We start from the raw sequence: 56869 nt of genomic DNA, 5'->3' as shown, positions 1-56869 counted from the left end.
GAGCATGTGGCAGGACTTCTGGACGAGCATCAGTATATTATAGAAAACATTGATGCCACGATCATTGCACAGCGTCCGAAGATGCGGCCTTATATCGATCAGATGCGGGAGAACATGGCAGAAGCGCTGAAGATTTCTGTGGACCAGATCAATGTAAAGGCGACGACAGAAGAGGGCTTAGGCTTTACAGGAAGCGGGGAAGGGATTTCCTCACAGGCGGTTTGTGCCCTGGAGAAGATCACCAATTACAGCAGCTATGATGTGACACCGAATCCGGGTGGATGCAGCAGCTGTCCGGGGTGCCAGAAGAAGTAACAGATGCGGGAAAGGATAAAGACATGCAGCTTCGTAAACTTGAGTTGAATGAGCACAGCCTGACAAGGGAGCTGTGGGAGAAGGTATTTCCAGAGGACAGCAGGGCATTTCTGGATTACTATTATTTTATCAAAACGAGGGATAATCAGATCTATGTGATCGAGGAGGATGAAAAGATCCGTTCGATGCTGCAGCTGAACCCCTATCTGCTCCGGGTGGAAGATGAGGAGTTTTCATGCAATTATATCATTGCGGTGGCAACAGAGGAGAGTTACAGGAAGCGCGGATATATGGGGGAGCTGTTAAGACGGTCCATGAAGGACATGTATGACAGGAAAGAGCCGTTCACCTTTTTGATGCCTGCGGCAGAGGCGATCTATACGCCTTATGATTTTCGGTTTATCTACGCGCAGGAGCAGTGTGAAAGCATGGGAACAGAGGGGGAGGCCGATATGGAATGTGTGGATGCCTCCATGCGGGATGCTTCTGATATGGCTGGATTTTTCAACAGCCATTTTGCGTCACAGTATCAGGTATATGCCGTGCGCGATGAGAAGTATTACCAGACCATGATCTTCGAGCAGCAGAGTGAAAACGGCGGAGTTAAGCTACTTAAAAAAGAGGGAACGCTGGCGGGAATGTTTGCATATGCCTGTGAAGATGAGACGGCTGAGATCCGGGAGCCTCTTTACCTGCCGGAATGCGAAGAGGCATTTCAAAAGGCTGTCCATGAATTAAAGCCCGGCGCAGATGCCCCGGTCAAAATCTATGCGGGACGAAAGAGTGCTTCTTCGAAAAAAGTTCCGGTCATCATGGCACGGATCCTGCATCTCGAATCGCTTTTATCTGCGATGAAGGTGAAAGAAGGAGAAGAGCTTCGCTGCTCCTTTGCGGTTTTGGATTCTATCGTCACAAGGAACAGCCGGGTGTGGAAGCTGACAGGGGGATCTGACAGCTGTGATATTCAGGTTCGGGAGACAGAAGATTCCGAAGGGGTGATTCCGATTGGTGCTCTGACGAGTCTATTGTTTGGGTATAAGACAGTGGAAGAGATCCGTAAGGAAGACGATGTGATCATACCGGAACGGTTAGGGAAAGAACTTAAGAAGATCCGGACATTGAAGAATGTATTCTTAAATGAAATAGTCTGAATTGACTGATAATGGAGAGCAAAAGGGTCAGACCCCGGTTCAAAGGGGTCTGACCCTTTTGCTCTCCATTATCGAAATTTATTGACAAATTGGGAAAATTTGAATAATATATATTTATATCTATACGAAACCAAAGGCGTTGAACGGAAAGAGTAGCTGATTTGGAACTTTCAGAGAGAGACTGTCACCGGCTGTAAGCAGTCTCAAGGGAAGGATCTGTGAAGTGCGTCCGGGAGCTGATCCTGTGAAAGGGGAATCCCTAAGTAGCGGGGTACGTGTGGCATACGTTACATGCGATGAGTGAAAGAAGAGATTCTTTTAATAGAGTGGAACCGCGGATATGACTTCGTCTCTAATGCAGAGACGGGGTCTTTTTCTTTTCTTTGGAATGGAGGAATATGTTATGGGAATGCTATCTTATATCAAGAGTGAGATCCAGGTGATCCGGGAACGGGACCCTGCGATCAAATCGAACCTGGAAGTATTGCTTTACCCGAGTTTTAAAGTTATACTAAGATACAGAGTAGCCCACAGGCTTTATTTGAAAAAGCATTACTTTCTGGCCAGGTGGATTTCCCAGAGGGCAGCAAGGAAGACAGGGATCGAGATCCATCCGGGGGCAACCATCGGCAAGGGGCTGTTTATCGACCACGGGAGCGGCGTGATCATTGGTGAGACGACCATCATCGGGGATAATGTGACTTTGTATCAGGGCGTAACGCTTGGCGGTACAGGAAAGGAACAGGGGAAGAGACACCCCACCCTTAAGGATAACGTTATGGTCAGTGCGGGAGCCAAGATTCTGGGATCTTTTACGATCGGTGAGAATTCAAAGATCGGAGCTGGTTCCGTAGTTTTAGAGGAAGTACCGCCTAACTGTACAGTGGTCGGCGTTCCGGGGCGTGTCGTGAAGATGGGTGACCAGAAGGTGCCGCGTATAGATATGGATCAGGTACATCTGCCTGACCCAGTATTGAATGATATCCGGGAATTACAGAGTGATAACCTCCGCCTGTATCGACAGCTCAAAGAGATGGAAAAGCATATGAGATGTATGATAGGGCCGGAGTGTGAGATAAAAAACGAGAAGAAAGAGGAGAAGAAGGATGAAGATATATAACACAATGTCTAAGAAAAAAGAAGAATTTGTACCTTTGGAGGAAGGAAAGGTAAAGATGTATGTATGCGGACCTACCGTTTACAACTTTATCCATATCGGTAATGCCAGACCGATGATCGTATTTGATACGGTGAGAAGATATTTTGAGTATAAGGGCTATGATGTAAACTATGTGTCCAACTTTACGGATGTAGATGACAAGATCATCAAGAAGGCCATCGAGGAAGGCGTGACTGCAGAGGAGATCTCCAAGCGCTACATTGCAGAGTGCAAGAAGGATATGGAAGGCATGAATGTGAAGCCTGCAACGAAAAACCCGCTTGCAACAGAGGAGATCTGCGGAATGGTGGATATGATCCAGACGTTGATCGATAAAGGTTATGCGTATGAGAAAAACGGTACGGTATATTTCCGCACCAGGAGATTTGAGCAGTATGGAAAGCTTTCCCACAAGAATCTGGACGATCTGCAGTCCGGCGGACGTGCACTTCTGGTAACCGGAGAAGACGAGAAGGAGGATTCTCTTGATTTCGTTCTCTGGAAACCGAAAAAGGAAGGCGAGCCGGCATGGGAGTCTCCGTGGAGTGAGGGCCGTCCGGGCTGGCATATCGAGTGCTCCGAGATGTCCAAGAAGTATTTAGGAGAGCAGATCGATATCCATGCAGGCGGGGAGGATCTTGTGTTCCCTCACCATGAGAACGAGATCGCACAGAGCGAGGCTGCCAATGGCAAAGATTTTGCAAAATACTGGATGCACAACGCATTTTTAAATATCGACAACAAGAAGATGTCCAAATCCCTCGGAAATTTCTTTACCGTCCGGGAGATCAGCGAAAAATACGACCTGCAGGTGCTGCGTTTCTTCATGCTGGGGGCGCACTACCGCACACCGCTTAATTTCAGCGCGGATCTGATGGCAGCAGCGAAGACGGGACTGGACCGGATCATTACTGCAGCAGACAATCTGAAGTTTCTTCTTGGGGCAGTAAAGGTTCAGGAGATGACAGAGGCAGAAAAGGAAGCGTTTGCGAAGACACAGGAGTTTGTGGATGCTTTTGAGAGAGCCATGGACGATGACTTTAACACGGCAGATGCCATTGCTTCCATCTTCGATCTTGTAAAATACTGCAATACGACGGCAGACGCTGAAAGCTCCGCAGAATATTTACAGGGACTGCTGGATCTGATCCTAAAGCTTACGGATGTCTTAGGGATCATCGTGGAGAAGGAAGAAGAGATGCTTGCCGAAGATATTGAGGCGCTGATCGAGGAGCGCCAGGCAGCAAGGAAGGCAAAGAATTTTGCAAGAGCAGATGAGATCCGTGATGAACTGCTTGCAAAAGGAATTATTCTGGAAGATACACGAGAAGGAGTAAAATGGAAAAAAGCGTAAATTTTGAGTTTCATGATTATATACAGGAAGTTTTAAATCTGAAAGAGGTGGATGCCGCAGGCTATTCACCTCTTGTTCTGGCGTATATCGGAGACTGTATCTATGACCTGATCATTAAGACCATGATCATCAGCCGGGGGAATAAGCAGGTACATAAGCTGCATGAAGAGACGAGCAGATTCGTACAGGCATCCACCCAGTCGCTGATGATGAGAGAGATGCAGGGACACCTGACCGAGGAGGAGCACGCCGTATACAGACGGGGGCGAAATGCCAAATCCGTATCACCGGCTAAGAACCAGTCTATCACAGATTACAGGAGGGCGACCGGGTTCGAGGCGCTGCTTGGATATCTGTACCTGAAAAAGGAGTATCAACGAGTCATGGAGCTGGTAAAGATCGGACTGGACAGCCTGGATGAGGAATACTTTGAGGCAAAATAGGGAATAGAAAGTGTTAAGAGCCGGTAAATTTGAAGAAAGAAAATGGAGAAAATCATGCAGGAAAATCAGAGAAACGAAGTAGAAAATAAAGAACATACGCTGGTGATCGAAGGCAGAAATGCAGTACTGGAAGCCTTTCGTTCCGGGAAACCTATCGACAAGGTCTTTGTACTTGACGGCTGTCAGGACGGCCCCATCAGGACGATCATCAGAGAAGCCAAAAAGCACGACACGATCCTGAATTTTGTAGGAAAGGACAGGCTTTCCCAGCTGTCAGAGACAGGAAAGCACCAGGGCGTGATCGCTTATGCGGCGGCCTATGAGTATGCAGAGATTGAAGACATGTTCAAAAAGGCAGAAGAAAAGGGTGAGGATCCTTTCCTGATCCTTCTGGATAATATTGAGGATCCTCATAACCTGGGCGCGATCATCCGTACAGCCAATCTGGCAGGGGCACACGGCGTGATCATCCCCAAGAGGAGAGCAGTGGGGCTGACGGCTACGGTTGCCAAGACATCCGCAGGGGCGCTCAACTACACACCTGTAGCGAAGGTGACCAACCTTGCAAAGACGATGGAGGAGTTAAAAGAGAGGGGCTTATGGTTTGTATGCGCGGATATGGGCGGAGAATCCATGTACCGTCTGAATCTGACAGGACCGATCGGACTGGTGATCGGAAATGAAGGGGAAGGTGTCGGCAGACTCGTCAAGGAAAAATGCGATTTCGTGGCAGGTATTCCGATGAAGGGAGAGATCGATTCCCTGAATGCCTCAGTGGCAGCAGGGGTGCTGGCATATGAGATCGTCCGCCAGCGGATGAAATAAAAGTCGGCAGAGGGGGACGCGGATGAATCAATATGATATGATACCAGACGAACAGTTGATCCGGGATTTTAAAAATGGCGAGTCGAAGATCATGGATTATCTTATGGTAAAGTACAAATCCATGGTTCGCAAAAAGGCAAGGGCAATGTACCTGATCGGCGGAGAGAATGAAGATCTGATCCAGGAGGGGATGATCGGCCTGATCAAGGCAGTGCGCGATTTTGATCCCTCCCAGAAAGCTTCCTTTGCCACCTTTGCGGAGATGTGCGTATCGAGACAGATGTATACGGCCATCGAAGCCTCCAAAAGAAAGAAGCACATCCCCCTCAACTCTTATATTTCCCTGTATGAGGAAGGGGAGAGCACGGATGAGGAAAAAAAACTGCCTCTGATCGACACGATCGAACCGGATCGGGAAAATAACCCGGAAACACTGTATTTCGGAAAAGAATTCACAGAGGCTTTTGTGGAGGAGCTCAAGCAGAGCTTAAGCCCTCTTGAGAATCACGTCCTCTACCTTCATCTGATGGGGACAGACTACAGGACCATCGCAGAGCTTCTGGGAAAAAGTCCGAAAGCTATCGATAACGCACTCCAGAGAATTCGCGCCAAGGCCGGAAAGCTTCTGGAGTAGCGGATGAGGAATGGTATACAGGGAAGATAAAATAAGTCTTTCCTCCACCACTCCCACCACAGATAAGGGCGTGAGGGAGTGCGTCATATTCATCTCCAGTCTCTCCGTATACCGCTAATAATACACTCTAAGATTGTTGGGCTAATTCTTCTAAAGCCTTTCGATTATCGCTTTCTATTGGCACATAGTCCTCTATATATTGACATGGATAATCATTACATTCCGCACAATGAGAACTCTTTTTCTCCATGCCGCATTTTCGCATTGGATAATCCACACACATCTTTTCATTTACTCCATTTATAGAATGACAACCCATACAAGTCATATCATTTTTTTCAAATTTACAGGTATCTGTTCCTGTTATTTCGGCTGTCCCTGCTGATTATTATTCTGTGGGTTTCTTATAAAAATCAAATAAACAGTATATAACAGTTGACAACAGTTATATACTGTTATATACTGTTTATGAACAAAGGAGGATTGCCATGAAGTTAATTATTAATAATTCTTCCATGCAGCCCATTTATGAGCAGATCCAGACCCAGATACGGGATGAGATCATGCAGGGAGAACTGGCAGAGGATGTGATGCTGCCATCTGTCAGAACCTTGGCAAAGGAACTCCGGGTCAGTGCACTGACTGTAAAAAAGGCATATGATACGTTGGAACAGGAAGGATTTATCGTTACTGTCCATGGAAAAGGAAGCTTTGTATCATGTGCAAACCAGGAGTTTATGCTGGAAGAGAAGAAAAAGGATGTGGAAGCCGACCTTGAGATGGCCATCAGGAAGGGCAGAAGCTGTGGCATGAGTAATCAGGAACTAACAGAATTGTTTCAAATCATTTTGGAGGATTAGTAATGATACTAAAATTAGAGAATGTTGAGAAGCGTTATGGACAATTTGATCTAAAGTGTTCTCTTGAAGTGCAAAAGGGATGTGTGACCGGACTGATCGGACAGAACGGGGCCGGGAAAAGTACCACATTTAAAGCTATCTTAGGCCTGATCAAGACAGACGGCGGCAGGGTAGAGATGTTTGGAAAGGATGTCAATACACTTTCCATGAGGGAGAAAGGAGAGGTTGGAGTTGTCTTGTCAGATTCGGGATTCAGCGGTTATCTGACGGTCAGGGATATCATACCGATCATGTCCAGTATGTATTCTTCGTTTAACAAAGCAGATTTTCTGCAAAAGTGCAGGAAGTTCAGTATTCCGATGGATAAGAAGATCAAGGAGTTTTCTACAGGTATGAAGGCGAAGTTAAAAGTGCTTGTAGCGATGTCACATCAGGCAAAGCTGCTTATCCTTGATGAACCGACTGCGGGACTGGATGTGATTGCCAGAGATGAGCTTTTGGATTTGATGAGGGAATATATGGAGAGCGGAGAGCGTTCCATCCTGATCAGTTCTCACATATCCAGTGACCTGGAAGGTCTCTGTGACGATATCTATATGATCCACGGTGGAAGAATCATCATGCATGAAGAGACAGACAGACTTCTTGGTGATTATGGTGTACTTAAAGTGACAGAGGCACAATACGATAAGCTGGATAAGCGGTATATCCTGAAACGGAAAAAGGAAAACTTCGGATACAGCTGCCTGACAGATGAGAAGCAGTATTATCTGGACAATTACCGTGGAATTACCGTGGAAAAGGGAAATATTGACGAAGTGATCACAATGATGATACGAGGTGAAGGAAAATGAAAGGATTATTGATCAAAGACTTTAAATTATTGAAAAATCAGATGAATTTTTACCTTGTTATTTGTGCCATCGGGGTAGTGCTGATGCTGACACAGGGAAACACCTTTATTCTGATCAGTTACGGAGTGATTATGTTTTCCATGTTTACACTCAGTACGATCAGTTACGATGAATTCGATAACGGTACTGCTTTTCTGTTCACGCTCCCGGTCAGCCGTAAGCTGTATGTTGCCGAAAAGTATGTATTTGGGTTTGCAGCTGCAGTTATTCCGTGGCTGGTGACAACGGTTTTTGCAGGTGTATATACGATCATAAAAGAGCCGGGGACGGATTTGACAGAATGGCTGCTCACAGCATGTGTGATGCTGTGTGCCGCATTTTTGCTCTTAGCAGTGACTCTTCCTGCACAGTTGAAATTCGGTGCTGATAAGGGCAGGATCGCGTTGTTTGGAGTAGTTGGGGCAGTGGTAGTGTTAGGTGTTGCAATCTCATATATACTGAAAGCGCTGGGGATCCCTCTGGCTGATATTCTTAACAATCTTTCCACAGTAGGCCTTGCAGGAGCAGTGGCAGGGGTGACAGTATTCTGTATCCTGCTCTGGCTGATCTCCTTCTCCATTTCCTTAAAGATCATGGAGAAAAAGCAGTTTTAAATAATTTTATGATTCCTTAAGATCCGCGGAAAATCAGGCCTTGTGCAGGTCTGGTCCGCGGATCTTTCATTTTAGAAATTGCGTCTTAGTCAAACTTGTAGTATAATACTAAAACAGACGACTTTATCAGAAAGGAATCTCTAATTTATGAAACGATTTTCGAAACAAAGTATGAACGCGGGAATTGCTCTTATCTGTCTGATAGCATTGATAAGCCCGCCGGTTTTAGGACAGGCAGAGGAGGCCTCATCTACACAGGAGAAGGTAACCAGTCTGCAGTCAGAGTTGGATGGGATCAATAAGGAGATTGTATCCATCAGTGAAGAGATCGCTTCCATTGAGATGCGGACAGAGATGATGTCCGCTGAGATCCTCCGTACAGAAGATCTGCTTCAAGAGGCAAAGGAGGATGAGGACAAGCAGTATGAGGATATGAAGGCGCGGATCAAGTATATGTATGAGACCGGGGATGCCACTCTGTTAGAATTACTTTTTTCGGCAGAGAGCATGACAGATTTCCTCAACAAAGCGGAATTTGTACAGAATATCAGTGATTATGACCGAGAGATGCTGGACAAGCTGACCGAGATCAGTAAGGATATCGAAGCAAAGGAAAAGACCTTAAAGGCACAGAAGAAGGCCGAGAGCGAGTTGAAGGTTGAGCTGGCCAGCCGCCAGAAGGAGCTTGAGAAGAAGGCCGAGGAGACCTCAACAGATTTAGAGGCACTCAAAGCCCAGATGCAGAGGGAAGCCGCTGCTGCAGCCGGAGCTGTAGTGATGAATACGGACGGAAGAGTCGTGCGTGCCGGTGCTGTGCAGGTGTCTGCAAATGAGAAACGGCTGCTTGCTTCTATCATCGAATGCGAGGCATATCAGGATTATAATTCTCTCTTAGCCGTAGCCACAGTGATCATGAACCGGGTCAATGATTCCCGATTCCCGAATACGATCGCCGAGGTTGTGTATGCTTCCGGTCAATTCGAACCTGTTACACGAGGAAGTCTGGATGCTGTCCTCTCCAGAGGCCCTAGTGATCTGTCTCAGCAGGTGGCAGAAGATGCGTTAAACGGGGCAAGGCTTGCAGCTGTTGCTGACTGTTATTTCTTCCTCTATGCGGGCGCTACCAATAAAGGCGGTGTCAATGTGGGGAATAATGTCTTCTTCCAGAGCTGGTAGCAGAGAGCTGTCCGAAGATTGATCATGTATAAGGCCTGCCGGAGATTACTTTATTGTGGTGATAAGGTAATCTCTGGCAGGCTCTTTTATTTTCCCGGAAGCTTCAGCTTTAAGGTTCATATAAGAGGGGGCAGGAGGAAAGCGATGCAAGACGGATTTTGAAAAATATTTGAAAAATCTTATTGACAAGTAGAGTGTTTTTAGTGTATATTAATACCGTTGCGTAAGAAATACACGCAGGCTGTCGTGGCTCAGCCGGTAGAGCGTCGCCTTGGTAAGGCGGAGGTCGGCGGTTCGATTCCGCTCGACAGCTTAATAAAAAGACTTTCAAGAGAGTGCATCTTTTGAAAGTCTTTTTTATGATATAGGAAATTCCTCTGGAATTTCCTATATCATAAAAACCCTCGGGGGATGCACACGCCGCGATAAGGTATCTAGCCGCTTTCGCGGCATCGCAAAAGTGTGCAAGCCCCTTATGAGTGGGGGGATAGAAATCTAGAGCTCTTCAGAATCCAGCACGATCGTAAACGGTCCGTCATTGACAAGACTGACCTTCATATCTGCCCCAAAGCTGCCGGTTTCCACGATCGGCACGATGTCTTGGCATTTCTGGATGATATATTCATACAGTGCATTGGCTTTCTCCGGTTTTCCAGCCTCGATAAAGCTGGGACGGTTTCCCTTCTTACAGTTTGCATAAAGGGTGAACTGAGAGATGAGCAGAAGACTTCCATCTACATCCGCGAGTGAGAGATTGGTTTTGCCGTCCTGGTCTTCGAATATACGCAGCCCGGTCATCTTGCGGATCATTTTATCTGCGGTCTGTTCGTTGTCACTGTCGGATACTCCGATCAGGACCATGAAGCCCTTCTGGATCTCTCCGATCACCTTATGTTCTACTGTCACAGAGGCTTCTGTGACTCTTTGTATCACAAATTTCATATGATAAATACCTCCTGAGAATATTAGAATAATTGGCAGATGCTGAAACACGGCTTACAGACTTAAGATAATCAGCCTTTGCAGTGATTCACAGTATCTGAAGTGCAAAAAAAGTAGAACAGGATCTTTTTTTGCTACAGACTTTATTTTATACTTATGGTAGAATAAAGTCTATAAGGAAATGTGAAAAAGTATGTTTTTAGAGGAACATGCTTTGTTTAGGATTTCCGGGTATGAATAGAGATTGAGGGAGATTTTACTTATGAAGAAGACAACGATCATGACGGAAGGTACAATCTGGAAAAAGCTGCTTTTTTTTGCTGTCCCCCTGATTTTAGGGAATCTGTTCCAGCAGCTTTATAATACGGTGGATTCCATTATCGTGGGGAATTATATCGGAAGCGAGGCACTGGCTGCTGTGGGGGCGAGCAGTTCAGTAGTCAGCCTGTTGATCGGTTTTTGTATTGGTGCGTCAGCGGGGGCGGGAGTCGTGATCTCCCAGTTTTTTGGGGCACAGGACCGGGAAGGGCTGCGAAAGGCTGTACATACAACGGTAGCGTTATCTATCGTGGCGGGAATCGTGATGACTGTGGCAGGTGTTCTGCTGACGCCGCTGATATTAAGGGCAATGGGAACTCCATCGGAAGTTTTTTCCCAGGCATCGGTCTATCTGCAGGTCTATTTCGGGGGAATGGTCTTTTCGGTCATTTACAATATGGCTGCGGGAATCCTGAATGCAGTTGGAAACTCGAAACGTTCACTGGTATACCTGCTGATTGCTGCCTGTTCAAATATCGTTCTTGATTTTTTGTTTGTTGTGGTCTTTAAAATGGGGATCATCGGAGCGGCACTTGCAACAGATATCAGCCAGCTGATTTCCTGTATTTTTATCCTTCTATTTTTGACGAGAACGGATGAAATGTATAAGGTCAGGCTTCGGGAGATCCGTTTTTACGATCATCTGCTGAGTAAGATATTGAGAATCGGACTGCCTACAGGAGTACAGAATATAGTGATCTCTCTTTCTAATGTGATCGTACAGTCCACTGTCAACAGTTTTGGCGCTGTTGTGATGGCGGGATTTGCCGCTTATATTAAAATTGACGGATTCAATCTGCTTCCGGTGTTAAGCATCAGCATGGCGGCCACTACATTCACAGGGCAGAATATCGGAGCAGGGAAGTTAGATCGGGTGAAAAAGTGTATGTTTACCTCAGTTGCGATGGGCGTGGTATATACGGTCTCGACAGGGATCCTTCTTCTGGCCTTTGCTCCGCAGGTGATCGGCGTCTTCACAAAGAATATGGAAGTCGTGGACTGCGGCGTGTATATTATGCGGTTTTTCTGCCCGTTTTACTGGATGCTGGCGATCCTGCAGATCCTTTCCGGGACCATCCGGGGAGCAGGACGGACCATGGAGACGATGTTTGTCTTTCTGATCTCACTGTGCCTTTATCGAATCGTCTGGATCTGGGGAAGTATGGCTTACAAACACAGCCTGGATCTGCTGATGATGGTTTACCCTACCTCCTGGCTGGTAGGAGCGGTGCTGATCCTTTTGTATGGATGGAAAGGAAAATGGATGCCGAGAGTTGGAACGGGAAGCTGATCTGTCCTGAATCTGATTTTGAGATCAGGCTTACAAGGGCAGATGAGCTTTAGGGCCGCGGTTGGTCTACGGGGCAGCAAACAGTCCGATATCCGGCGGGTAATAGGTAAAAATGAGGAAGCATGCTCCCAGCACCAGTACGCAGATGAAATAAAGGAAGGTGTATCCTTTCTTCTGCTCAGACAAGAGCAGGCGGCACCGGACAAACACACCGATGAGAGCACTTACGAGGAAGGTGAGGATGTCGAGAGTGAGGTTATGACTGCCGATTATTCCTGTGTAGGTGTAGAAAATAACAGGGATGAGCAGCGTTCCGGTCAGTATTCCTCCCAGGTCAGCCCTGAGAAGATGCGGATAGGATCTGTATAAAAAGTAAAATTCCGCAAGGAAGAAGACCAGCATGGGGAAGTAGATCAGCTTCATATGTTCCCATGTGGATTCACTGACAGGTGTAACCAGACCTACAAGGAACTGTCTGCCTGACCATTCATAGACAAAATGCAGCAGGCAGCCAATGGTACTGACAAACAGAACACCGATCAATGAGCTGATACATAATTTTTTACGTTTTCTGTAAAAACGTTTCATAAGGAACGCCTCCGTAAGGATTATTTTATTAAACATGTTTTGGAACATTATCCCTCAGGACATGAATTAAGATGTGCCTTTTGGGTATAAAATATGTTTTTTAATAGTATGGCCAGATTTTTCGGGATATAAACGTACATACTGCGCTACGATTTGTCGAATTGTGTAAAATAATGTCACAAAATGATGAGACGTCCATGAGATTATGGTATAATGAAAAAAACGAAGGTGTTTAACGGATACAGGCTGGTATAGGAGGGGTGCTATGAACAGCCTAGCGAGGGAGGAACTTGAACCATTAAAGAATCTTCTTGAAGAGCTTTTAGCTTTTGTGAAAGATCTTCATATCGAGGAAATCCCATATTTTTCCAGATTTATAGAAAATATGAAGAATAATCTGGAAATATGCCATCTTGTTCACTATGAGAATTGGGAACAAATGAACCATCTTTTAAAAAGAGACTGGTCGGCTGCGAATCAGACATTGTTAGGAATTCCGGATTTTGACATACGGGTCGAGAATCCGGTAGAAAAGGAGGAATTGAACTGCCGGTTTCTGGAGCTTGTTTCAGGGATAGAAGGTTATCTGTGGAAGCTGCGGGAATAGGATATCGGAAGAGGTAAGAGAAAGAGATCAGTGTTAAAAAATTAAAATGAAAATAAGTGTGGGCAGCCACATATATAAGCCGGGCCATAGATGATACAGGCCGTGCGATAGCGTTGGTTCTAATAAAAGACAATCTGCAGAGTCCTTTCCAGCAGTAGGAAGGGATGTGTGGGTTGTCTTTTTATTGTTTTTATGCTCAACTGGGGAGTAGATATAAAATTATAAGGGGTAAAGTGAAACAAATTAAGAAGGAGTCCCGTCTAATTAGTATACCTAAAGGAGATTTTTGCAATACAGATCCTGGGGGATAGATCCACATGAAGGCCGTGAGAAAATATCATCTGCGACCGGATATACAGATTGCAGAATGCCTGTTAATGTGGTCCGGTAAATGTGGCTGTATACCGGTTAGTACCGGCAGGGAAAAAGAAGGGAGGGATTTGCTTGAAATATCTTGTCAAAAGAGCACAAAAGCGGGATGATCAGGCTTTTGTGGAGCTGATGGAAATTGAAAAACAGGATATGTATAAGGTGGCAAGAAGTTATCTGCGCTCTCCGGAAGATATTGCGGATGCCATACAGGAGACGATCACTACATGCTATGAAAAGATAGATGGCTTAAAGGAGCCGAAATATTTTAAAACATGGCTGATCCGCATCCTGATCAATAAATGCAGGGATATCCTGCGTTTGGAAAGGAATGAGACTCTTAAGGATGTGTTTCCAGAACAGGGAGAAGTTTGTATGGCTTATCAAAATTGTGAGTTTGAGGAACTGATGAACCAGCTGGATGAGAAATACCGGATCATTCTGCTTTTATACTATGCAGAGGGGTTTAAGATCAGAGAGATCGCCCAGATTCTGGAGTTAGGTTTCTGAATGCGAATCTTGTGGATAAAGGAGAGAACAAGGTCGGGTACCAGTTTGAGGTGGACAGGTCAAAGGAGGCACATGCGATCGAAGTGACGCCCACTTATATGCCAGACGGATATACACTGAATGCCCGGAATACTCCGAAGGGCGGAAAGTGGAGTGACGAGAGCACAGGAGGTGATATCTCTGTCTATTTTTATAATGCAGCTGAGCTGGACTGGTTACAGCGTGCCGGTCAGAATAATTTCCAGGAGCTGTCAAAGGATGAGCATCTGAAAAATATGGAGATCAGCGGAATGAAAACAGATGTATTTGTCAGTGACAATTTTTATACAGACAGCGATAAATCGGTAAAGAACCTCTATCTGTTTAATGAAGAATATGGGTATATGGTCTGTGTCTGGAGCGAGAGTAATCTGCCGGCAGAGGAATTGGTCAAGATTGCGGAGGGGCTCAAGGTGAACGTTCTGGATACGGTCGTTCCGTATGCGTCCAAGGACGAGATAGCAAAGGAAAAAGAAGCTGACGCAGCTGAACAGAAAAAACAAGATGAGATGAATCAGAAAGGGGTTACAAAAGATCAGATTATTGCAATTGGGCAGGAGGTAGAAAATCCATTAGAACAAGGGAGGGCATTTGAAGATGTCAGATATATTGTTGAAGATGTTAAGGTTAAGGATGCACTTTCTCTGGACGAATATCCTGCAGAATATTATGTTGATTATGAAAACGAGATGGCAGAGTGGGTAGATCCGGATGGTACGTTGAAACCACACGATAGATATTGGTATCCGGATATGAATATGCGCGATGACAATGGGACTCTGCAGAAGGGAATCGGATCGAAGTATGTCGTAGTAAAGATGAAAGCAGTAAATCACTCTGATAAGGCGGTCGGCAAAGAGTCAGATATGGGGATCTGTCTGGCACCGGAACTGACTACCCTGGAACCAAGGGAGGATGGAAATTATTCATATCCCTCTTCCTATTATTATAAAGGAAACGAAAATTATCATTTGCAGTGGTCAGCGGGAATGGGAAATAATTACCCGGTATACATCGATAAAATGTATCATACCGAAGGAATCGCACGTATCAAGGATGCGATGTTCAGGCCGCTGGAGGCAGGGGAAGAATTGGAGTATACACTCATTTATATCATGGATGAGGACCGCTTGGATCAGATGTATCTGGAATTTTACCCGGAGACAGCTACTGTGGGGACGGGCGTGTCTGTGCCTTATGTGAAGCTTGCCAGATAGGATTGTTAAAATCGGTTTACATAGGTACATTAATTTCATATAATTAGATAGGGGCGAGGAGCGATCCTGGTCCCTGTTTTATGGCAGAATTAATAGAAGAGAAGCTGGACAGATAATAATAGAAGAGATGCAGGAGGTAGAACAATGCCGTCATTTTTAAAGGATATCACAGCATTTTATGGAACAGGAGAGCGCAATGAGGCAGGGCAGAGCCTGGAAGAGTTTCTGGAGGCCTATGATCCATATCGGTATCAAACGCCGAGCTGCACCACGGACGCGGTTGTATTTTCCTGTATAGGGGAATTGAAGCCATCTATGGAAGGACTGAAGATCCTGCTGGTTAAGCGGAGCAACCATCCCACGATCGGGTTCTGGGCGCTGCCGGGAGGGTTCATTGACCTTAAGGAGAACCTGGATGATACGGCAAGAAGAGAACTTTTGGAGGAGACAGGAGTGGAGAATCTGGCGATGGAGCAGATCGCGGTGTATGGGGATTACGACAGGGATCCGCGTGCAAGGGTGATCACAACGGCCTACATGGCACTTGTTGACGAACGCGACGTAAAGGTGAAGGCCGGGGACGATGCAGCGGATGCGGTATGGTGTGATATCTCCATGGAAGAGACGGAGAGGGAGGAAACTGAGGCGAGTCTCAGAAGAAGATACAGCCTTCATTTTGTGAATAAAGAAAAGGGGCTGGATACAAGGGCAGAAGTCCTTCACATCCTTCGGAAAGGACTGATCCGGGAAGAAAAGTTTATCGTGGAAAAAAGGGGGATGATTGCTGCGGACCACGCTGCTATAGTGGCACAGGCAATGACGATATTGGGGAGTAGGTTGTAGCAAAGGGGTCAGACCCTTTTGCTCACTGTTTTCCGAGTTTTCTCAAACAATTGAAACAATAAAGAGAAAAACTCCCTTTTAAATCTTATTTTTCAAGTTTATCTGAATACAGAATAATAGAAGAATTACAGACAGAAAAACGTATGACACGCTGGGCACTAGAAGAGCAGGCCTTGTGTCATACGTTTTTTATGTAGATATTTTTTAATGCTGCAATTGGGATGAAGTTATTTTTTTGACTTAGCTCTTGAGACCATGAGGATCATTCCGAGGAATAGGAAGGCAATCACCATCCAAACTACGAAAATGACTGTGCTCTGTCCGCTAAACATATCATAGTATCCTTTCAGATAGATAATAACTACGATCCATGGGAGTACATGGGTCATGTAGCCTCGTATTTTTTCTGGAAACTTCATGCCCTGACCGCTGTTGGCTTCCTGAATAAAGTTTTTCCACCCCCACCCATTTTTATGGGTGCAGAAAAGCAGGTAAACTACTGAGCCGAGCGGCAGAATATTGTTGGATACGAGGAAATCTTCCAGGTCCATGATATTTGTTCCGGCTCCGAGGGGCTGAAAATCCGACCAGACGCTGAATCCCAAAATGCAGGGAATGCTGAGGACCGTGATCAGCAGGATGTTGATCCCTACGGATTTTTTTCTGCTGAAATGAAACAGATCCATTCCAAAGGAGACAATATTTTCAAAAACCCCCACGATGGTAGATAGTGCTGCGAAAAACAAAAATAGGAAGAACAAGGATCCCCAGATTCTGCCTCCGGCCATCTGCGTGAAAATATTAGGCAGGGTGATGAACACGAGCCCAGGTCCGGCAGCTGGCTCTACATTAAACGCAAAACAGGCTGGAATAACGATCAGCCCGGCAACTAAGGCGACGAACGTGTCCAGGATGACAATGCTTACGGATTCCCCGGTAAGGGAGCGGGATTTATCCAGGTAGCTACCGAAGATTGCCATGCCGCCCATCCCAATACTCAGCGTGAAAAAGGCCTGGCTCATAGCCCCGAAAATAACATTTCCGATTCCATTTTCCACCATCTTGTGAAAATCAGGAACGAGATAAAAGCGCAGCCCTTCTGCAGAGCCGGATAAGGTAACAGAACGGATGGCCAGTATGACCATTATGCCAAGCAGGCAGAGCATAGTGACCTTCATAATTTTTTCTACGCCCTTCTGCAGCCCGATACTGCAGATTCCAAATGCGATCAGGATCACGACTACGGTCCAGAGCATCAAAGTACCCGGGGAAGCCAGCATCTGATCATAGCTTTCCACAACCTGACCGGAAGTAACGCCGGTAAAATCTCCCCTGGCCATGCGCAGGCAGTAGTACAGCATCCAGCCGCCAACCATAGAATAGAACATGACCAGTATGTAATTACCGGCAATGGCAAACCAGCGCGTAAAATGCCATCGGGTACCCTCAGGCTCTAATGCATTATAAGAAGTAGCAATACTCTTCTGACTTGCGCGTCCCACACTGAATTCACAGACAATGATCGGCATTCCGAGGATCGCGAGGAACACCAGATACATCAGGATAAAAGCCGCTCCACCAAATTTCCCTGTCATATACGGGAATTTCCAAACATTTCCTAAACCGATTGCACAACCCGCTGATACCAGAATAAAACCAAGGCGGGAACCAAATTTTTCTCTTTTCATAAACAACCTCCATAATTTTCAGAAAACGGAGCGCAAAAGGGTCAGTCCCCTTTTAACCCACTGCCGCTTTAAACCACAACAGTATATCACAATATCAAAAAAAATGAAACAAAATATTGTTTTCCAGTCCTTGTCGGGGCATACATTTTATGGTAAGATAATTGGCAGAATGTTACTACATGAGGAGGAAACCATGGCAAACGATACAGTTTCAAAGAATTTTATTGAGCAGGAAATAGATAAGGATCTGGCAGAAGGCGTGTATGACCACGTCTGCACAAGATTCCCGCCGGAGCCGAACGGATACCTGCATATAGGACATGCCAAGTCCATTCTTTTGAATTATGGGCTGGCACAGGAATATGGCGGAACGTTCCATATGCGTTTTGATGATACGAACCCGACGAAGGAGAAGGTGGAGTTCGTCGAATCTATTAAGGAAGATATCAAGTGGCTTGGTGCCGACTGGAAGGATCATCTGTATTTTGCATCTGATTATTTTGAGCAGATGTATGAGTATGCAGTGAAGCTGATCAAGAAAGGCAAGGCTTATGTATGTGACCTTTCACCGGAGGAGATTCGTGAATACAGAGGAACCTTGACTGAACCAGGAAAAGACAGCCCGTACAGGAATCGTTCTGTAGAGGAGAACCTGGAGCTGTTCCAGAACATGAGGGACGGCAAGTACAAGGATGGGGAAAAGGTGCTGCGTGCGAAGATCGATATGGCCTCACCGAATATCAACATGAGAGACCCGATCATCTACCGTGTTGCCCGCATGAGCCATCACAACACAGGGGATAAGTGGTGTGTCTATCCGATGTATGATTTTGCACATCCTCTGGAGGATGCGATCGAGGGGATCACACACTCTATCTGTACTTTAGAATTTGAGGATCACAGACCGCTGTATGACTGGGTGGTGAAGGAATGTGAATTTGAGAATCCGCCGAGGCAGATCGAGTTTGCAAAGCTGTACCTGACGAATGTCGTGACAGGAAAGCGGTATATTAAAAAGCTTGTAGAGGATGGGATCGTGGATGGCTGGGATGACCCGCGTCTCGTATCTATCGCCGCTCTGAGAAGAAGAGGGTTCACACCGGAATCCATAAAGATGTTTATTGAAATGTGCGGTGTGTCCAAGAGCCAGAGCTCTGTAGATTATGCGATGCTTGAGTATTGCATCCGTGAGGATCTTAAGATGAAAAAGCCTCGTATGATGGCAGTGTTAGATCCGATCAAGCTTGTGATCGACAATTATCCGGAGGGAGAAGTGGAATATCTGGATGTGGCCAACAACCTGGAAAATGAAGAACTTGGCTGCAGAAAAGTTCCTTTCTGCCGCGAGCTTTATATCGAGAGGGAAGATTTTATGGAGGAGCCGCCGAAGAAATATTTCCGTCTGTTCCCGGGCAATGAAGTCCGTCTGATGCACGCATACTTTGTAAAATGCGAAAGCTTTGTGAAAGATGAGAACGGTAATGTGATTGAGGTTCACTGCACCTACGATCCGGAGACAAAGTGCGGCAGCGGTTTCACGGGAAGAAAGGTAAAAGGAACGATCCACTGGGTACCGGCTCCGTTTGCGCAGAAGGCAGAAGTAAGGCTGTATGAGAATCTGGTGGATGAGGAGAAGGGGGTATATAATAAGGAAGACGGTTCCCTGAACTTAAACCCGAATTCCCTGACCATCTTAAAGGACTGCTATGTAGAGCCAAGCTTTGATGATGCACAGGCATATGACAGTTTCCAGTTTGTAAGAAATGGATATTTCTGCATTGATGCAAAGGATTCCAGGCCGGATGCACTCGTATTTAACAGGATCGTATCCTTAAAGAGTTCTTTTAAATTACCGAAATAATCCATCGCCGGATAAATGAATATAAAGGGGCAGGTCTCGAATCAAAGAGAACCTGTCCCTTTGATGATTGAAAAGATGACCGTCTGCAGTCAGGAAGAAGAGAAAGCAAATGGGGGTGACAGAATGAATGAGTTAACGATCAATCTTCAGCCAAAATCAGAAATCCCGCTGTATGAGCAGATTTACAACTATATTAAAAAGGATATACAGACAAAAAGGATCCAAAGCGGTGAAAAGCTCCCCTCCACCCGGGCTCTGAGCAGACATCTGGAGGTGAGCCGCAGTACCGTGGAGCTGGCATATGAGCAGCTTCTTTCAGAAGGGTATGTGGAGGCAGAACCCTGCAGGGGATATTTTGCCGCCCAGATCGATGAGCTGTATCAGTTAAAGCCCCAGGCCCGCAGTGTTGTCAAGACGCCGCTCAGGAAAGAGCGGGAGTATCTGTATGATTTTACGCCAAACGGTGTGGATCTGAACAGCTTTCCTTATAATGCATGGCGCAGACTTTCCAGGGAATGTCTGTTGGATGACAGGGCCGAGATGTTCCGCTTGGGTGAGCCGCAGGGGGAATATGGCTTAAGATGTGCCATCTGTGACTATCTACATCAGGCCAGAGGCGTGAACTGCCAGCCCGGTCAGATCATCGTGGGTGCGGGAAATGACTACCTGCTGATGCTTCTGACGACGGTCATCGGCCGGGAGCACAAGGTTGCCCTTGAGAATCCCACCTATAAGCAGGCGTACCGTCTTTTTAAAAATCTTTCCTACGAGGTTTGTACCGTAGACATGGATTCAAAAGGAATGGAGATTGGAAAGCTTACGGATTCCGGAGCGGATATCGCATTTGTCATGCCCTCCCACCAATATCCGCTGGGAATCGTTATGCCGATCAAGAGGAGAATGTCTCTGTTAAAGTGGGCGGATGAGGCGCAAGGCCGTTATATCATCGAGGATGATTATGACAGTGAATTCCGTTATAAGGGAAAGCCGATCCCTGCGCTGCAGGGGTATGACAGCCGGGATAAGGTGATTTATATGGGAACCTTTTCCAAATCCATTGCTCCGGCTATCCGCATGAGTTATATGGTACTTCCCCTCCCGCTTTTAAAGCTTTATGAGCAAAGGAGCAGTTTTCTAAGCTCTACCGTATCCAAAGTAGATCAGATGATCCTCAAGAAATTTCTGGAAGAGGGATATTATGAACGTCATCTGAATAAAACCAGAGCCTTGTATAAAAGCCGGCATGATATGCTTCTGGGATGTCTAAAAAGTCTTCAGGACCGGTGTGTGATCTCCGGTGAAAATGCAGGTGTACATCTGCTGCTTCATTTTCATAACGGGATACCGGAAGAGGAATTGATCCGGCGCGCAGGTGAGAGAGGTGTGAAGGTTTACGGACTCTCGGAATATTTTATCGAACCGCAGGAGAAAGAGCAGGCTACGATCCTGCTTGGATATGCGAATATGAATGAAGAGAAGATACAGGAAGCAGTAAGAATATTGGATGAGGCGTGGAGATAAAATACACTTCTGATATGAAAAAATGATAAAAAACAGGATTGAGACAGTATAATGCCTCAATCCTGTATAAGATCAACTTCTATTCTTCTTTTGCTGCTTCTTCGTCAGGAGTCTCTAAAGCTTTGGCTTCCTGATCGGAAGTTTCCTCTGCCTCTGTATCGGCAGCAGCCTCCGTTGTGCGTTTGAGCGGAACGTATTCCCTATCTCCAACAGGCTGTAAATCGCTGTCTAAGTCAAAATCATCTTCTTCTGTAAAGTCCTGGCCGTCATCGCAGTTACTGTCATCACATCTGCCCTTGCAGAAATATGCTATAATAAGACCGATTGCAGAACCGACAGCTGCAAGACTTATAAACCATTTTAAAAACTTTTTCAATGTATAAGTCTCCTTTCTATGGGGTAATAACAAGTATTCCTTTCTATTGTAATACTTTTTGAGTATAATTACAATATTGGAATTAAATAATACATGCTGAAATGGCTTAAGGAACTAGGAAATAAGATTGGAATAAAGGAGTGTGTAACGAGGTAGCATGGAAAATAAGACTGCTAAGAAAGCAAAAAAACAAGCCAAGAAAGGGATCCTGAGTGTTGTATTCAGCCGGACTGCGCTGATCTTCCTTTTACTGCTGATACAGCTTCTGATGATGCTGGGGATCGCAACGTTTCTAAAAGATTATATCATTTATGTATACGGGGTGCTCAATGTGATTGGAGCTGTGATCGTGATCTATATCATCAACCAGAGGGGGAATCCGGCGTTTAGTATGACGTGGGTGCTGCTGATCCTGATCTTCCCGGCCTTTGGCTGCCTGTTTTATCTTTATGTAAAAGGTCAATTTGGTACAAGATACATCGGGAAACGGCTGGCTAAGCTCAAATTGGATACATACCCTTACATGGAACAGAAGGCTGAGATCATCGATGACCTTCGGCTGAGCAAGCCTGCCAATGCAAACCTGGCACATTACATGAAGCATCAGCTATGCTTCCCTACATACCGTAATACAAAGGCGACATTCTTTTCCAGCGGAGAAGAAAAATTTCCGGCTTTGTTAGAACAGCTTGAGAAAGCGGAAAAATTTATTTTTCTGGAATATTTTATCGTTGGCGAAGGTTACATGTGGGATACGATCCTGGAAGTCTTGAAAAGAAAAGCGCAGGAAGGGGTGGAGGTCCGCTTCATGTACGACGGAATGTGCAGTATTTCGCTGCTTCCCTATAACTACCCCAAGATCATCCGGAAATATGGAATCCAGTGTAAGATGTTCAGCCCCATCCGTCCGGTACTTTCCACGACGCAGAATAACCGGGATCACAGGAAGATCTGCGTGATAGACGGAAAAACAGGGTTTACCGGCGGGATCAATCTGGCGGATGAGTATATTAATAAGAAGGTCCGCTTCGGCTATTGGAAAGACACAGCGATCATGCTGGAAGGAGATGCGGTGCAGAGCCTGACCATGCTATTTCTGCAGATGTGGAATGCAACGGAATTGAAATACGGCGAGCAGTATCAGAGGTATCTGACACCTATGTCCACAGAGCTGCATCGGGAGCTGGGCTTTATGATCCCTTACGGAGACAGCCCGTACGATAATGAGGACGTAGGAGAGGAGGTATATTTCCATATTCTGAACCATGCCAAAAAGTATGTCCACATCATGACACCATATTTGATCCTGGACAACGAAATGCTGGATACACTCACAAGAGCTGCAAAAAGCGGGATCGAGGTGTGTATTATCATGCCGCATATTCCGGATAAATGGTATGCATTTGCTGTGGCAAAGACATTTTATAGGGAATTGATCGAAGCTGGTGTACAGATCTACGAATTCACGCCGGGATTTGTACATGCGAAAATTTTTGTGTCGGATGATGATACAGCAACAGTCGGAACGATCAATCTGGACTACCGCAGCCTGTATCTGCATTTCGAGTGCGGTGTGTTCATTTATAACAACCCGGTGGTCAGAGATATCGAGGCAGATTTCCAGAAGACATTAAAACAGTGTCAGAGGATCAGCGTGACCGATCTAAAGAAGATCAGCCCCTTTATGGCTGTCTGCGGAAGAGTGCTCAGGCTGATAGCACCACTCATGTAATAATTTCAAAGGGGTCTGACCCCTTTGAAAATTTATGTCTGTAGTATAAAAAATCGAAGGGGTCAGGCCCCTTTGCTCTTTTGCAGAAAATTGGAAATAGTGTTTTACAGATCGAAAAAAGTATAGTATAATTTCTAAGGTAGTTCGGTTATAAGAATTGCTAATAGAGGTTATTAAGCGATAATATACGCAGGAGGGTTTAAAATGGTAAAAGCAGTAGTAGGTGCTAACTGGGGCGATGAGGGAAAAGGAAAAATTACCGATATGCTTGGTAAAGAATCCGATATTATTGTCCGTTTCCAGGGGGGGGCGAATGCAGGCCATACCATCATTAACGATTATGGGAAGTTTGCGCTGCATACACTGCCGTCTGGTGTGTTTTATAATCATACAACAAGTATCATAGGAAATGGCGTTGCGCTGGATGTTCCGGTTTTGTTCAAAGAGATTCAGTCTATTGTTGACCAGGGAGTTCCTCAGCCGAAGATCCTGGTATCTGACAGGGCACAGATGGTGATGTCCTATCACAAGAATTTTGATGCATACGAGGAAGAGCGTTTGGCAGGAAAGTCCTTTGGATCTACAAAGTCAGGGATCGCACCGTTTTATTCTGATAAATATGCAAAGATCGGTTTCCAGGTAAGCGAGCTGTTTGATGAGGAACTGTTGAAAGAGAAAGTAGTGCGCGTGGCAGAGCAGAAGAATGTCCTGTTAGAGCATTTATACCATAAACCAATGATCGATCCTGACGATTTATATAAGGAGCTTATCGGATACAAAGAGATGATCGCACCATATGTATGTGATGTGTCTTTGTACCTTCATAATGCGATCAAGGAAGGCAAAAACATCCTTCTGGAGGGGCAGCTTGGCTCTCTGAAAGATCCGGACCATGGGATCTACCCGATGGTGACATCCTCCTCCACGCTTGCCGCTTACGGTGCGATCGGAGCAGGGATCCCGCCATACGAGATCAGGCAGATCATTACAGTATGTAAGGCATATTCCAGTGCAGTCGGAGCCGGAGCCTTTGTCAGTGAAATTTTTGGAGAAGAAGCGGACGAGCTAAGGCGCCGCGGCGGTGACGGCGGAGAATTCGGTGCAACGACCGGACGCCCGAGACGTATGGGCTGGTTTGATTGTGTCGCATCCAAATATGGCTGCAGAATGCAGGGAACAACTGATGTGGCATTTACCGTACTGGACGTACTTGGATATCTGGATGAGATCCCGGTATGTGTGGGATATGAGATCAATGGGGAAGTAACGACGGATTTCCCTGTAACCCATCTGCTTGAGAAAGCAAAACCGGTGCTTAAGACACTTCCGGGATGGAAATCTGATATCCGTGGAATTGAAAAATATGAAGACCTTCCGGAGAACTGCAGAAAGTATATTGAGTTCGTTGAGCAGGAGATTGGATATCCGATCACACTGATCAGCAATGGACCTGGAAGGGACGATATCATTTACCGCAATAAGTAGAGACAGTTTTATAAGAGAAACTTTAAGGGAGCTATCTGAAAAGGATACGCTCCCTTTTTGTTCTGGAAAGATAGGTTCAGAAGGATAATACACAAGGACGGCTTATTTGGATTTTTTATAAAATAAAAGATACAATATACAGCCTGGTGGTGATATAATGAAACAAAATAGTTAGATAAATTGATGTGAGATGCTTATATTTTTAGAAAATACCGGGAGGCGCATTATGGAACAGAATAGGGTAGATAAACCAAGTAAATCTGAAATAGCAATTTTTTTCCTGGTGACTTTTGGTATGTCCCTGTTTTGGGGAATTATAATGTATTTAGGAATTTACAAGAATAGTTATAATATATCGATGTTTATGATGCTGGTGCCTGCGGCGGGAGTGGCCCTCGGTAAAATACATACTAAAAGTGAAGATAAGGGTATCAAGCAGATACATAAGATAGAGACCACTGCCTTTGGAACAATTTTTTTAGTACTATTAATAAGAACAGCAGGTGTGATAACAGATGCACTATTGACCGGGTGTATAACGATAGTGGGGGTGGTAGCTAGTATGATTGCTATTCTATATTCATGGGTATATAGTTCACAATTTAATCCAGCTAAAAATATCAAAGAAATTGTAAAATTTATTTTGGGTTACACAGTCATTACTTTAGCTGTCATTATTTGGATGAATTTTAGCAGAATAGATATTTTCCTTTTTCAGGGAGTTCTGTTTTCGCTATTTACATTTATGATAAGTGGTATTTTTTACTTTGGAGAAGAATACGGGTGGCGAGGCTATCTGCCTGCCAGAAAACGCCTTAGTGCTTATCTGCTGTATCGTATTATTTGGGGATTCATTATCTGAAGAAGCACTTTATTATAGTGATCTGAACATAAGAAATGTGCGCGTGATGCCTAACAGAAAAGATACGTTATCCTTTTCGCAAAAATAATGCTGTATTGTATTGACCTTAAAGTTGGTTCAAGGCTTATAATGCAGACAAATAAAGGAAGGAGGATGTGATTTTATGAAGATAAAAGATGTCGAGCGCACTGTAGGAATCACAAGTGCAAATATCAGGTTTTATGAAAAGGAGGGGCTGATCGCTCCCCATAGGAACGGTGACAATAATTACAGAGAGTATTCCAAGGAGGATGTGAAACGGCTTGAGCAGATCAAATTCCTGCGTATCCTGGGAGTTTCCGTTCAAGATATCAGGTTTTTGCTTCAGGGAAATTGCGAGCTGGACGAAGTACTTAGGAAACGTCAGGAGGAGATGGAGCAGGAGGAGAAGCACCTGCAGGAGCTTCGTGAGCTGTGCGGGACGATTCTGAGAAGCGGGGTGGATCTGGATCATCTGGATTACACGATGATCGACCTGGAAAGCAGCAGCGTGAAAAAGCGGCTGGAGGAGCTGATGACAGAAGATACGGCAAAAGCAGAAATTTCTCGCCAAAGTTATTACCAGTATATCTGGAGATGGATCGCAGCCGCTCTTTTGCTGGACGCGGTGATCTGCTTAGCATTCCCGGATTTGCTGGCTGAGATTATCTGGGTGGGAGGCGGCAAGGTAAATTTGGGGAATTCCATGTTTTATATAATGAAGGATATCGTGATTTTCCCGTTTCTCGTGGTGATTTCAGTCCTTACAGCTCTTGCGGCTATGTGGACGGCAAAGTTATGGGCCTTATATGTGAACTTTATTCTGGCCTCCCTGGAACTGCCGCTGTTTTTGTATCTGTTGAATTGGATCATCACTCACGATTTTGAAAATATTCGTTATGAAAGCACTGTGTTTTTTATAACAGCAGCAGTATTTGTAATCCTGTTTGGGGTAAGTCTGGACAAATGGAAGAGAATGGAGCGTAATGCGATATACGGGGCAGCTGCCGCACTGGTCTATTCTCTGCTGGTGGGCTATGGATATTTTATGGCAGAAAAGAACTGGCTCGACTGGGTATTCTGGAGCGTCTTTTTGATAATTTTCCTGATGTATATCTCTGTGACGACTGTGGTGGAAACAAGGTACAGATCGTCCTATACCAAGTATTCAGGCATCGTGACAGCGATCAATACCGTGAATTTTCTGGCAGTCCTGATCTCAGCCCAGGGCAGGACAAAAAGCTGGCGGCGGGACGGCAGGGAATTCCATTAAGAAAGATAAGAAATTGGTAATATTTCATTATAGAATCTTTAGAATTCCACCATATCTCTGACACATTTGAAAGGTACAATAAATACATGTTAAAAAATAGATTTTATATCAGGATTTTTTTGACATATTAAAGGCCTGTCGTTCATATAATAGTAAGGCTGAGGTTTAAAAAGAAAAGGAGGTATTTTCATGCGTCAGAACAACAATGAAGGAACTCAAGAGATGATTTCGATGGAAGAATACCTGGTAAGAAGACAGGAAAAAAGAAAGACTGAGAACTCAAAGAAACCATTTTTCAGTCTCAGAGCAGCAGAGGTGAATGCCGCTCTGGAACTCGCACAGATGTATGTATAACAGATCAGTTATCCTTATCTGTGTCATCATGGCGATTCTTTTGAGACAAACGATAAACTAAGGTATAAGCATACAAAAGAACAGGCAGTAAGATTGTTGCGGCAATGGAAGCCTTCAGCAGACCGGATGATGCAGAATGGTCAACAAAAGCGAAGATCAATGTGCTGCCGTATAAACATACAAGAAGAACCGCGCCGATGAGGGCGAAAATACGTTTTGATTTTTTCATGACAGATCCTTTCTATCTGAGTGATACATAAACAAAGATAGATACATTATAACTAAAAAAGCAGGACATTTCAAACAAAATCAGAGACAACAAAGACCGAATACAATGAAGTTCAAATACAAGGAAGAACAGAGTCGGATTTGTGAGGAAATGGACCATGAGATGCTTGGAAAAATGCGGGACGGCCTGCCCTAAAGGTGGGGCGTCCTGTTTCTATTGAAGAGCCGCTCCGTTTTAGAACCAGTTTTAGCAGGCCCTAATTTTCGTATTTACTAAGTTGGATTTTTGTTATATAATGGGAACACGAGCGAAAATTAGATAAAAGGAGTTATATACCATGAGTGAGAAATGTTTATTAGATCAGTGGCGTGATACCGCCTATAACAAAGAGCTTTCAAGAGACCAGCTGGAGCAGTTCTGGGGCACATATTTCAATATTGAGAAGAGTATTTACGAGCAGCTTCTGGATGCACCGGACGTAGAAGTGAAAGGAACGGTGGAGGAGCTTGCGAAGAAGTATGGTCAGGAAGTGCTGACTATGGTAGGCTTTTTGGACGGCATCAATGACAGTCTGAAGGTACCGAATCCGATTGAGACGATGACAGAGACTACAGAAGTGAGCCTTGCTTTTGACAAGGAAAAGCTGTACAAGAATATGGTAGATGCAAAGGCTGACTGGCTGTATGAACTGCCGCAGTGGGACAACATCTTTGATGCGGAGACGAAAAAGCGTCTGTACCGTGAGCAGAAGCAGTCAGGTACGATCCGTAAGGAGAAGAAGATCGGAAGGAATGATCCGTGTCCGTGCGGAAGCGGTAAAAAGTATAAGAAGTGCTGCGGTAAGAATGTATAATATCTGCCTTTCACAGCATGTAGATGATAGAAGATCCTCTGGACACAGGCTCCGGAGGATTTTTATGATAGAGGCAGCAGGCATGGAGCAGCTTTACCTCATTAAAGAAGCAGCGGGGCGGATATTGAATATCCGCTTTGACTATATTTGACAACAGATTGAAGACGGGGAACACAGGATGAAAGTGTATTTTTTAATAACGGGAAGTTTCTGCATGCTTTATTATCTGGCCATGTGGTTCTATTCGAAAAAATGGAACTCCACGTTTGTCTTATTTTGGCCGGTCGTGGGCATCACACATCTGATATTGGGATTGCTTCCGCTGCCAAAGCCGGCCGGAAGGGGATTATTAGCACTTGTTTTGATCCTCTGGGCGGTATTTCTTGTGGTAGAGGTACAGATCTGTACTGCGATGAGGAAAAAGGCGGGGGAAAACCTGGAATATCTGATCATCCTTGGGGCCCAGGTCCGGGGAACAAGAATTACGTCCTCTTTAAAAAAGAGGCTGGATGCGGCTCTTTCTTATCTGGAGGAAAACCCACAGACACAGGTGATCGTGTCCGGGGGCCAGGGAAAGGGAGAAGCTGTCTCAGAAGCGGAGGCTATGGCAGGGTATCTCCGCGGACATGGAATCGAGGAGTCACGCATTCATCTGGAGAATGCGTCCACTACAACCTGGGAAAATTTAAAGTTTAGTGCAAAAATCGTAGGAGATATGTCTGCTCCTTTGGCAGTGGTGACCAATAATTTTCATCTGTACAGGGCGATGAAGATCGGAAAACAGATAGGATACCAGAACCTGCAGGGAATTCCGGCCAGTTCTAATAGCCTTTTCCAGGTGAATTATCTGGTGCGGGAGTTTTTTGGAGTTCTTAAATTTGTGATTTTCAAGAAGTAAGGGGAAAGGAAAGAGAATTGCCAAAACCTCAATTGCACAAATCTTCAATTGCCGGTTGACAAAAACAAAGGTAATGATATAATAAATCTAACATTGACACAAAGATAATACGATGACGAGACGAGTAGAATGTGAAAGGATACAGAGAGGAAAAGCCTGAGGCTGTAAGCTTTTCTATCGCGGAAGCATTTGAAGACTACCTCTGAGTGGCTGAAAACAGCCCGGTGATTCCGTTATAATCATTATGAAGTGGTTCTGGCATTGCCAGCTCAATTAGGGTGGAACCGCGAGGAATATATGTACTCGTCCCTTTCTGTAAGTGATTACAGGAAGGGTTTTTTTGTGATATAGGAAACTTTGTCTCTTATATCACATGAAAGCAGACCAGAGAAAGGAGCAGAAGATGAAAAGCATTCAAGATTGTTTTGAATTGAATAATGGTGTGAAGATCCCCTGTGTTGGATTCGGCACCTATAAGGCAGCCCAGGGAAAGACTGCTGAGGTGATCCGAACCGCCATTGATGCGGGGTACCGTTATTTTGATACCGCATCTTTTTATGGCACGGAGCCATATTTGTGCGAGGCAGTCAAAGACAGCGGGATTCCCAGGGAGGAATTTTTCATCACCTCAAAGGTGTGGAAGACCGAGATGGGATATGAGCGGACGAAAGAGGCTTTTGAGGCGACTCTTGAGAGACTGGGAACAGATTATCTGGATCTGTACCTGATCCACTGGCCCTTGCCTGAACCGGACTATGAGGACTGGAAGGCACTGGATCTTGAGACCTGGAGGGCATTGGAAGAATTTTATAAAGAAGGAAGGGTGCGCGCGATCGGCCTGAGCAATTTCCTGCCCCACCACATTGAAAATATCCTGCAGAATTGTGAGATCCGGCCGGCGGTGGATCAGATCGAGTTTCATCCGGGGTATTCCCAGGAAGCGGCACTTAGGTACTGCCGGGAAAAAGAAATCCTGGTGCAGGGGTGGAGTCCGCTTGGCAGAATGAGGGTTTCAAAGGAGCCGCTCATACTGGAGCTGGCAGAGAAGCATGGTGTTTCGGCTGCACAGATCTGTTTAAGATACGCGCTCCAGAGAAATGTCATCCCTCTTCCGAAATCTTCTTCCATAGAAAGGATGAAGCAGAATCAGGAGCTGTTTGACTTCGAGATTTCCGGGGAGGATATGTACCGTTTAGAGACGATGCCGCAGACAGGCTGGTCAGGAGAACATCCAGACCGTGAAAGAGTCTATTTTGATCAATGATGTGTCCCAGAGTAAGCGTTTAAACTAAAACTATGGAAAATGATATGTTCCAGCACACCGGACAGGCTGTGTATTTGGATCTATATAAATTAGTATAAAATTTTATGAAAAGAGAGGAAAAAAGAATGAAGATCACATTAAAAGATGGGTCCTGCAAAGAATATGATAAGAGCAGATCTGTAATTGAAATTGCATCCGATATTAGTGAAGGGCTTGCAAGAGTCGCAACAGCCGGAGAGATCGATGGTGAAGTGGTAGATCTGAGGACGGTCGTAGACAAGGACTGCGAACTGAATATCCTGACATTCCAGGATGAAAAGGGAAAAGGCGCATTCAGACATACAGCATCCCATATCATGGCGCAGGCGATCAAGAGACTGTACCCGGATGCAAAGCTTGCGATCGGGCCTTCCGTAGCAGATGGGTTCTATTATGATATTGACAGAGATGTTCCGCTGACTGCAGATGACCTGACAAAAATCGAAGCAGAGATGAAGAAGATCGTAAAGGAAAATCTTCCGATCGAGCAGTACACAAAGCCGAGAGAAGAAGCGATCGCATATTTTAAAGAAAAAGAAGAACCATATAAGGTAGAACTGATCGAAGATCTGCCGGAGGATGCAGTGATCAGCTTTTATTCCCAGGGGGAGTTCACGGACCTGTGTGCCGGACCTCACCTGATGTCCACAAAGCCAGTGAAGGCATTTAAGCTGACAAGCCTTGCAGGTGCTTACTGGCGCGGAAGTGAGAAGAACAAGATGCTTCAGAGAATCTACGGAACAGCATTCCCGAAAAAGGCAGAGCTGGACGAATATCTGACCATGTTAGAGGAAGCTAAGAAGCGCGATCACAGAAAGCTTGGAAAAGAGCTTGGCCTTTTCATGATGAGAGACGAGGGACCGGGATTCCCATTCTTCCTTCCAAAGGGAATGGAGCTTAAGAATACTCTCCTTGACTATTGGAGAGAGATTCACCGTAAAAATGGATATGTTGAGATTGCGACTCCGATCATGCTAAGCCGCCATCTGTGGGAAACATCCGGGCACTGGGATCACTATAAGGACAATATGTATACAACAGTGATCGATGAGGAGGATTTTGCGATCAAGCCGATGAACTGTCCGGGCGGAATCCTGGCATATCAGTCAGAGCCGCGTTCCTACCGAGACCTGCCACTGCGTATGGGAGAATTGGGTCTGGTGCACCGTCATGAAAAATCAGGACAGCTTCACGGTCTGATGAGAGTACGCTGCTTCACACAGGATGATGCACATATCTTCATGATGCCGGAGCAGATCCGCGATGAGATCAAGGGGGTTGCAAGACTGATCGATGAAGTATACAGTCTGTTTGGATTTAAGTATCATGTGGAACTGTCCACACGTCCGGAGGACAGCATGGGAAGCGATGCAGACTGGGAGATGGCAACAGATGCACTGCGCGGTGCTCTGGATGACTTAGGGCTTCCATATGTGGTAAATGAAGGAGACGGTGCATTCTACGGACCGAAGATCGACTTCCATCTGGAGGATTCCATCGGAAGGACATGGCAGTGCGGAACGATCCAGCTTGACTTCCAGCTTCCGCTCCGTTTTGATCTGGAATACACAGGTGCAGATGGTGAGAAGCACAGACCGATCATGATCCACCGTGTTGCATTTGGTTCTATTGAACGTTTCATCGGAATCCTGATCGAGCACTTTGCAGGTGCATTCCCGACATGGCTTGCCCCGGTACAGGTAAAAGTACTGCCGATCTCCGATAAATATCTGGAATACTCCAGCCAGGTACTGGATGCATTAAATAATGCAGGAATTCGTGCAGAATTGGATACACGAGCAGAAAAGATCGGCTATAAGATCCGTGAAGCGCAGATGCAGAAGATCCCATACATGCTCGTTGTAGGTGCCAAGGAAGAGGAGGACGGACTTGTTTCTGTCAGAAGCAGATTCGAGGGTGATGAAGGACAGAAGAGTCTGGAAGCATTCCTTTGTGATATCAAAGAGGAGATCGCAAAAAAGACAGTGCGCGAGGTAAAGACACGGGAGTAAAAACGCAGGAATAAATAAAACGCACACAGGGCATAATGATACTGATTTCATTATTTAGAAGGAGGTATGATCATGCCAGAATTAAAATGTACTGTACAGACATGTGTGCACAACAAACAGTTTTTATGCGATCTTGACGCGATCCAGGTAGGCGGGGAGCAGGCAAAAACAGCCAGAGAAACACTCTGCGCCAGCTTCCAGGAGAGAAAAGCAGGCGGTGCTTCCAACAATGGTTCCAGCAGCTACAGTAACAGCAGCAATAGCAGTAACAGTAATAGCTACAGCGGTACCTATGTAAGTGGTTACAGTGATATCACAGGAGGTGCTTCTGACCGCAGCGATGTAGATTGTAAAGCTGTAGAATGTATGTATAACAATAACTACAAATGCCATGCTGGAAAGATCAGTGTGGAGGGCAGCAATGCACGTCAGAGTGAGTCTACAGAGTGTGCAACCTTTAAGTGTAAATAAGGAATATGCTCAAGTGAGTTAAAGAGTGAGAAGAAAAGGCAGGTGTCTGGGAAATACTCCCGGCCATCTGCCTTTTTGCCGTCCGGATATATCAGACGGAGTACGGTTTTTAAAACGAATTTTATGTGTGCAGCATTTCTTACGGATCCGGATCCGGGAGATACTGGTGGAAAATGCATTGGACATAAGGTTGACTAGATGACACGATAGGGGCTATAATCATTATATGTGCATACAGGAAGGAACTAAATAACGAAATGATGAAAGAAAATGAAAATCTGAAAAATGACAGGAAAGAAGAGACGAGCGGCTACTATGCGTCCCGGCCTTCTTTTGGCAACAGCGGGCCATCAAAGCTGCGGCAGAAGTTCAGCAGAGGGATGACCTTTTTTGTAGTGATCGCTGCCTGTATCCTCTTTTACTTTGCATTATTGAGACTGCCGGCTATCTCCGGTGTTTTCAAGGAGATACTCCATATATTAAAGCCGGTGATCTATGGGCTGGGGATCGCATATCTTTTGAATCCGATCGTTGGCTTTGTGGAGAGACATTTGAAGCCGCTGCTTCAAAAAAAGATCTCGAATGAGAAGAGTGTCCATGCAATTTCCAGAGGGGTGGGGATCTTTGCAGCGGTGACAGTGCTGGTCATGGTCATTGTAGCCTTATTTAATATGATGATACCGGAGCTGTATGGAAGTATCCGGGATATGGTGCTGACTGTGCCGAGCCAGTTAAACCAGCTGGTTGAAAAGATCATGGAGATGAACTCCAAGGATACGACGCTGAACCAGCTCCTGAACAACGTACTCAAGGAAGCAACCGATTATATCCAGAGATGGATGCGCAGCGATCTGCTGACTCAGATCAATGTTCTGATGTCCAACCTGACCGTCGGTGTGATCAGTGTTGTGAATGAGTTTTTGAATGCAGTGATCGGGATCATTATCTCCATCTATGTACTGTTCAGCAAGGAGAAGTTTGCAAGCCAGTGTAAAAAAGGGGTTTATGCAATATTTAAACCTTCGCATGCCAACATGATCCTGCATCTGACCATTAAGAGCAACGAGATTTTCGGCGGATTTATCATCGGGAAGATCATAGATTCGGCGATCATCGGAGTATTATGCTTTATCGGTCTGTCGATCCTGAACATGCCTTACACACTTCTGGTCAGTGTAATTGTGGGTGTGACGAATGTCATTCCGTTTTTTGGACCCTATATCGGGGCGATCCCGAGTGCGGTCCTGATCATGCTGTCTGATCCGAAGATGGGAATTTATTTTATCATCTTTATCCTGGTTCTCCAGCAGCTGGACGGGAATGTTATCGGGCCGAAGATACTGGGTGATTCCACAGGACTTTCTGCATTCTGGGTGGTATTTGCGATCCTCTTGGGCGGAGGTCTGTTTGGATTTTTAGGAATGATACTGGGAGTGCCTACATTTGCGGTGATCTATTATATTGTAAATATGCTGGTCAATCACAGGCTGGAGAAGAAAAAGCTTCCGATCGATACAGAGGCCTACGGTGAGATGAGCTATGTCGATTCGGACGGAACCTATGTCCATTCAGAGGATAACGAGGCGAATACAGCGAATGATCAGAAAAAATCAAATAAGCCAAAAGAACCGGATAAGCGGAAAGTTTTGAAGAAGCAGAAAGAGCAGGATGCGGCAGCTGATCTGCAAGAGCCGGAAGATCGGGATGAAACAAAGAACAAAAAAGGGGAATAGACAAAATGCCAATACGAGTACAGAATGATTTGCCAGTGAAGGAAATATTAGAGCAGGAAAATATATTTGTGATGGACGAATACCGTGCTGCACACCAGGACATCCGTCCTATCAGCATCGGGCTTCTCAACCTGATGCCGCTGAAAGAGGATACAGAGCTGCAGATCCTCAGATCACTTTCTAATACACCCCTGCAGGTGGATGTGACATTTGTAAGGGTGGGCAGCCATGTTTCAAAGAATACATCCACAAGCCATATCTATAAGTTTTATGAGGCGTTCGAGGAAATCAAGCATCAGAAATTCGATGGATTTATCATTACGGGTGCACCTGTGGAGCAGATGCCTTTTGAAGAGGTGGATTACTGGGAAGAATTGAAGGAGATCATGGAATGGACTACCACGAACGTGACTTCGACCCTGCATCTGTGCTGGGGAGCACAGGCCGGGCTTTACTATCATTATGGGATCGATAAGATCCGGCTGCCGGAGAAGATGTTTGGGGTGTTTCAGCATCAGGTGAGAAACCGTAAGATTCCGCTTGTGAGGGGATTTGATGATGTGTTCTATGCGCCGCACAGCAGGCATACTACTGTTCCCCAGGAGCTTCTGGAGGCAGATGACAGGATCACCATATTGGCCGATTCGAAGGAGGCCGGTGTATTTTTGTGTATGGCAAAAGAGGGCCGTCAGATTTTTGTAATGGGACATCCGGAATATGACCGGGTGACATTGGATACCGAATATAAGAGAGATAAAGGGAAGGGGCTGGATATCAAAGTCCCTGTGAACTATTACCCGGATAATGACCCGAAAAATCGGCCGGAACTGATCTGGCGGGCGCATGCCAACAACCTTTATACCAACTGGCTGAATTATTATGTTTATCAGATCACTCCTTATGATCTTTATGGGACGCCGTTTTAAGGAGACTCCCTGAGAATTCAGCAGAGAAAAGGGTGCGGTTATTTAAACAGGAACAGGGGGATTTTATCCCCCCAATCAGCCTTGGATATCCTTTTAAATTATAAAACAACCAACGTTAGTTTTCTATTCGTTTTTCTATTTCTACATGCTCCGGTAATCCCCCGGAGACATTCCATAGACTTCTTCAAACAGATGATAGAAATGGCTGTTGTTGTGATATCCGCAGGACATGGCGATCTCTTTCACAGACAGATTTGTAGTGAGTAAAGCTTCGGCGGCATGGTCCAGCCGGAGCTTTTGTACATATTTTACAAAAGTGCATCCGGTATATTTCTGAAAGAGCAGATTAAAGTAGTTCCGGTGATAGTGAAATGTCTTCTCCAGCTGGGATGCAGTGACCGTTTGAAAATGGAGACGGATATAGCGGTCCACTTCATAAAAAAGTGTCTGTTCTTTATTCTCTCTGTCTGAGCTGTGCAGTTTGAGGGAGTAATTCCAGCACAGAAGAGACAAAAGCTTTTTCAGATTTCCCGCAATGATCTCTGACGAGCCGACGGAAGGGGAGAAATCCTCGTATACTAATTGCTCCAGCAGAATATCCAGTTTCCTTCCCGTCTCATCTGTTTTTAACAGGCTGCCAGATGACCGGCCCGCCTCAAGTGCCTGGGAGGGGTACAGATGAGTATAACTCTGGATCTGCCGCTGGCGCTGCAGGGCATGAAAGAAAAACTGATGCAGCGTATGGTCCTGTCCGACTACTGACAGCAGATGGTTCAGATAATCAGCCTGCAGCCATAAAAAGAGTACGCAGGAATCACTTCCACCGCACAGAAAGTCGGCATGGGAAATGTTCCGGTCGGTGATAACAAATTCTCCCTCATGAAAGGTCTGTTTTTCTCCCAGCAGGATCTGCTGAAATTCTCCCTTTACCACATATAGAATTTCGATAAAGTCGTGAGTATGGTAATGTCCCTGCCATGGCAGCCCGCGTGTAACACACCGCCATCCCCGGCGGCTGAAGGAATATTCTTTTCCCTGTGCCGTGTAGCAGCACAGCAGAGCAGAAAATACTGCGTCAGAGGTATGGATATCAATTCCCTGATCTTGAAAAGAAGGGGAAAGAGAGGCCGTCTGTTCAGACTGCCAGAGCGCTCTTGCGGGTGAACAGTCTGACGAACCTCCTTTGGGGACAGAACTCCATTCTTGTTCTTTTATGTAAAAATGCTTATATGTGGAAATTCGTTCAGAGAGTGAACTGTATACCATCCCTTGGTCTGCAAGCAGATCCTTTTTCAAGTGTAGATCCCAATCTTTCATAACTGTACCTCTTATCTGGCTTATAATCGTGCAAATCGTCCTTGTATCTATATTATATAATAGAATATCGTTCTTGTCACAGGCAAATTGTCCTTTTAGAATATAGGTATACAAAAGTTGCTTGAAATTCAGGAGGAAAACAAATGAAGTGGGAAAATCTGAATGCCGGATGGTATTTTAAAAGAGGAACGATCATGACCATGATGGCAATGGGGACAAAAGATTTTGGAGAAAAGGTGAATCTGCCCCATGATTATATGATCAGCAGTGATGTGAAGGAAGACGCGCCGGGGACTGCCACAATGGGGTATTATGCAGAAGGAGCCGCAACGTATACGAAGTTTTTGAACATTCCGAAGGAATGGGAAGGGGAGAAAATCTATCTCTATTTTGATGGTGCTATGATGAATGCATCGGTCTTTGTCAATGGTGGTTTATGCAGAAAGCACCATTATGGATATACACCATTTACAGTGGATCTGACAGATCAGATATATTACGGTGAAGAAAACCGGATTTCTGTGGCCGTATCACCTAACCTTCAGCCAGACTCCCGCTGGTATACCGGGGCAGGATTGTACAGGGATGTGTTCCTGGCACATACAGCTGCGATCCATGTGGCAGCAGACGGAATCTTTTCCTATACAAAGCAGTTATATGATGTGAAGGAGGATGTGGCAGGAAGTGCCCTTCTCATGCATGAGATTACAGTGGAGAATCACAGCCTGCAGGACCATCAGGTCAAAGCAGCAGTAAGCCTGATCGATGAAAAGGGCAATGAGGTGCTGACCAGGGAGAGTGTCGTATTTGTAGAGGCAGATGCAAGTGCAGCGGCAAGAGTTACGATGACTGTGTCCGATGTACAGCTCTGGGATGTGGATCATCCGTACTGTTACCGGGTGAAAGCTGTTATAACAGACATGGGAAGCTTTGGAGTGCATCTTAAAAATGATGCCTTAGATGCTGTGTGTGATACGGCAGAGACCCTCTTTGGGATCCGCACTATTGCGGCCGATGCGGTCCGCGGACTGCAGATCAATGGAAAGACGGTGAAGATCAAAGGCGGCTGTATCCATCATGATAATGGAATGCTCGGCGCAGTGTCTCTGTATGACAGTGAGTACCGGAAAGTCAAAAAGTTAAAGGATGCCGGATATAACGGAATCCGTACGGCCCATAATCCGCCGTCTTCGGTTCTGCTTAAGGTATGTGATAAACTGGGAATGTATGTATTTGACGAGGCTTTTGACGCATGGGGATTTGCAAAAGTTCCGGGAGATTACAGTCTGTTCTTTGAAGAGTGCTGGAAGGAGGACATGAGGGCATTTATGACCAGGGACCGCAGTCATCCTTCTGTCATTTTCTGGTCTACCGGGAATGAGGTGGAAGAACGCGGTGGTCTGGGAAACGGGTACGCTAAAGCAGAGGAATTGGCTGCATATGCAAGAACGCTCGATCCTACCAGGCTGATCTCAAACGGTCTTTGTTCCATGTGGAACGGACTGGATGATAAAGGTGTCGTGAAACAAATACAGCAGATGAAAGCTTCCATGGGTGGACAGGCGCAGAATCTGGACACAGGAAAAGAGGATACTTCCTGGGAGGAACGCACAGAGGCCTTTGCAAATTGTCTGGATGTGGTCGGCTATAATTATCTGGACAGCCACTATGAATATGACCATGAACGCTATCCGGAGCGTGTGATCCTGGGTACGGAAAGCTACCCGGCCCACATGGCCCAGGTGTGGGAGATGGTTCAGAAAATGCCATATGTGATCGGGGATTTCACGTGGACTGCTTATGATTATATCGGAGAGGCGGGGATTGGAAAGACAGCCTTTTTTGAGAAGGATGATCCCCGTTTGAAAATGGGGGCATGGCTGATGTCATCCCATGCAAGCGAGTATCCATGGAGACTGGCCAATGATGCGGATTTTACAATCAATGGTATGCTGACACCACAGGGAATCTGCCGTAAGATTATGTGGGGCAGTGAAGAGACCGGTCTGTTTACGCAGCATCCGGATCACTTTGAATTAGAAGAAGTAACAAGTTCCTGGGGCTGGAAAGAGATGAGTCCGAGCTGGAATTACCTGGGGGCCGAAGGAAAAAAGGTAAAAACATACGTGTATACGGCTGCAGACGAGGCGGAACTTATTCTCAACGGTGTATCTCTTGGAAAAAAGGCTGCCGGGAAAGAAAACCATTATCTGGCTGTTTTTGAAGTGCCGTTTGAAAAAGGAAAACTGGAGGCTGTCAGTATCCGGGAGGGGCAGGTGGTTTCAAAATCCTGCCTTGTTACAACAGAGGTGCCTGTATGTATTGATTTGGAGGCTGAACGGACTATTTTGGAGGCAAATGGCAGGGATTTAGCCTATATAGCAGTTAAACTCGTAGATAAAAATGGAAACCTTGTTCCGGATGCACAGATCCGGTTAGAGGCAGTGCTGGAAGGCGGCGAACCAGAAAACTGCAGGGCTCATCTGGCAGGATTTGGTTCTGATAACCCGTGTACAACAGATAATTATACTTCTGGAAACTGTACAAGTTACAAGGGGCAGGCAATGGCCATTGTACGTGCTGAAGATGAAGCGGGTGATGTAGTGCTTAGAGTAACGGGAGAGGACATTGAGGGGGCAGAAGTTACCATACACATTGTGTAATAAAAGAGTCGATAGACAAAAGGACTGTATTGGCGAAATAACATAAATTTTTAAGTTTGTCAAGCGTTTACTGCCTGCTTGCAATAGTCCACCCGTCTCTTTATACTAGAAATAGATACTTTGGAATCAGGTAAGGACTAGAGTGGGAGGTGAAGCACATCATGCTGCAGGAGCAGGATTTGCAGGCAATTGCCAGGCTGATTGATGAAAGAGCTGCGCAGACAGAGAAGAGCGTTGGGCAACGTCTGGACGGGATCGATGCCCGGCTGGATGGAATGGACAAGAGGTTTGACGGAATTGATGCTCGACTGGACGGGATCGATGTCCGACTGGATGGGATCGATGTCCGACTGGATGGAATGGATGCCCGGCTGGACGAAATGGACAAACGGTTTGACGGAATTGATGTCTGGCTGGATGGGATCGATGTCCGACTGGATGGAATGGACAAGAGGTTTGACGGAATTGATGCTCGACTGGACGGAATCGATGTCCGACTGGATGGAATGGACAAACGGTTTGATAAACTGGAGGCTGATCTGGCAGAGGTATCAGATGATCTTTTCAAGGAGATTGGGATTACCCAGGTTTATCTGGAAAAGAAAATTGACAGAAACAGTGAGCAGATAGTGGCATTAACGAATCTCTGTCGAATCAATCAGGTGGAGAACGAAAGACTTCTTTTGGAATGTAAACATATTTCTAAAAGATTAGATGGTTTAGAAAAAAATGTAGAAACACCGGGTTTATGAATGTCTAAGTAGAATAAAGGTATCTCATTAAGAGAGTACCTGCTTTGTTGAGCGGATGCTCTCTTTTTGTATAAATGGAACCTTCCGGTTACGGCAGATGTGTATGTAGAGGAATCGGATGCTGAAGGAGAGCAGATCAAACAGATTCCGGTCGAATAGGAACTTTGAGACTTATGATAATTGAGACAGTTTCAATATCCTGTCCGGGATTGTAGAGTTCGCTAATCATCTGCTGTATTTTAATATTGAAGTGCTGTTTGATACTCCGGTATACTATCTGCGGGCAGTTGTAGAGGGGGACAGTTTGTTTGCAGGGACAAGTCCTGCCTGGAGGATTGAAACTGGACAGGAAGCAGTTCTGCCGCCGGATTTGAATCGTGGTTCGGGTGCAGTGGAAGAGAAAAACAGGAAAAATATTCAGTTTTGGTACAACAGATGCAGAAAAATAAAACGGAGATGGTTCCGGCACGATGAGCATTGGATTCTGATCATAGTTTGTGTGGCACGGTTATAGGTACGGATATCTGGTGTGGAAAAAAGGTGTTTGAGGATAAACTTTAAAACCGGGTATGAATGTAAAGCATAGCGGACAAAAGGAAATTAGTCTTTCTGTCCGTTATGCTTTTCTATTTCCGCGATCTTTTTCCGGATATTCTGATAGATCTTATCATTCTCCAGGTCGATCTCGCCCGGTTCATTGAGATATTCAGAAAAAAAGTCAGGAGTTTCTTCAAAAAAACGCTCCTGAGCGTCCGGCGGTAAATCGGCGATAAACCGCTCATAAAACTCAAAATCATCCATCAAAAGGAAGTCGCGGAATCTTTTTTTCTGCTCTAAAGTCATATTTAGCTTCACATTGAATCACTCCTTACCTATATTATAGTCTATTTAACGACTATAGTCAATTAAAAGACTTCATACTATTCTATAAAAGAAGGAGGCCTGAAATGATTGATTATAGTCCATTCTGGATCACACTACAAAATTCGAAGGAGAGTACATATACATTGATTAAAAAGTATCATATTTCAAGTTCAACTATAAATCGGTTAAGAAAGAACAAACCGGTCAATACAGTCACTCTTAATGAATTGTGCTGTATTTTAAACTGTAATATACAAGATATTGCACAGTATGTTCCCTCCGAAGAAGATCAGTTGTTATTCAGCCAATAACGAAAAGAGCAGCAGACAGCCTTAAAACTGCTGCTTTTTTTCTTCAGGCGGAGCGTTTTCCTGCCACGTTCTTCTGCTAAATTGATAAACAATTCTGAAAACGGCTGTCAAAAGGGTCTGACCCCTTTGCGGGAACTGCTTTCCGTGCTATAATGATAAATCACGAAATATTTACTTATGAGGAGGCAGAGGGAAATGGAGAGTTTTCAATTTTCTGATAAAGTGAATGGGATTCAGGCAGGAATTTTTGCGAAGCTGAACCAAAAGAAGGAGGAGCTGGTGTCCCGGGGGAATAAGGTATACAATCTTTCCATCGGGACACCGGACTTTCAGCCTGCGCCGCATATTATGAAGGCGATGGCGGATGCGTGTAAGGATCCTGAGAATTATAAATATTCGATCGAAGACCTGCCCGGGCTTACGTCGGCAGTGCAGTACCGTTACCGGACCAGATTCGGGGTGGAGCTTGAGAAGGATGAGATCATGTCTGTCTATGGCTCCCAGGAGGGGATGGCACACATCGGGATGGTATTCTGCAACCCTGGCGAGACGATCCTGATCCCGAATCCGGGGTATCCTTTGTTTGAGACCAGTGGTATGATGGCGGGAGCAAGGATCGAAACTTACAAAATTGAGGAAAAGAACGGATATCTGCCGGATCTTAAGGCGATTCCTAAGGAGGTTCTAAAGCGGACGAAATATATGATCGTATCCTATCCCCTGAACCCGGTCTGTGTCTGTGCGCCGGATGAATTTTATGAGGAGCTGATCGCATTTGCGAAGGAGCATCAGATCATAATCCTCCATGACAATGCATATTCAGACATTATTTATACAAGAAAGCAGGGAAGATCCTTTTTATCCTTTGAGGGAGCGAAAGAAGTAGGCGTGGAGTTCTATTCCCTGTCGAAGACATACAATCTGACCGGGGCCAGGATTTCTTTCGTCGTGGGTAATCGGGAGATCGTGAAGAAGTTTAAGACACTGCGCTCCCAGATCGATTATGGGATCTTTCTGCCTGTTCAGTATGCGGCGATCGCAGCACTGACCGGGCCGGATGATTTTGTGGAAAAACAGAGGCAGGCTTATGAAGCCAGAAATAAGGCACTTTGCGGAGGTTTAAGAAGGATCGGCTGGGATGTGCCGGACAGTCAGGGGACCATGTTTGTGTGGGCGAAGATCCCGGAAGGATATTCCTCCTCATTTGACTTCTGCATGAAGCTGATGGAAAGGACAGGACTGATCGTGACACCGGGAAGCGCTTTTGGCAGCGAAGGAGAAGGGTATGTACGCATGGCTCTGGTCATCAATGAACAGCAGATCGAAGAATTGTTAAAGGTACTGGATGAATCCGGGATGTTTGGCTAAGGCAGCAGTATATTGATGAAGAAAAGAAGAGGTGCTATACTAACAGAAGATGCAGGCGGCGGGATCAGCGTTGTGGATTCCATAAAGCTGCAAAAAATACGAATGCGAGGGAAAGAAAATGGAATATAGTGAAGTGATTAAAAATGCAAGGGACAATATCGGGCCATACTGTAAGGCATGTAATGTATGTAACGGAATCGTATGCAGGAACACCATGCCGGGGCCGGGAGCAAAAGGAACCGGGGATCTGGCAATACGGAATTATACAAAATGGCAGGAGGTCCGTATCAATATGGATACGATCTGTGAGCAGAAGCCGGTGGAGACGAAGTTCGAGCTATTTGGCAAAACATTCGATTATCCGTTCTTTGCAGGTCCTGTCGGTGCGGTGAAGCTGCACTACGGGGAGAAGTACTCTGATCAGGAATATAATGATATCCTGGTATCTGCCTGCGCAAAGAGCGGGATCGCGGCATTCACAGGAGACGGAACGAATTATCAGGTGATGATCGAGGCTGCAGACGCGATCAGCAAGTTTGATGGCATGGGCATCCCTACTGTAAAACCATGGGATCTGGGAACGATCAAAGAGAAGATGGAGCTGGTGAAGAAATCAGGTGCCTTTGCCGTGGCGATGGATATCGATGCTGCAGGACTCCCGTTTTTGCAGAATCTGAATCCGCCTGCAGGAAGCAAGTCTGTAGAAGAGCTAAAAGAGATCGTGAAAATTGCAGAAATTCCGTTTATCTTGAAGGGAATCATGACACCTAAGGCTGCATTAAAGGCAAAAGAGGCGGGAGTTCAGGGAATCGTGGTATCTAATCATGGAGGACGTGTCCTGGATCAGTGCCCTTCCACAGCAGAGGTCCTTCCTTCGATCGTTAAGGCAGTGAAAGGGGAGATGAAGATCTTTGTGGATGGCGGTATCCGCAGCGGGATCGATGTCTTCAAGGCGTTGGCACTTGGTGCAGACGGGGTGCTGATCGCGCGTCCATTTGTCACAGCTGTCTATGGCGGACAAAAAGAGGGTGTGGCAGCCTATGTGAAGAAGATCGGTGCGGAATTGAAGGATACCATGGCAATGTGCGGAGCATTTACACTGGATGAGATCAATGACGAGATGATCTGGAGATAGAAACTGGACGGGCAGGACAGCCTCTGCGTTACATACCAGACAGATTGTCACGAAATGTCACTTAATTTTTTCAACAAAATTTCGGTGTGTTTTTTCCCTGTTTTTTGTGAAAGATTTTGTATTGACGGTCCATACTATATGGTGGTAGTATTGTGTGTACTGACACATGATATAGTCTGTTGGGGTTGAAATAGATACTAAATATAGAGAATAGTGACATGAAGGGAGAACTTTGGTATGATGCGTGTAGTCAAAAAAGATGGGACAAAAGAAGATTTTAACGTACAAAAAGTCGTAGTTGCAGTCAACAAGTCTGCCTACCGCGCTTTGATCAAATTTACAGATGAAGAATTGGATTATATCTGTCATTTTGTGGAGGAGAAGGTAAAAACCATGGGGATCAAGGATATTCCCATCGCAGAGATGCATAATGTTGTGGAAGGCGCGCTGGAGAAGGTTAATCCGATCGTGGCAAAGAGCTACAGGGATTACCGGAATTATAAGCAGGACTTTGTACAGATGCTGGATGAGGTCTATAAGAAGAGCCAGTCCATCATGTATATCGGAGATAAGGAGAACAGCAATACTGACAGTGCACTTGTCTCAACGAAGAGAAGTCTGATCTTTAATGAGCTGAATAAGGAATTATATAAGAAGTTCTTTCTGACTGTGGAAGAGATCCAGGCGATCCGTGAGGGATATATTTACATCCATGATATGTCTGCAAGAAGGGATACTATGAACTGCTGTCTGTTCGACGTGAAGAGCGTGTTAAACGGTGGTTTTGAAATGGGCAATCTCTGGTATAATGAGCCGAAGACGCTGGATACGGCATTCGACGTGATCGGAGATATCGTGTTAAGTGCGGCCAGCCAGCAGTACGGCGGTTTTACTGTACCGAGTGTAGATGAGATCCTGGAACCATATGCCGAGAAGTCACACAAGCAGCTGATGGAGAAGTACAGAAGCCTTGGACTTCCGGAAGAGAAGGTGCAAGAGGTTGCATGGGCAGATCTGGAGAAGGAGATGGAGCAGGGCTTCCAGGGATGGGAGTACAAGTTCAATTCCGTATCCTCCAGCCGCGGCGACTATCCGTTTATCACAGTGACCGCAGGTACGCGCACAAGTATTTACGGAAAGCTGGCAACGATCAAGATGCTGGAAGTGCGCCGCAAAGGTCAGGGGAAGGAAGGGCATAAGAAGCCGGTCCTGTTCCCGAAGATCGTATTTCTTTATGATGAGAACCTTCATGGACCCGGAAAGCCGCTGGAGGATGTGTTCGAGGCCGGGATCGAATGCTCCAGGAAGACGATGTATCCGGACTGGCTCAGCCTGACCGGGGAGGGATATGTGCCCAGCATGTATAAGAAGTATGGCAGGATCATCAGCCCGATGGGATGCCGTGCCTTCCTGTCACCATGGTATGAAAGAGGCGGTATGGAACCGGCAGATGAAAAGGACAAGCCTGTGTTTGTAGGGCGTTTTAATATCGGCGCGATCAGTCTCCATCTTCCGATGATCTACGCGAAGGCACAGCAGGAGAGCAAGCCGTTTTACGAGGTCTTAGATTATTACCTGAATCTGATCAGGAAGCTTCATCAGAGGACCTATGACTACTTAGGAGAGATGAAGGCCTCCACGAACCCGCTGGCATACTGTGAAGGCGGATTCTACGGTGGACATCTCGGCCTATATGATAAGATCAAGCCGTTATTAAAATCGGCTACCGCATCCTTTGGGATCACAGCACTGAATGAATTGCAGCAGCTTCATAATAAGAAATCATTGGCAGAAGACGGAAAGTTTGCGTTAGATACCTTGAATTATATTAATGATAAGGTCAATGAGTTCAAGATCGAAGACGGACATCTCTATGCGATCTATGGAACGCCTGCCGAGAATCTGTGCGGTGTCCAGGTGCAGCAGTTCCGCAAGAAATACGGGATCATAGAGAATGTGTCTGACAGAGAGTATGTAAGCAACAGCTTTCACTGCCATGTCAGTGAGGAGTTAACTCCGATCGAGAAGCAGGATCTGGAGGGGCGTTTTTGGAATTTAAGCAACGGCGGCAAGATCCAGTATGTGAAGTATCCGATCAGCTACAATACGAAAGCCGTAAAGGCACTTGTCAGAAGAGCCATGGGGAAGGGATTTTATGAGGGTGTAAACCTGTCTCTATCCTACTGCGATGACTGTGGATATGAGGAACTGGACATGGATGTCTGCCCGAAGTGCGGAAGTAAGAATCTGACGAAGATCGACCGGATGAACGGTTATCTGTCTTACTCCCGTGTAAAAGGAGATACAAGGCTCAATGATGCCAAGATGGCAGAAATTGCAGAAAGGAAAAGTATGTAACATGCAGTACCACAATATAACGAAAGATGATATGCTCAATGGTGATGGACTGCGGGTCGTCCTGTGGGTTGCAGGATGTTCCCACGGATGTAAGGAATGCCATAATCCTGTCACATGGGATCCAAACGGTGGTATCCCGTTTGACGAAGCGGCAAAAGAAGAAGTATTTGAACAGCTTGAAAAGGACTATATCAGCGGTATCACATACAGCGGCGGAGATCCCTTGTTTGCGGGAAACCGGGAGTGCATCGCGGCACTGGCGAAAGAAATAAGAGAGCGGTTTCCTGATAAAACACAGTGGCTCTATACCGGATATGAGTGGGAGGAGATCAGGAACCTGCCTGTGATCCCATATTTGGACGTTTTAGTTGACGGCAGATTTGAGATCAGCCAAAAGGATACACAGCTTCACTGGAAGGGCAGTGCCAACCAGAAAGTCATAGATGTGCAGGCATCCCTGAAACAGGGACAGATCGTCCTGCATGAATCATAATACCGGATAAAGGAGAACATAAGATGCAGAGAATCGCAAAATTTCATAAAGTAAGCCTGGAGGAGTTCACGAAGGGATGGATCGACACCTTTGGTCTGGATGAGGAAGCCAATCTGGAAGAGATCTACGAGGGGATCAAGCTTCCGAAAAGGGCGACAGCAGGCTCCGCAGGATATGATTTTTACGCCCCTGTGCGCCTTGTAGTTGAACCGGGCGAGACGATCAAGGTCCCAACCGGGATTCGTGTGGAGATGGAGCCAAACTGGGTGCTGAAATGCTATCCCAGAAGCGGGCTGGGTTTCAAATACAGACTGCAGCTGAACAACACAGTGGGAATCATTGACAGTGATTACTTCTATTCAGATAATGAGGGACATATCTTTTCCAAGATCACGAATGATACTAATGAAGGAAAGACTGTGGACATTGGCAGAGGTGAAGGTTTCATGCAGGGGATCTTCGTGGAATATGGAATCACAGTAGATGATGATGTGACAGACGTGCGCAACGGCGGTTTTGGAAGCACGACAAAGTAAAGTACAAAAACAATAAGAGGAAAGGCGGAATCGTAAGAAGGTTCCGTCTTTTTGGTTCTCTGAATAATTTGGAAGCAGTCGGGAATTCTATCCATAGATGTTTAATACTGTAGATTTTATTTGCAGATCGAAATTATGATAAGAAGGGGTAGGGATTCTATGATTGAAAAAAATACAAAAAAGGTCAGTAGTTCATTTCAGGAGAACAATGAATATATGAACCAGGTACTGCCGGTCAAGGAAAGTTTCGATATCATACGGCGCGATATGCAGATCGGAGGAAAGCAGGCCTCCTTTTATTTTATAGATGGTTTCACAAAGGATGAGACCATGTTGAAGATCATGACTACATTTTTCGGGGTGAAAGCAGAGGATATGCCCGAGGATGCTACGGCTTTTGCACAGCAGTGCCTTCCTTACGTGGAGGTCGATGTGATCGGTGATTTCGACCAGGTATTTCGGAATGTGCTTTCCGGTGTCACCTGTCTTTTTATTGACGGTTATGAGGTGTGTATCTCCATCGACTGCCGCACTTATCCGGCAAGAGGGGTAGAAGAGCCTGATAAGGATAAATCGCTGCGAGGCTCCAGAGACGGCTTTGTGGAGACCATCGTGTTCAACACGGCACTGATGCGCAGACGTATCCGGGATCCACATCTGATCATGCAAATGTTTGAGGCCGGACAGACAAGCAGAACGGACGTGGCTCTCTGCTATATGTCTGACCGGGTGGATAAGGAGCTTTTGAAGAATGTTCAAAACAGGATCAGCCAGCTTGATATCGATGATCTCAGGATGAACCAGCAGAGTCTTGCAGAATCAATGTTTAAGAGGAAATGGTTTAATCCGTTCCCGAAATTTAAGTTCACGGAGCGCCCGGATACAGCAGCGGCCTGTCTGCTGGAAGGCAAGATCGTGATCATGGTAGATAATTCCCCGTCTGCCATGATCCTGCCCACTTCCATCCTGGATATGATCGAGGAAGCGAATGATTATTACTTTCCGACGATCACGGGTGTCTATTTGAAGATATCAAGGGCACTGATCACGATCATGACAGTATTTCTGACTCCGCTGTTCCTTTTATTCATGCAGAATACGGAGTGGATCCCGCAGGTGTTCAAGTTTGTGGCAGTTAAGGATACTGTTAATATTCCTTTGATCTTCCAGCTCCTTATCCTGGAGCTTGCGATCGACGGTCTGCGTCTTGCGGCATTGAACACGCCGAGTATGCTAAGCACACCGCTCAGTGTGATCGCCGGTCTTGTCATGGGTGAATTTTCCGTGCAGTCAGGCTGGTTTAACTCAGAGGTCATGCTCTATATGGCTTTTGTTGCGGTGGCAAACTACACACAGCCAAACTTCGAACTTGGATATGCCCTGAAATTCATGAGACTGCTGCTTCTGATCCTCACCGCATTATTTAATCTGGTCGGATTTGTGGCTGGCTGCATTCTGGTCGTATGTTTCCTGGTATTTAACAAAACCTTGTCAGGCCGCGCTTACCTGAATGTGAAGCTGCAATAAAAGGCGGCATAAATCTCAGGACCTTATCAATAGGTATTTCATGCAGGCAGAATTTATGGTATACTATATTTTATGCCTTTGAAAAGCAGGAGGGCAGGAGCGTATGGGAGCACTGTCCCTCCTTCTGCTGCCCGGCGGCAGAAAGATTGAAAGATCACAGGCCGGGAATGAAAAGAATCTGTATATGGAAAGAGGGAGTTTACTTTGGAAGAGAAAAACGAAAATGTGAAAGAGAAGAATCCGGGAAGCATGAAGCAGGATGAAAAGCTGGGGAGCGCTCCGCTTGGTAAGCTGATCGCTGAGATGGCTCTTCCGGCCGTAGCCGCACAGATCATCAATGTGCTGTATAATATCGTGGACCGGATCTATATCGGCCATATCCATGGGTATGGGGATATGGCACTGACAGGGGTAGGGGTCACATTCCCGATCCTGATGGTCATATCAGCATTCAGTGCGTTTGCAGGAATGGGAGGAGCGCCGCTGGCCTCTATCCAGCTGGGAAAGAAAAATTATGAGAAGGCAGAACAGATCCTCGGCAACAGTGTGGGGATGCTGCTGATTTTTTCCGTGATCCTGACGGTGGTCTTTTCTGTATTTAAAAATCCCATTTTATATGCATTCGGTGCCAGTGATACGACAATCGTATATGCAAGCCAGTACATAAGTATTTACCTGCTGGGAACGATCTTTGTGCAGTTTGCAGTTGGTCTCAACACGTATATCAGCGGACAGGGGAATGCCAGAACAGCAATGCTCTCTGTACTGATCGGGGCAGTGACAAACATCATACTCGATCCGATCTTTATCTTTGCCTTTGGCATGGGAGTGCGCGGTGCGGCTCTGGCAACGATCATTTCGCAGGCCATCAGTGCCGCATGGGTGGTCAGATTTTTGACTTCTAAGAAAAGCGTGATCCGCATCCGTAAAAAGTATGTCCGCCTGAATGCCAAGACGGTCGGAAGCATCGCCGCACTGGGGGTGTCTCCGTTCATCATGCAGAGTACGGAAAGCCTTGTTATGATCACTCTGAATTCAGGACTGCAGAAATATGGCGGCGATCTCTATGTAGGCACCATGTCGATCATGAGCAGTATCATGCAGCTGATCATTGTCCCGGTGCAGGGCGTTTCACAGGGAGTCCAGCCGATCATGAGCTACAATTATGGCGCCGGCAGACTGGAACGTGTGAAGGGTACTTTCATCAGAATGGTGAGTGTCTGCCTGGCGGCAACGATTATTTTGACAGGGATCGCAATCTTTTCTCCATCCGTTTATGCCAAGGTATTTACATCAAATACAGAGCTGATCGAGCTGACATGCACGGTGATGCCGGTCTACTTCCTGGGAATCACCGTCTTTGGAATCCAGATGGCGTGCCAGTCCACCTTCCTGGCACTTGGAGAGGCAAAGGTTTCATTGATCATCGCACTTTTGCGTAAAGTCATCCTTTTGATCCCTCTTGCGATCATTCTTCCTAAATTTATGGGCGTTATGGGGATCTACCGTGCAGAACCGATCGCAGATTTCAGTTCGGTTACGATTACAGTGATACTCTTTATCATTACGGCAAAAAAGATTTTGCGTAATGACCAAAAAAATGATATGATAGGGTAAGCTTATAATATAGGAGGGAAGGATATGAGAGAATTTGTAATTACAGTCAACAGCACCGTGGATTTACCAAGAGAATGGGTGGAGGAGAGAAATGTTCCGGTCATCCCTTTGAAATATACGATCGATGGGCAGACCTATACGGACATGTATGGGCTTAGCGGAAAGGAATTTTTCACAAAGCTTCGAGAAGGCAAGATGTCCGTTACATCTCAGGTGAATCCCGATGAGGCAAAGGAAGCCTTAGAGCCGTTTCTGAAAGAGGGAAAAGATATCCTTCACTTAGGATTTTCTTCTGGTTTAAGCGGTACATATAACAGTATGCGTATCGCTGGAGAAGAACTGTCTGAGGAATATCCAGACGCGAAGGTCATTGTGATCGACAGCTTGTGTGCGTGTCTGGGAGAAGGACTTTTACTTTACAAGGCATTACAGCTGAAAGAAGCAGGAAAAAGTATAGATGAGATCGCTTTGTGGGTAGAGGAGAATAAGCTTCATATCTGCCACAATGTTACGGTAGATGACCTGAACCATCTGCACCGGGGGGGACGTGTGTCAAAAGCAACCGCTGTTTTAGGGACGATGGTGCAGATTAAGCCGATCATCCACGTGGACAATGAAGGGAAGCTCCAGGTGATCGCAAAAGAGCGCGGAAGAAAGAAGTCATTGAACAAGATCGTGGATATGGCAGTGGAACAGTCTAAAGGCTGGGAGAACGACATGGTCATGATCACACATGGAGACTGCATCGAGGATGCAGAATATGTGGCTGGCCTTGTAAGAGAGAAGATGGGCGTTTCGCAGATATTGATTAACAATATCGGTACGGTGATCGGAAGCCATACAGGCCCGGGAGTTGTTGCAGTATTCTTTATGGGAGATCATAGATAGGACAAAGAAAAAGGATGGACAGGTTTATAAGCCCTGTCCATCCTTTTTTATACTTACAGACTAAAGAATTCGAATCCAAATGCACCCAATACGGAGCTGAGCAGGATCGCGATCAGGAATAACGGCGCGATGTAGCGGATCATTACAGTAAACAGGCCTTTACTCTTAAAGCTGCTTCCCTCTAAAGAAGCCTCTTCTATAATGGTCTTTGGCTTGATCACAAATCCTACGAAAATACAAGTAAATAATGCGACAACCGGCATCAGGACACTGTTACTGATAAAGTCCATGAAGTCCAGTATGGACATTCCCAGAGGCTGGATGAAATCCCAGATCCCAAAACCAAGGGAGGATGGAATTCCCATCAGCAGCACATAGGCCGTCACGATAATGCAGGTAAACTTTCTGTTCCATTTAAACTTATCCATGAAGATCGATACGATCGTTTCCATCAGCGAAATAGCAGATGTCAGGGCAGCAAAGAAAACAAGTACAAAGAATACGGTACCGATCACTGTCCCCATCGGCATGCTCGCAAACACCTTTGGAAGCGTGATGAACATCAGCCCGGGTCCTGCTCCAAGTGCTGATTCATCTCCGCCTGAGAAGGTGAACACAGCCGGTACGATCATCAGACCGGCAAAGAATGCGATTCCGGTATCAAAGATCTCGATCTGTCTGACGGAGCTTTCCAGGTTCGTAGATTTCTTCATATATGAACCATATGTGATCATGATTCCCATGGCAAGTGACATGGAATAGAAAAGCTGTCCCATGGCAGCCAGCAGTGTCTTTACAGAAAAATCAGACATATGGGGCATGATATAATACTTCAGGCCCTCCATAGCCCCGTCCATTGTCAGTACATAGACGGAAATACCGATCGTAAGCACGACCAGGACCGGCATCAGGAACTTGCTGACCTTTTCGATTCCCTTTTCCACACCGAAAATAACAACCACAGCTGTAAAAGCTACGAATAAGACAAACCAGATAAGCGGGCTCTTTACGCTGCCGATAAAATCAGTAAAATATGTATCTCCTGCAGCAGCTTTGGCACCGCCGGATACAAAGGTTCCAAAGTACTTGATCACCCATCCGCCGATCACGGAATAGTAGGGCAGGATAATGATCGGAACAATGGATGCCAGGACTCCCAGGAATCCAAATCGCTTATCCAGCTTTTTGAAAGCTCCGATAGCACTTAACCCTGTCTTACGGCCAAGGGCGATCTCAGCTGTCATAAGAGTAAAACCAAATGTGACTGCAAGAATAATGTAGCACAGTAAAAATGTTCCTCCGCCATATTTGGCGACCAGATACGGGAAACGCCATATATTTCCCAGACCAACGGCAGAACCAGCGGCAGCCAGTATAAAGCCAATCTTACCAGTAAAATTGCTTCTGCTTTCGTTCATGTAGTAGACCTCCTCAAAATCTCTTCCTTAATAATAAAAATAAAATATTAATATAAGACATTAATAGTCTTATTATGACATGAAGCCCTAAAAAATACAAGAAAAATCGTTGCAGACCGGACTTAATCCCTTCACAGACACAGAAAGATAAAAGCTGCATCCCATAAAATTTCCTATTGATAACAGGAGGATTATAGTGTACACTTAGAAAAACGGGAAGCAGACATTAAAGAGGTTTTATAAAAAAGCCCTTGACATTCCCGGGCAGGTATGTTAATCTAATACCTGCGTGAGGCGAAAAATAAAGTAGAGTATCCACTCTCACCATAGCACAAGCGGGTGACTATTGGTCTGATATTGAAGCATTTACATATCTTGAGTAAAGTATGCATATGCAGAGAGTCGAGTGGATGATATTCACTCGTTTTTTTGTCTTCATTCGCGGAAGAACCTAAAGGAAATTCAATCAACGGAGGTATACGACAATTAGCGATTTAATGATTAACGAGCAGATCAGAGACAAGGAAGTTCGTCTGGTTAGTGAGGATGGGGAACAATTAGGAATCATGTCATCCAGAGACGCCCTTAAGATGGCAATGGATGCAGAACTTGATTTGGTGAAGATTGCGCCAATGGCAAAACCGCCGGTCTGCAAGATTATTGATTATGGCAAGTTTAAATATGAGCAGACACGCAAGGACAAGGAAGCCAAGAAAAAGCAGAAAACTGTCGAAGTGAAGGAAGTACGCCTTTCACCGAATATTGATACCAATGACTTGAACACTAAGGTTAACAACGCAAAGAAGTTCATCACAAAGGGCAACAAGGTGAAAGTTACATTGCGTTTCCGCGGAAGAGAGATGGCACATGTACAGCAGAGCAGGCATATCTTAGATGATTTTGCAGCTTTACTGGCAGACGTGGCAGTCGTAGAGAAACCGGCTAAAATGGAAGGCAGAAACATGAGCATGGTTTTAACTGAAAAACGTTAAAAATAAAACCTTACGGGTGCACTGCACTCAGTAAAACGCACAATGAAGGAGGAAATCATCATGCCAAAAATCAAAACAAATAGAGCGGCAGCAAAGCGCTTCAAAGCAACAGGTACAGGAAAACTGAAAAGAAATAAAGCATACAAGAGCCATATCTTAACGAAAAAGTCTACTAAGAGAAAAAGAAATCTTAGACACCCGGCTATCACAGATGCTACAAATGTAAAGAACATGAAGAAAGTATTACCATATCTGTAAGATTTGGAAGTTGATGAAGGAGGAATAAGAAATGGCAAGAATTAAAGGCGGAATGAACGCTAAGAAAAAACATAACAGAACTTTAAAGTTAGCAAAAGGATATAGAGGAGCACGTTCCAAACAGTACAGAGTTGCAAAACAGTCTGTTATGAGAGCACTGACATCTTCCTACGCAGGAAGAAAGCAGCGTAAACGTCAGATGAGACAGTTATGGATCGCTCGTATCAACGCAGCAGCAAGAATGAACGGTCTGTCTTACAGCAAGTTTATGCACGGCTTAAAGCTGGCTAACGTTGATATGAACAGAAAGATGTTAGCTGAGCTGGCAGTAAGCGACAAAGCGGGATTTGCAACACTTGCAGAGGTTGCAAAAGCTCAGATCGCGTAGTAAAATAAATAGTATGAAGCCCAGTCCCTTTCGGGATTCGGGCTTTTTCTTTTTATAGACCGGGCAAAAAAGCAGCAGGAGGATGACTAAGATGGGAGATGTGTGTGTAAGGAATCATGAAGTGACAACAAGGCAGCCTTTATTAAAGGCAGATGGCAGTTTGCGGGAACCGGGCTGGTCTAAGGCTCTTCTTCAGGAATATGACAGAGGCAGGATCCAGGCGCCAAAGTTCAGGATCAAAGAGTGGGATTATTATCTGGTTCTAAACCAGGATTTTGCGGGGGCATTTACCCTGTCGGATGACGGTTACATCGGGCTTCAATCTGTATCTCTTCTCAATTTCAAAGAAGGATGGGAACATACAGAGACGATCTTAAATGCATTTCCCATGGGAAGGATGAAGATGCCCTCTACCTCGGAAAAAGGGGACATTAGGTATAAAGACAAGCGTCTGAGCATGGAGTTCTTAGTCACACCCGGGAAGAGGAAGATCATCTGTGATTTCAAGGATTTCTGGAAAGGAAAACCGTTCCACTGTGAGATTACATTGTCTCAGCCGCCGATGGATACGATGGTGATCGCAACTCCGTGGAAGGAGAAGAAAACGGCATTTTATTATAACCAGAAGATCAACTGCATGAGAGCGGAGGGGTATATGACCTTCGATGAGGTGACGTACTGGTTTTCGCCGGAGACGGACTATGGGACCCTGGACTGGGGCAGAGGAGTGTGGACCTATGATAACCGCTGGTTCTGGGGCTCGGGCAACGGGACTGTCGGCGGGAAACCGTTCGGCTTCAATATAGGATACGGGTTTGGTGATACAAGCGCGGCATCGGAGAATATGCTTTTCTACGACGGAAAATGCCACAAGCTGGACGATGTGACGTTCTATATTCCAAAAGATGATTACATGAAGCCCTGGAAATTCACCTCCAGTGACGGGCGCTTTGAGATGGACTTTGAACCGGTGCTTGACCGGGCGGCCAAGATCTCTGCCGTGGTCATCGCATCTGACCAGCACCAGGTGTTCGGAAAGATGAGCGGAAAGGCTGTTCTGGATAACGGGATGTTCATCGAATTGAAGGATTTTATGTGCTTTGCGGAGGATGTGCATAACCGGTATTAGACCTTATTGAAAGATAGGATCCGTTGAAATAGAAAGAGAACGAAGTTTAGTATACTGCCCTATATAGGTGTATTTTACTCCTATGACAGGGCAGTTTGTATTTACCAGCCTTTTTTTCTGGCGGTTTTTGCCTTTTTCTTTTTCGTGGCCGAGACAGTCTGCGGCTTCCTTCCTTTTCTTGCAAGAAGGAAGAATGAGAGCACCAGACAGGCTGATATACTAAAGATGGCTGGAAAGATCCGGTATGATATTCCATATTCTGCGCTATATCCCGGATCCGATAAAATGATGCCTGCCTTTATTGGAAAATAGTTCAAAAGTGTTCCTTCAAAGGTGCCAAAATAGCCATAAATAAAAGCAACGGCAACACCGGCTAAGAAGTTATTGGCGGAACAGCTAAAAAGCAGAATGACCGGCAGAACGGCAGCATAGATAAAAATATTTGCCATGGCAGTCCTGAAAAACATCATGCAGATGGAAACAAAGGAGATGCCCGGAAATCCGGCGGCAATACTGATGGTCAGTCCCGTGATGCAGCTGACCAGACTAAAGCCGATCGTAAGCAGCAGTAAGGTAATCAGCTTTCCGTAAAGCAGATACCGAAAAGAAACCGGGATCGTCACAATATTTTTCAAAGTGTCATTTGTGTATTCCCTTGTGATGATATATCCCGCAATCAGAGTAATGATAAGCGGAAAGAATAAGGTACAGTTGCTGATCAATACCTGCCGCATAAAATATTCAAATGTCCATATGCGTCCGTCATCTGCTGTAGAGTAGTAAAATGACAGCAGCGCTGAAAGGGCGGACATAATCACTCCTGCTTTCACAACAGAATATCTTTTTAGCTTTATGAACTCTATCTTAATAAATTTTTTCATCCTGCTCACCTCGTCCATTTCTTGTAAAATCTTATGATCAGCCACAATGAAAGTGCAACCGTTACCGTCATAAGGATTAGCATATGAGGGGTGCTCGGTATGATGGCATAGGCCTCTGGCAAAAGGTTGTCTTTCTGTAGATGGTCCATCATGGAGCCGCTGGTCCAGTTCATGACACAGATAACCGGAAATGAGTTCAAAAATAGAATCTTTGACTCACTGATCGATGTA

58 protein-coding genes, 1 tRNA gene and 2 other annotated features (1 of these 61 cut by a window edge) are annotated in these 56869 nt (G+C 45.5%); of the genes, 48 read left to right on the top strand and 11 right to left on the bottom strand.

The window, feature by feature from the left end:
* From ispF to AC4OGX_RS11260, 7 genes are all read left to right on the top strand, one after another.
* Window positions 1-315, top strand: the 3' portion of a protein-coding gene (ispF, locus tag AC4OGX_RS11290) for a 2-C-methyl-D-erythritol 2,4-cyclodiphosphate synthase (protein WP_493330565.1). 231 nt of this gene lie to the left of the window's left edge; only the last 315 of its 546 coding nucleotides appear in the window; its start codon lies beyond the left edge, outside the window; its stop codon occupies window positions 313-315.
* Complete coding sequence (locus AC4OGX_RS11285; protein WP_493330563.1) at window positions 300-1466, top strand: GNAT family N-acetyltransferase; 1167 nt, start codon at window positions 300-302, stop codon at window positions 1464-1466. The genes ispF and AC4OGX_RS11285 overlap by 16 nt, the downstream gene beginning before the upstream one ends.
* 130 nt (window positions 1467-1596) lie before the next feature.
* Window positions 1597-1823, top strand: a binding site (T-box leader).
* Window positions 1824-1869: 46 nt separating this feature from the next.
* Window positions 1870-2586 carry a serine O-acetyltransferase EpsC gene (gene epsC, locus AC4OGX_RS11280; RefSeq protein WP_493330561.1) on the top strand — a complete coding sequence of 239 codons (717 nt, stop codon included), beginning with the start codon at window positions 1870-1872 and terminating at the stop codon, window positions 2584-2586.
* Window positions 2573-3979: a cysteine--tRNA ligase gene (gene cysS, locus AC4OGX_RS11275; RefSeq protein WP_493330559.1), complete on the top strand. Its 1407-nt coding sequence runs from the start codon at window positions 2573-2575 to the stop codon at window positions 3977-3979. Before epsC ends, cysS begins: the two co-directional genes overlap by 14 nt.
* Window positions 3964-4422, top strand: a complete 459-nt coding sequence (locus AC4OGX_RS11270) for a Mini-ribonuclease 3 (protein WP_493330557.1) — start codon at window positions 3964-3966, stop codon at window positions 4420-4422. The genes cysS and AC4OGX_RS11270 overlap by 16 nt, the downstream gene beginning before the upstream one ends.
* 54 nt (window positions 4423-4476) lie before the next feature.
* Window positions 4477-5247, top strand: coding sequence for a 23S rRNA (guanosine(2251)-2'-O)-methyltransferase RlmB (rlmB, locus tag AC4OGX_RS11265; RefSeq protein ID WP_493330555.1), 771 nt, complete (start codon window positions 4477-4479; stop codon window positions 5245-5247).
* Window positions 5248-5269: 22 nt separating this feature from the next.
* Window positions 5270-5881, top strand: coding sequence for a sigma-70 family RNA polymerase sigma factor (locus tag AC4OGX_RS11260; protein ID WP_493330553.1), 612 nt, complete (start codon window positions 5270-5272; stop codon window positions 5879-5881).
* A gap of 127 nt (window positions 5882-6008) precedes the next feature.
* Here the strand turns inward: AC4OGX_RS11260 and AC4OGX_RS11255 are convergent, their stop codons facing one another.
* Window positions 6009-6248 (bottom strand): DUF3795 domain-containing protein, encoded by a 240-nt coding sequence (locus AC4OGX_RS11255; RefSeq protein WP_493330578.1) that lies wholly within the window; start codon window positions 6246-6248, stop codon window positions 6009-6011.
* 121 nt (window positions 6249-6369) lie between these two features.
* Here AC4OGX_RS11255 and AC4OGX_RS11250 point away from each other — a divergent pair, with 121 nt between their 5' ends.
* The 5 genes from AC4OGX_RS11250 to AC4OGX_RS11230 all read left to right on the top strand — a co-directional run bounded on the left by AC4OGX_RS11250 (window position 6370) and on the right by AC4OGX_RS11230 (window position 9737).
* The gene (locus AC4OGX_RS11250) at window positions 6370-6741 is read left to right on the top strand and encodes a GntR family transcriptional regulator (protein WP_493330552.1); all 372 of its coding nucleotides are present in this window, start codon (window positions 6370-6372) and stop codon (window positions 6739-6741) included.
* Window positions 6742-6746: 5 nt separating this feature from the next.
* Window positions 6747-7595 carry an ABC transporter ATP-binding protein gene (locus AC4OGX_RS11245; RefSeq protein WP_493330577.1) on the top strand — a complete coding sequence of 283 codons (849 nt, stop codon included), beginning with the start codon at window positions 6747-6749 and terminating at the stop codon, window positions 7593-7595.
* On the top strand, window positions 7592-8248 hold the full coding sequence (locus tag AC4OGX_RS11240) for an ABC-2 transporter permease (RefSeq protein ID WP_493330551.1): 657 nt from the start codon (window positions 7592-7594) through the stop codon (window positions 8246-8248). The genes AC4OGX_RS11245 and AC4OGX_RS11240 overlap by 4 nt, the downstream gene beginning before the upstream one ends.
* A 147-nt stretch (window positions 8249-8395) precedes the next feature.
* Entirely contained in the window at window positions 8396-9424 is a 1029-nt protein-coding gene (locus AC4OGX_RS11235; RefSeq protein ID WP_493330549.1) for a cell wall hydrolase, read from the top strand.
* Window positions 9425-9664: 240 nt separating this feature from the next.
* Window positions 9665-9737: transfer RNA gene (locus AC4OGX_RS11230), tRNA-Thr, on the top strand.
* A 182-nt stretch (window positions 9738-9919) separates the two neighbouring features.
* Here AC4OGX_RS11230 and dtd read toward each other — a convergent pair.
* Window positions 9920-10366 carry a D-aminoacyl-tRNA deacylase gene (dtd, locus tag AC4OGX_RS11225; RefSeq protein ID WP_493330548.1) on the bottom strand — a complete coding sequence of 149 codons (447 nt, stop codon included), beginning with the start codon at window positions 10364-10366 and terminating at the stop codon, window positions 9920-9922.
* A 262-nt stretch (window positions 10367-10628) separates the two neighbouring features.
* Here dtd and AC4OGX_RS11220 point away from each other — a divergent pair, with 262 nt between their 5' ends.
* Window positions 10629-11975, top strand: coding sequence for an MATE family efflux transporter (locus AC4OGX_RS11220; RefSeq protein WP_493330546.1), 1347 nt, complete (start codon window positions 10629-10631; stop codon window positions 11973-11975).
* A gap of 66 nt (window positions 11976-12041) precedes the next feature.
* Here AC4OGX_RS11220 and AC4OGX_RS11215 read toward each other — a convergent pair whose 3' ends face one another.
* Window positions 12042-12563, bottom strand: a complete 522-nt coding sequence (locus tag AC4OGX_RS11215) for a DUF6512 family protein (protein ID WP_493330545.1) — start codon at window positions 12561-12563, stop codon at window positions 12042-12044.
* 265 nt (window positions 12564-12828) lie between these two features.
* On the opposite strand from AC4OGX_RS11215, the gene AC4OGX_RS11210 reads away from it, so the two are divergent.
* The 4 genes from AC4OGX_RS11210 to AC4OGX_RS11195 all read left to right on the top strand — a co-directional run bounded on the left by AC4OGX_RS11210 (window position 12829) and on the right by AC4OGX_RS11195 (window position 16148).
* A complete protein-coding gene (locus AC4OGX_RS11210) occupies window positions 12829-13170 on the top strand; it encodes a hypothetical protein (protein ID WP_493330543.1) in 342 nt (113 codons plus the stop codon).
* 444 nt (window positions 13171-13614) lie between these two features.
* The gene (locus AC4OGX_RS11205) at window positions 13615-14049 is read left to right on the top strand and encodes an RNA polymerase sigma factor (RefSeq protein ID WP_493330541.1); all 435 of its coding nucleotides are present in this window, start codon (window positions 13615-13617) and stop codon (window positions 14047-14049) included.
* A gap of 11 nt (window positions 14050-14060) precedes the next feature.
* Entirely contained in the window at window positions 14061-15305 is a 1245-nt protein-coding gene (locus AC4OGX_RS11200; protein WP_493330540.1) for a DUF4367 domain-containing protein, read from the top strand.
* Window positions 15306-15449: 144 nt separating this feature from the next.
* On the top strand, window positions 15450-16148 hold the full coding sequence (locus tag AC4OGX_RS11195; protein ID WP_493330539.1) for an NUDIX domain-containing protein: 699 nt from the start codon (window positions 15450-15452) through the stop codon (window positions 16146-16148).
* Between the two features lie 227 nt (window positions 16149-16375).
* Here the strand turns inward: AC4OGX_RS11195 and AC4OGX_RS11190 are convergent, their stop codons facing one another.
* The gene (locus AC4OGX_RS11190) at window positions 16376-17836 is read right to left on the bottom strand and encodes a sodium-dependent transporter (protein ID WP_493330538.1); all 1461 of its coding nucleotides are present in this window, start codon (window positions 17834-17836) and stop codon (window positions 16376-16378) included.
* 193 nt (window positions 17837-18029) lie between these two features.
* Here AC4OGX_RS11190 and AC4OGX_RS11185 point away from each other — a divergent pair, with 193 nt between their 5' ends.
* Both AC4OGX_RS11185 and pdxR read left to right on the top strand, forming a co-directional pair.
* Window positions 18030-19697: a glutamine--tRNA ligase/YqeY domain fusion protein gene (locus AC4OGX_RS11185; protein ID WP_493330536.1), complete on the top strand. Its 1668-nt coding sequence runs from the start codon at window positions 18030-18032 to the stop codon at window positions 19695-19697.
* A gap of 123 nt (window positions 19698-19820) precedes the next feature.
* Window positions 19821-21218, top strand: coding sequence for a MocR-like pyridoxine biosynthesis transcription factor PdxR (gene pdxR, locus AC4OGX_RS11180; RefSeq protein ID WP_493330575.1), 1398 nt, complete (start codon window positions 19821-19823; stop codon window positions 21216-21218).
* A 79-nt stretch (window positions 21219-21297) separates the two neighbouring features.
* Here pdxR and AC4OGX_RS11175 read toward each other — a convergent pair whose 3' ends face one another.
* Window positions 21298-21594, bottom strand: a complete 297-nt coding sequence (locus AC4OGX_RS11175; RefSeq protein WP_493330534.1) for a hypothetical protein — start codon at window positions 21592-21594, stop codon at window positions 21298-21300.
* Between the two features lie 157 nt (window positions 21595-21751).
* On the opposite strand from AC4OGX_RS11175, the gene cls reads away from it, so the two are divergent.
* The 5 genes from cls to AC4OGX_RS11150 all read left to right on the top strand — a co-directional run bounded on the left by cls (window position 21752) and on the right by AC4OGX_RS11150 (window position 27318).
* Window positions 21752-23326: a cardiolipin synthase gene (gene cls, locus AC4OGX_RS11170; protein ID WP_493330532.1), complete on the top strand. Its 1575-nt coding sequence runs from the start codon at window positions 21752-21754 to the stop codon at window positions 23324-23326.
* Window positions 23327-23530: 204 nt separating this feature from the next.
* Window positions 23531-24811, top strand: coding sequence for an adenylosuccinate synthase (locus tag AC4OGX_RS11165; protein ID WP_493330531.1), 1281 nt, complete (start codon window positions 23531-23533; stop codon window positions 24809-24811).
* A gap of 226 nt (window positions 24812-25037) precedes the next feature.
* Entirely contained in the window at window positions 25038-25673 is a 636-nt protein-coding gene (locus tag AC4OGX_RS11160) for a hypothetical protein (protein WP_493330530.1), read from the top strand.
* 163 nt (window positions 25674-25836) lie between these two features.
* Complete coding sequence (locus AC4OGX_RS11155; RefSeq protein WP_493330529.1) at window positions 25837-26964, top strand: MerR family transcriptional regulator; 1128 nt, start codon at window positions 25837-25839, stop codon at window positions 26962-26964.
* Between the two features lie 189 nt (window positions 26965-27153).
* Complete coding sequence (locus AC4OGX_RS11150; protein ID WP_493330527.1) at window positions 27154-27318, top strand: hypothetical protein; 165 nt, start codon at window positions 27154-27156, stop codon at window positions 27316-27318.
* A 4-nt stretch (window positions 27319-27322) separates the two neighbouring features.
* Here the strand turns inward: AC4OGX_RS11150 and AC4OGX_RS11145 are convergent, their stop codons facing one another.
* On the bottom strand, window positions 27323-27547 hold the full coding sequence (locus AC4OGX_RS11145; protein ID WP_493330526.1) for a hypothetical protein: 225 nt from the start codon (window positions 27545-27547) through the stop codon (window positions 27323-27325).
* Between the two features lie 337 nt (window positions 27548-27884).
* Here AC4OGX_RS11145 and AC4OGX_RS11140 point away from each other — a divergent pair, with 337 nt between their 5' ends.
* The 7 genes from AC4OGX_RS11140 (at window position 27885) to metA (ending at window position 35743) form a co-directional block, all read left to right on the top strand.
* Window positions 27885-28400 carry an SEC-C metal-binding domain-containing protein gene (locus tag AC4OGX_RS11140; RefSeq protein WP_493330524.1) on the top strand — a complete coding sequence of 172 codons (516 nt, stop codon included), beginning with the start codon at window positions 27885-27887 and terminating at the stop codon, window positions 28398-28400.
* 214 nt (window positions 28401-28614) lie between these two features.
* Entirely contained in the window at window positions 28615-29298 is a 684-nt protein-coding gene (locus AC4OGX_RS11135; RefSeq protein ID WP_493330523.1) for a YdcF family protein, read from the top strand.
* A 103-nt stretch (window positions 29299-29401) separates the two neighbouring features.
* Window positions 29402-29612: a binding site (T-box leader), on the top strand.
* Window positions 29613-29701: 89 nt separating this feature from the next.
* On the top strand, window positions 29702-30562 hold the full coding sequence (locus tag AC4OGX_RS11130) for an aldo/keto reductase (protein WP_493330521.1): 861 nt from the start codon (window positions 29702-29704) through the stop codon (window positions 30560-30562).
* A 125-nt stretch (window positions 30563-30687) separates the two neighbouring features.
* Window positions 30688-32613, top strand: coding sequence for a threonine--tRNA ligase (gene thrS / locus AC4OGX_RS11125; protein ID WP_493330519.1), 1926 nt, complete (start codon window positions 30688-30690; stop codon window positions 32611-32613).
* Between the two features lie 72 nt (window positions 32614-32685).
* Entirely contained in the window at window positions 32686-33084 is a 399-nt protein-coding gene (locus AC4OGX_RS11120) for a DUF1540 domain-containing protein (protein WP_493330518.1), read from the top strand.
* 260 nt (window positions 33085-33344) lie between these two features.
* Window positions 33345-34817: an AI-2E family transporter gene (locus AC4OGX_RS11115; RefSeq protein WP_493330573.1), complete on the top strand. Its 1473-nt coding sequence runs from the start codon at window positions 33345-33347 to the stop codon at window positions 34815-34817.
* Between the two features lie 5 nt (window positions 34818-34822).
* Window positions 34823-35743, top strand: coding sequence for a homoserine O-acetyltransferase MetA (gene metA, locus AC4OGX_RS11110; RefSeq protein ID WP_493330517.1), 921 nt, complete (start codon window positions 34823-34825; stop codon window positions 35741-35743).
* 141 nt (window positions 35744-35884) lie between these two features.
* Here the strand turns inward: metA and AC4OGX_RS11105 are convergent, their stop codons facing one another.
* Window positions 35885-37060: a helix-turn-helix transcriptional regulator gene (locus AC4OGX_RS11105; RefSeq protein ID WP_493330515.1), complete on the bottom strand. Its 1176-nt coding sequence runs from the start codon at window positions 37058-37060 to the stop codon at window positions 35885-35887.
* A gap of 143 nt (window positions 37061-37203) precedes the next feature.
* Here AC4OGX_RS11105 and AC4OGX_RS11100 point away from each other — a divergent pair, with 143 nt between their 5' ends.
* The 3 genes from AC4OGX_RS11100 to AC4OGX_RS11090 all read left to right on the top strand — a co-directional run bounded on the left by AC4OGX_RS11100 (window position 37204) and on the right by AC4OGX_RS11090 (window position 40989).
* Window positions 37204-39723 (top strand): glycoside hydrolase family 2 TIM barrel-domain containing protein, encoded by a 2520-nt coding sequence (locus tag AC4OGX_RS11100; protein ID WP_493330514.1) that lies wholly within the window; start codon window positions 37204-37206, stop codon window positions 39721-39723.
* A 161-nt stretch (window positions 39724-39884) separates the two neighbouring features.
* Window positions 39885-40475, top strand: a complete 591-nt coding sequence (locus AC4OGX_RS11095) for a hypothetical protein (RefSeq protein ID WP_493330512.1) — start codon at window positions 39885-39887, stop codon at window positions 40473-40475.
* Window positions 40476-40725: 250 nt separating this feature from the next.
* Window positions 40726-40989, top strand: coding sequence for a hypothetical protein (locus tag AC4OGX_RS11090; RefSeq protein WP_493330510.1), 264 nt, complete (start codon window positions 40726-40728; stop codon window positions 40987-40989).
* A gap of 86 nt (window positions 40990-41075) precedes the next feature.
* Here AC4OGX_RS11090 and AC4OGX_RS11085 read toward each other — a convergent pair whose 3' ends face one another.
* Window positions 41076-41330 (bottom strand): hypothetical protein, encoded by a 255-nt coding sequence (locus AC4OGX_RS11085; protein ID WP_493330509.1) that lies wholly within the window; start codon window positions 41328-41330, stop codon window positions 41076-41078.
* Between the two features lie 92 nt (window positions 41331-41422).
* On the opposite strand from AC4OGX_RS11085, the gene AC4OGX_RS11080 reads away from it, so the two are divergent.
* From AC4OGX_RS11080 to AC4OGX_RS11035, 10 genes are all read left to right on the top strand, one after another.
* Window positions 41423-41650 carry a helix-turn-helix domain-containing protein gene (locus AC4OGX_RS11080; RefSeq protein ID WP_493330508.1) on the top strand — a complete coding sequence of 76 codons (228 nt, stop codon included), beginning with the start codon at window positions 41423-41425 and terminating at the stop codon, window positions 41648-41650.
* A gap of 195 nt (window positions 41651-41845) precedes the next feature.
* Entirely contained in the window at window positions 41846-43018 is a 1173-nt protein-coding gene (locus tag AC4OGX_RS11075; protein ID WP_493330506.1) for an aminotransferase class I/II-fold pyridoxal phosphate-dependent enzyme, read from the top strand.
* A gap of 118 nt (window positions 43019-43136) precedes the next feature.
* On the top strand, window positions 43137-44153 hold the full coding sequence (locus AC4OGX_RS11070; protein ID WP_493330504.1) for an alpha-hydroxy-acid oxidizing protein: 1017 nt from the start codon (window positions 43137-43139) through the stop codon (window positions 44151-44153).
* A 237-nt stretch (window positions 44154-44390) separates the two neighbouring features.
* A complete protein-coding gene (gene nrdD, locus AC4OGX_RS11065) occupies window positions 44391-46511 on the top strand; it encodes an anaerobic ribonucleoside-triphosphate reductase (protein WP_493330503.1) in 2121 nt (706 codons plus the stop codon).
* A gap of 1 nt (window position 46512) precedes the next feature.
* On the top strand, window positions 46513-47004 hold the full coding sequence (gene nrdG / locus AC4OGX_RS11060; RefSeq protein WP_493330572.1) for an anaerobic ribonucleoside-triphosphate reductase activating protein: 492 nt from the start codon (window positions 46513-46515) through the stop codon (window positions 47002-47004).
* A 23-nt stretch (window positions 47005-47027) separates the two neighbouring features.
* Window positions 47028-47540 (top strand): dCTP deaminase/dUTPase family protein, encoded by a 513-nt coding sequence (locus AC4OGX_RS11055; protein ID WP_493330502.1) that lies wholly within the window; start codon window positions 47028-47030, stop codon window positions 47538-47540.
* 159 nt (window positions 47541-47699) lie between these two features.
* Window positions 47700-49067, top strand: coding sequence for a spore germination protein (locus AC4OGX_RS11050; protein WP_493330500.1), 1368 nt, complete (start codon window positions 47700-47702; stop codon window positions 49065-49067).
* A 103-nt stretch (window positions 49068-49170) separates the two neighbouring features.
* On the top strand, window positions 49171-49296 hold the full coding sequence (locus tag AC4OGX_RS11045) for a hypothetical protein (RefSeq protein WP_493330499.1): 126 nt from the start codon (window positions 49171-49173) through the stop codon (window positions 49294-49296).
* 20 nt (window positions 49297-49316) lie between these two features.
* Window positions 49317-50684 carry an MATE family efflux transporter gene (locus tag AC4OGX_RS11040; RefSeq protein ID WP_493330570.1) on the top strand — a complete coding sequence of 456 codons (1368 nt, stop codon included), beginning with the start codon at window positions 49317-49319 and terminating at the stop codon, window positions 50682-50684.
* A gap of 24 nt (window positions 50685-50708) precedes the next feature.
* On the top strand, window positions 50709-51572 hold the full coding sequence (locus tag AC4OGX_RS11035; protein ID WP_493330498.1) for a DegV family protein: 864 nt from the start codon (window positions 50709-50711) through the stop codon (window positions 51570-51572).
* 53 nt (window positions 51573-51625) lie between these two features.
* Here the strand turns inward: AC4OGX_RS11035 and AC4OGX_RS11030 are convergent, their stop codons facing one another.
* Window positions 51626-52990, bottom strand: a complete 1365-nt coding sequence (locus tag AC4OGX_RS11030; protein ID WP_493330497.1) for a sodium-dependent transporter — start codon at window positions 52988-52990, stop codon at window positions 51626-51628.
* Between the two features lie 497 nt (window positions 52991-53487).
* On the opposite strand from AC4OGX_RS11030, the gene infC reads away from it, so the two are divergent.
* From infC to AC4OGX_RS11010, 4 genes are all read left to right on the top strand, one after another.
* On the top strand, window positions 53488-53982 hold the full coding sequence (infC, locus tag AC4OGX_RS11025) for a translation initiation factor IF-3 (RefSeq protein ID WP_493330496.1): 495 nt from the start codon (window positions 53488-53490) through the stop codon (window positions 53980-53982).
* Between the two features lie 60 nt (window positions 53983-54042).
* Window positions 54043-54240 carry a 50S ribosomal protein L35 gene (gene rpmI / locus AC4OGX_RS11020; RefSeq protein ID WP_216241475.1) on the top strand — a complete coding sequence of 66 codons (198 nt, stop codon included), beginning with the start codon at window positions 54043-54045 and terminating at the stop codon, window positions 54238-54240.
* A 31-nt stretch (window positions 54241-54271) separates the two neighbouring features.
* The gene (gene rplT, locus AC4OGX_RS11015; protein WP_493330494.1) at window positions 54272-54628 is read left to right on the top strand and encodes a 50S ribosomal protein L20; all 357 of its coding nucleotides are present in this window, start codon (window positions 54272-54274) and stop codon (window positions 54626-54628) included.
* A gap of 91 nt (window positions 54629-54719) precedes the next feature.
* Entirely contained in the window at window positions 54720-55757 is a 1038-nt protein-coding gene (locus AC4OGX_RS11010; protein WP_493330493.1) for a DUF2804 domain-containing protein, read from the top strand.
* A gap of 101 nt (window positions 55758-55858) precedes the next feature.
* On the opposite strand, the gene AC4OGX_RS11005 is transcribed toward AC4OGX_RS11010, so the two are convergent.
* Window positions 55859-56638, bottom strand: coding sequence for an ABC transporter permease (locus tag AC4OGX_RS11005; protein WP_493330492.1), 780 nt, complete (start codon window positions 56636-56638; stop codon window positions 55859-55861).
* A 5-nt stretch (window positions 56639-56643) separates the two neighbouring features.
* On the bottom strand, window positions 56644-56869 hold a 226-nt coding region (locus AC4OGX_RS11000; RefSeq protein WP_493330491.1), incomplete at its 5' end, for a hypothetical protein.

The sequence above is a fragment of the Faecalicatena sp. genome, from assembly GCF_058819085.1.
This window is presented reverse-complemented; position numbering and strand designations above follow the sequence as displayed.

Excerpts from the sequence above, each read along its gene's own strand:
- thrS (WP_493330519.1), top strand. The coding sequence starts at position 30,688 with ATGAAGATCACATTAAAAGATGGGTCCTGCAAAGAATATGATAAGAGC.
- rplT (WP_493330494.1), top strand. The coding sequence starts at position 54,272 with ATGGCAAGAATTAAAGGCGGAATGAACGCTAAGAAAAAACATAACAGA.
- AC4OGX_RS11140 (WP_493330524.1), top strand. The coding sequence starts at position 27,885 with ATGAGTGAGAAATGTTTATTAGATCAGTGGCGTGATACCGCCTATAAC.
- AC4OGX_RS11100 (WP_493330514.1), top strand. The coding sequence starts at position 37,204 with ATGAAGTGGGAAAATCTGAATGCCGGATGGTATTTTAAAAGAGGAACG.
- AC4OGX_RS11220 (WP_493330546.1), top strand. The coding sequence starts at position 10,629 with ATGAAGAAGACAACGATCATGACGGAAGGTACAATCTGGAAAAAGCTG.
- AC4OGX_RS11095 (WP_493330512.1), top strand. The coding sequence starts at position 39,885 with ATGCTGCAGGAGCAGGATTTGCAGGCAATTGCCAGGCTGATTGATGAA.
- AC4OGX_RS11080 (WP_493330508.1), top strand. The coding sequence starts at position 41,423 with ATGATTGATTATAGTCCATTCTGGATCACACTACAAAATTCGAAGGAG.
- AC4OGX_RS11135 (WP_493330523.1), top strand. The coding sequence starts at position 28,615 with ATGCTTTATTATCTGGCCATGTGGTTCTATTCGAAAAAATGGAACTCC.
- AC4OGX_RS11145 (WP_493330526.1), bottom strand. The coding sequence starts at position 27,547 with ATGAAAAAATCAAAACGTATTTTCGCCCTCATCGGCGCGGTTCTTCTT.
- rlmB (WP_493330555.1), top strand. The coding sequence starts at position 4,477 with ATGCAGGAAAATCAGAGAAACGAAGTAGAAAATAAAGAACATACGCTG.
- AC4OGX_RS11250 (WP_493330552.1), top strand. The coding sequence starts at position 6,370 with ATGAAGTTAATTATTAATAATTCTTCCATGCAGCCCATTTATGAGCAG.
- AC4OGX_RS11070 (WP_493330504.1), top strand. The coding sequence starts at position 43,137 with ATGGAATATAGTGAAGTGATTAAAAATGCAAGGGACAATATCGGGCCA.
- AC4OGX_RS11215 (WP_493330545.1), bottom strand. The coding sequence starts at position 12,563 with ATGAAACGTTTTTACAGAAAACGTAAAAAATTATGTATCAGCTCATTG.
- AC4OGX_RS11150 (WP_493330527.1), top strand. The coding sequence starts at position 27,154 with ATGCGTCAGAACAACAATGAAGGAACTCAAGAGATGATTTCGATGGAA.
- AC4OGX_RS11270 (WP_493330557.1), top strand. The coding sequence starts at position 3,964 with ATGGAAAAAAGCGTAAATTTTGAGTTTCATGATTATATACAGGAAGTT.
- nrdD (WP_493330503.1), top strand. The coding sequence starts at position 44,391 with ATGATGCGTGTAGTCAAAAAAGATGGGACAAAAGAAGATTTTAACGTA.
- infC (WP_493330496.1), top strand. The coding sequence starts at position 53,488 with ATGATTAACGAGCAGATCAGAGACAAGGAAGTTCGTCTGGTTAGTGAG.
- AC4OGX_RS11185 (WP_493330536.1), top strand. The coding sequence starts at position 18,030 with ATGGCAAACGATACAGTTTCAAAGAATTTTATTGAGCAGGAAATAGAT.
- AC4OGX_RS11155 (WP_493330529.1), top strand. The coding sequence starts at position 25,837 with ATGAAGATAAAAGATGTCGAGCGCACTGTAGGAATCACAAGTGCAAAT.
- nrdG (WP_493330572.1), top strand. The coding sequence starts at position 46,513 with ATGCAGTACCACAATATAACGAAAGATGATATGCTCAATGGTGATGGA.
- AC4OGX_RS11120 (WP_493330518.1), top strand. The coding sequence starts at position 32,686 with ATGCCAGAATTAAAATGTACTGTACAGACATGTGTGCACAACAAACAG.
- AC4OGX_RS11260 (WP_493330553.1), top strand. The coding sequence starts at position 5,270 with ATGAATCAATATGATATGATACCAGACGAACAGTTGATCCGGGATTTT.
- AC4OGX_RS11105 (WP_493330515.1), bottom strand. The coding sequence starts at position 37,060 with ATGAAAGATTGGGATCTACACTTGAAAAAGGATCTGCTTGCAGACCAA.
- AC4OGX_RS11115 (WP_493330573.1), top strand. The coding sequence starts at position 33,345 with ATGAAAGAAAATGAAAATCTGAAAAATGACAGGAAAGAAGAGACGAGC.
- metA (WP_493330517.1), top strand. The coding sequence starts at position 34,823 with ATGCCAATACGAGTACAGAATGATTTGCCAGTGAAGGAAATATTAGAG.
- AC4OGX_RS11035 (WP_493330498.1), top strand. The coding sequence starts at position 50,709 with ATGAGAGAATTTGTAATTACAGTCAACAGCACCGTGGATTTACCAAGA.
- AC4OGX_RS11075 (WP_493330506.1), top strand. The coding sequence starts at position 41,846 with ATGGAGAGTTTTCAATTTTCTGATAAAGTGAATGGGATTCAGGCAGGA.
- AC4OGX_RS11010 (WP_493330493.1), top strand. The coding sequence starts at position 54,720 with ATGGGAGATGTGTGTGTAAGGAATCATGAAGTGACAACAAGGCAGCCT.
- AC4OGX_RS11235 (WP_493330549.1), top strand. The coding sequence starts at position 8,396 with ATGAAACGATTTTCGAAACAAAGTATGAACGCGGGAATTGCTCTTATC.
- AC4OGX_RS11055 (WP_493330502.1), top strand. The coding sequence starts at position 47,028 with ATGCAGAGAATCGCAAAATTTCATAAAGTAAGCCTGGAGGAGTTCACG.
- AC4OGX_RS11160 (WP_493330530.1), top strand. The coding sequence starts at position 25,038 with ATGGAACAGAATAGGGTAGATAAACCAAGTAAATCTGAAATAGCAATT.
- AC4OGX_RS11240 (WP_493330551.1), top strand. The coding sequence starts at position 7,592 with ATGAAAGGATTATTGATCAAAGACTTTAAATTATTGAAAAATCAGATG.
- rpmI (WP_216241475.1), top strand. The coding sequence starts at position 54,043 with ATGCCAAAAATCAAAACAAATAGAGCGGCAGCAAAGCGCTTCAAAGCA.
- AC4OGX_RS11195 (WP_493330539.1), top strand. The coding sequence starts at position 15,450 with ATGCCGTCATTTTTAAAGGATATCACAGCATTTTATGGAACAGGAGAG.
- cysS (WP_493330559.1), top strand. The coding sequence starts at position 2,573 with ATGAAGATATATAACACAATGTCTAAGAAAAAAGAAGAATTTGTACCT.
- AC4OGX_RS11210 (WP_493330543.1), top strand. The coding sequence starts at position 12,829 with ATGAACAGCCTAGCGAGGGAGGAACTTGAACCATTAAAGAATCTTCTT.
- AC4OGX_RS11130 (WP_493330521.1), top strand. The coding sequence starts at position 29,702 with ATGAAAAGCATTCAAGATTGTTTTGAATTGAATAATGGTGTGAAGATC.
- epsC (WP_493330561.1), top strand. The coding sequence starts at position 1,870 with ATGGGAATGCTATCTTATATCAAGAGTGAGATCCAGGTGATCCGGGAA.
- AC4OGX_RS11040 (WP_493330570.1), top strand. The coding sequence starts at position 49,317 with ATGAAGCAGGATGAAAAGCTGGGGAGCGCTCCGCTTGGTAAGCTGATC.
- AC4OGX_RS11030 (WP_493330497.1), bottom strand. The coding sequence starts at position 52,990 with ATGAACGAAAGCAGAAGCAATTTTACTGGTAAGATTGGCTTTATACTG.
- AC4OGX_RS11050 (WP_493330500.1), top strand. The coding sequence starts at position 47,700 with ATGATTGAAAAAAATACAAAAAAGGTCAGTAGTTCATTTCAGGAGAAC.
- pdxR (WP_493330575.1), top strand. The coding sequence starts at position 19,821 with ATGAATGAGTTAACGATCAATCTTCAGCCAAAATCAGAAATCCCGCTG.
- dtd (WP_493330548.1), bottom strand. The coding sequence starts at position 10,366 with ATGAAATTTGTGATACAAAGAGTCACAGAAGCCTCTGTGACAGTAGAA.
- AC4OGX_RS11165 (WP_493330531.1), top strand. The coding sequence starts at position 23,531 with ATGGTAAAAGCAGTAGTAGGTGCTAACTGGGGCGATGAGGGAAAAGGA.
- AC4OGX_RS11045 (WP_493330499.1), top strand. The coding sequence starts at position 49,171 with ATGGGAGCACTGTCCCTCCTTCTGCTGCCCGGCGGCAGAAAGATTGAA.
- AC4OGX_RS11005 (WP_493330492.1), bottom strand. The coding sequence starts at position 56,638 with ATGAAAAAATTTATTAAGATAGAGTTCATAAAGCTAAAAAGATATTCT.
- cls (WP_493330532.1), top strand. The coding sequence starts at position 21,752 with ATGGAAAATAAGACTGCTAAGAAAGCAAAAAAACAAGCCAAGAAAGGG.
- AC4OGX_RS11190 (WP_493330538.1), bottom strand. The coding sequence starts at position 17,836 with ATGAAAAGAGAAAAATTTGGTTCCCGCCTTGGTTTTATTCTGGTATCA.